Raw genomic sequence first — 56,866 nt, 5'->3', positions numbered from 1 at the left:
GGGGGAGGCCTACAAGGCGGAACTCATTGGTGCCATTCCCGCCGGGGAGGAGGTCAGCCTGTACCGCGAGGGCGGCTTCGAAGACCTCTGCCGGGGCCCACACGTGCCCAGCACGGGCAAGCTCAAGCACTTCAAGCTGATGAAGGTGGCGGGCGCCTACTGGCGCGGTGACCACCGCAACGAGATGCTGCAGCGCGTGTATGGCACGGCATGGAGCTCCAAGGATGATCTGCAAGCCTATCTGACGCGCCTGGAAGAAGCCGAGAAGCGCGACCACCGCCGCCTGGGCAAGGAGCTGGACCTGTTCCACCTGGACGAGCACAGCCCCGGCACGGTGTTCTGGCACCCCAAGGGCTGGACGCTGTGGCAAGAGGTGGAGCAGTACATGCGCCGCGTCTATCGCGACAACGGCTACCAAGAGGTCAAGGGCCCGCAAATCGTCGACCGCAGCCTGTGGGAGAAGACGGGGCACTGGGACAAGTACCGTGACAACATGTTCACGACGGAGTCCGAGAAGCGCGAGTACGCCTTGAAGCCCATGAACTGCCCGGGCCACATCCTGATCTTCAAGCAGGGCATCAAGAGCTACCGCGACTTGCCGCTGCGCTACGGCGAGTTCGGTCAGTGCCATCGCAACGAACCCACCGGCGGCTTGCACGGCATCATGCGCGTGCGCGCCTTCACGCAGGACGACGGCCACATCTTCTGCACCGAGGACATGATCCTGGACGAGTGCGTGGTCTATACGGAGCTCTTGCAAAAGGTTTACAAGGACTTCGGGTTCACCAACATCCTCTACAAGGTGGCCACGCGCCCGGCGGCCCGCATTGGTTCGGATGAAATTTGGGACAAAGCCGAGCACGCGCTGATGGAGTCCCTGCGCCGCTCGGGTGTGGAATTCATCATCGCACCGGGCGATGGTGCCTTCTACGGCCCCAAGATCGAGTACACGCTCAAAGACGCCCTGGGCCGCGAGTGGCAGTGCGGCACCATGCAGGTGGACTTCAGCATGGCCCAGCGCCTGGACGCTGAATACGTGGCTGAAGACAGCAGCCGCCGCCCGCCCGTGATGCTGCACCGCGCCATCGTGGGCAGCCTGGAGCGTTTCATCGGCATCCTGATTGAACAGCACGCGGGTGCCCTGCCGGTTTGGCTGGCCCCGACCCAGGTTGTCATCTGCTCGATCAGCGAAAACCAGGCCGACTACGCGCATGAAGTCGCGAAAACGTTGCAAAAACAAGGGTTTAGGGCCCATGTAGACGTGCGCGCCGACAAGATCACCTATAAAATCCGCGAGCATTCCCTGCAAAAGGTTCCCTTTATCCTGGTCGTGGGCGACAAGGAGAAGGCGAATTCGAGCGTTGCAGTGCGCGCCCGTGGCAACCAAGACTTGGGGGTGATGGGGCTGGACGACTTCCTTGTGAAGCTCGCCGCCGACGTCACCGCCAAGGTCTAAGGTCCGCCTTGGCGCGCACTTGCTTTTTTTGTAACGAACAAGGATTCCACCATCGCTACCTTCATGGACCGCCGCACGCCCAACGTGGAGCGTAAACATCGGCTGAACCGCGAAATCATGGCCCCCGAGGTCCGCCTCAATGGGGTGGAGAACGAGCCGCTGGGCATCGTGTCCATCATGGAAGCGCTGCGTCTGGCAGGCGAAGCCGATGTGGACTTGGTGGAAATTGCCGCCACCGCCAACCCGCCCGTGTGCCGGTTGATGGATTACGGCAAGTTCAAATACCAAGAACAGAAGAAGGCGGCGGAAGCCAAGGCCAAGCAAAAGGTCATCGACGTCAAGGAAGTGAAGTTCCGTCCGGGTACCGATGACGCCGACTACAACGTGAAGATGCGCAACCTGCGCCGCTTCATTGGGGAAGATGGCGACAAGGGCAAGGTGACGCTGCGGTTCCGAGGCCGCGAGATCACCCACCAGGAAATTGGTTTGCGCCTGCTGGAAAAGATCCGTGATGAGTTGGCCGACGTGGCCATGGTGGAGCACATGCCCAAACTCGAGGGCCGCCAGATGATCATGATTCTGGCGCCCAAGAAAAAGTAAGTTTTTTCGGGATTCGATCAGCAGACTTTGGTCAGTCTGCTGATCGACACAAGCCGAGCAGGCCATCAAGTGCTGGAGTCTCTCCAGCCGCCCAGCCCGGCAAATTTAAAAGGAGCAGAACATGCCCAAGATGAAGACCAAGAGCAGCGCGAAGAAGCGTTTTCGCGTGCGTCCGGGTGGCACCGTGAAGCGCGGTCAAGCCTTCAAGCGCCACATCCTGACCAAGAAGACCACGAAGAACAAGCGCCAGCTGCGCGGCGCTGCGAACGTGCATGAGACCAATATGGGCCACATCGCTGCGATGCTGCCCAGCGCTGGTCTGTAATTCCTAGAACTGAAGGAGAACATTCATGCCTCGCGTTAAACGTGGTGTAACCGCTCGTGCCCGTCACAAAAAGGTCCTGGCTCTGGCCAAGGGCTTCCGTGGTCGTCGTAAGAACGTCTTCCGTATCGCCAAACAGGCGGTGATGAAGGCGGGTCAGTACGCCTACCGCGACCGTCGTGCCAAGAAGCGCGTCTTCCGTCAGCTCTGGATTGCCCGTATCAATGCCGCTTCGCGTGGCCTCGGCCTGTCCTACAGCAAGTTCGTGGCCGGCCTGAAGAAGGCCCAGATCGACATCGACCGCAAGGTCCTGGCCGATCTGGCGGTGCACGACCCCGCTGGCTTTGCCGCCATCTTTAACAAGGTGAAGGCCGCGCTGGCGTAAATCGACCAGGGTGCCTGATGGGCACCGAACAGCCGGCCCGGGTTCCCTGGGCCAGCCCATTCCGAAGGCCGACACGCCCGTGCTCGGCCTTCCTTTTTTCTGCTGTCCCATGCTTGAACTGATCCATGAGGCGCAAGACGCCTTCGCCCACGCGAGCACGCCGGCCCAGTTGGAAGACGCCAAGGCGCGCTTTCTGGGCAAGAGCGGTCGTGTGACCGACTTGATGAAGGGCCTGGCCCAGCTCAGCGTCGAGGAGAAGAAGACGCGTGGGGCGGAAATCAACCGCATCAAGCAGGGCATCGAAGAGGCGCTGACTGCGCGCCGGGCCGCTCTGGCAGAGGCCGAATTGGCGGCCCAACTGAAGGCCGAAGCGCTGGATGTCACCCTGCCGGGTCGAGCCCGCGGCGTGGGCGGCTTGCACCCGGTGACCCGCACCCTGGAGCGCATCGAGGCGATCTTCGGCTCCATGGGGTTTGACGTCGCGGACGGCCCCGAAATTGAAACCGACTGGATGAATTTCACGGCGTTGAACAACCCCGCCAACCATCCAGCCCGTTCGATGCAGGACACGTTTTACGTGGACCTGAAGGATGCCGACGGCATGCCCTATTGCCTGCGCACGCACACCAGTCCTATGCAGGTGCGCTATGCGCGCGCCCATGCGGCGAAGTTCTCGGACCACGACGTGATGCCCGAGATTCGGGTGATTGCGCCTGGCCGCACCTACCGCGTGGACAGCGACGCCACCCACTCGCCCATGTTCCACCAGTGCGAAGGCCTGTGGATTGGCGAGAACGTCAGCTTCCGCGACCTCAAGGCGGTCTTTACTGAATTCTGCAAGCGCTTTTTCGAGACGGAGCAGTTGGAATTGCGCTTCCGCCCCAGCTATTTCCCGTTCACCGAGCCCTCAGCGGAAATTGACATCGCGTTTGGCGACGGCCCGCTCAAAGGGCGTTGGTTGGAAGTCGCGGGTTCTGGCCAAGTGCACCCCAATGTGGTGCGCAACTTCGGCCTCGACCCTGAGAAGTACATCGGCTTCGCCTTTGGTATGGGTCCCGATCGCCTGACCATGCTGCGCTATGGCGTCAACGACTTGCGCCAGTTCTTCGAGGGCGATCTGCGCTTCCTCGCCCAATTCAAATAAATCTCCCGCTGCGAATCTGTCATGCAATTCCCTGAGTCCTGGCTGCGGGCCTTCTGCAACCCGCCGCTGAACACCCAAGAGCTGGCCGATACCCTAACCCTCGCGGGTTTTGAGGTCGAAGAGATGCGCCCGGTGGCGCCCGCCTTCACGGGCATCGTGGTCGCCGAGATCGTGGAGGCTGTGCAGCATCCCGATGCCGACCGCCTGCGCGTGTGCAAGGTCAACGCTGGCGGCACCGAGTTGCTGCAAATTGTTTGCGGCGCGCCCAATGCTCGCGTGGGCATCAAAGTGCCGCTGGCCACCGTGGGCGCTGAGCTTCCGCCCGGTGAGGATGGCAAACCGTTCAAGATCAAGGTGGGCAAGCTGCGGGGTGTCGAAAGCTTCGGCATGCTGTGCTCGGCCCGCGAGCTGGGGTTGTCCACCGACCACGGCGGTTTGCTGGAATTGGCCGACGATGCCGCCATTGGCCGCGACATCCGCGCGCAGCTGAACCTGGACGATCAGCTGCTGACGCTCAAACTCACGCCCAACCTCGGCCATGCCCTCTCGGTGATGGGCGTGGCGCGCGAGCTCTCCGCCTTGACGGGGGCGACGCTGAACCTTCCTGCCATCACTCCGGTCGCCCCGCAGATCGATGACAAGCTGAAGGTTCACGTGCGGGCGACGGATCTGTGCGGCCGATTTGCGGGCCGCGTGGTGCGCGGCGTCAATGCCAAAGCCCAAACGCCGGCCTGGATGGTGGCGGCGCTGGAGCGCTGCGGCCAGCGCCCGGTGTCGGCCCTGGTGGACATTTCCAACTATGTGATGTTTGAGCTGGGCCGTCCCAGTCACATGTTCGACCTGGACAAAATTCAGGGTGACCTGGAAGTGCGCTGGGCGCGCACGGGTGAAACGCTCAAGCTGCTCAACGGCAACACCATCGAACTGGATGAAAAAGTTGGCGTGATTGCGGACGCGGTTCATGTCGAATCGCTCGCCGGCATCATGGGCGGCGACAGCACGGCGGTCAGCGACGACACGCAAAACCTCTACATCGAAGCCGCCTTCTGGTGGCCCGAGAGCATTCAAGGTCGCGCCCGCCGTTACAACTTCAGCACCGATGCGGCCCACCGCTTCGAGCGGGGGGTGGACGCGGCTTCAATTGCTGACCATATTGAGCGTCTCACGGCTTTGGTGCTTGAGATTTGCGGCGGCCACGCTGGCCCGCTGGACGATCAAGTGCTGAACGTGCCGGTGGCCAAGCCCGTGCGCTTGCGCGTGGCCCGCGCGGCCAAGGTGCTGGGTATCGATGTGACGCAGGCCGAATGCGTTCAAGTCATGCAGCGTCTGGGTTTCCCCTTTGTGCAGGAAGAAGGTGCGCTCACAGTCACGCCGCCCAGCTGGCGCCATGACATTCAGATCGAAGAGGACCTGATCGAAGAGGTCATCCGAGTGCTGGGCCTGCATCGCTTGAATGACGCGCCGCCGCTGGGGCCTGTGCGGCCCGTGGTGCGCCCCGAACGCATGCGGCCTTTGAGCCAACTGCGCCGCCAGCTCTGCGACCTGGGGTATCAGGAAACCATCAATTTCAGCTTTGTGGAAGAGCGCTGGGAGCGCGAACTCGCCGGCAACGCCGACCCGATCCGGGTGCTCAACCCCATCGCCGCGCCGCTGGCGGTTATGCGTTCGTCCTTGATGGGCAGCTTGATCGAAGCTCTCAAGCACAACCTGGCCCGTCGCCAGACGCGGGCCCGCCTCTTTGAAACCGGCCGCGTGTTTTTGCGTAACCCGGCTCAGGCCGATGCCGAATTGGAAGTCGCTGGGGTGCACCAGCCGCGTCGCGTGTCGGGTCTGCTTTACGGCGCGGCTGAGCGGCTGCAGTGGTCCAGCAAAGAGCGTGCGGTGGACTTCTTCGATGCCAAGGGTGACGTGGAAATGCTGTTAGCACCCAAGCAAGCTCAGTTTGTGGCCGCTGAGCATCCGGCGCTGCACCCGGGCCGCAGCGCGCGCATCGAGTGCGAGGGCAAGGTCTTGGGTTGGGTCGGCGAACTGCACCCGCGCTGGCGCCAGGCCTACGAGCTACCGCAGGCGCCCGTGCTGTTCGAGTTGGATCTGGCCGCCGTGCTTCACCAGCGTGTACCGCATGGGCTGCCGGTTCCACGACATCCGGCCAGTGTGCGAGATGTAGCCGTGATCGTCGGGGAAGGCGCCACGCACGATGCGTTGATGGCGGCCGTTAACGAATGCGGTGATGCCATCGTGCGCTCAGCGCAGTTGTTCGATGTGTTCAAACCCTCGCAGCCCACCGCCGACCTCAAGGCCGGGGAACGCAGCTTGGCGCTGCGGCTTGAGCTGCAGGATGAGGCAACGACCTTGACCGATGAGCGCATGGAAGCCGCGGTTCAGGCCGTGATCCGTGCGTTGCAGACCCAAGTCGGAGCGCGGTTGCGCGGCCAGTGAGAGGGTGGGATATGAATGATGCTTTGGACCCCACGCGATTCATGCTCGAAGCCTTGGAGACCCCGACGCTGACCAAGGCGGAGCTGTCTGATTTGTTGTTTGACAAGCTCGGACTGAACAAGCGCGAGTCGAAGGATTTGATCGAGGCTTTCTTTGAACTGTTGGGCGACCACCTGAAACAAGGGGATGAGGTCAAGCTCAGCGGGTTCGGGAACTTCGCGTTGAGGCTCAAAGCGGCTCGGCCCGGGCGCAACCCACGCACCGGCGAACTCATTCCTATCGAAGCAAGGCAGGTCGTGACATTTCACGCTAGCCAAAAGCTCAAGTCCTCGGTGCAAGGGGATGAAGACGGGCCAGGCGCTAGCTAAGACTTCCCCACGGAGGCGCTTCAACCATGGCTGCGTTGCCAGATATTCCTGCCAAGCGCTACTTCACAATCGGTGAAGTGAGTGAGTTGTGCGGCGTCAAGCCGTATGTGCTGCGCTACTGGGAGCAAGAATTCACGCAACTGCGCCCGCAAAAGCGCCGCGGCAATCGCCGCTATTACCAGCACCACGAGGTGCTGCTGATTCGTCGCATTCGCGACCTGCTTTACGACCAGGGGTTCACCATCAGCGGCGCCCGCAACCAACTCGGCGATTCAGGAGAAGGGCTAGCCCTGCGGTCCCCTGAGGCCGAAGGCCCCCTTGGCCTTGTGGAGCTGCGGATGGAATTGCTGCGATTGCGAGACGACCTTTCGGAGACCTGACCAGGGCCCGCCTTCGGTCTTGCGATGCAGCGAAAAAATTCGCTATACTGCGAGGCTTCGTCGGGGTGTAGCGCAGCCTGGTAGCGCACTTGCATGGGGTGCAAGGGGTCGCGAGTTCGAATCCCGCCACCCCGACCATAGAGAAAACGGCTTAGGCCCAGCATCGCAAGATGTTGGGCCTTTTGCTTTCTGGGGTCGCTGGTGACTACTCGGTGACTACAACTCCCGCGCTGGCGCGGTGGTGACAAGATTCGCTGCAATTTCACTTCATCCAGAAAAGCGAAACCCCATCCGGTTTATCTGGGGCCACTTCATCGGTCGTTTCCGGTGTGTTGGGCGATCCAGCCACGAATGGGGTCATGGATAGTGTACCGACTCCAGCCGAAGGCGACGTGCGGACAAGAAGGCGAAGCTCGATTCGCCCAAGTGGCAGGAGTACACCGCCAGGACGGGATTGACGCCACACCTACAGGGCGACGAGCGCATTGCTGTGGCCCATGCTGCGCAGCCGCTTCTGAACACCATCCAGAACCGTGAGGACGATGCAAGCTGCGAGGCAATGTTCAGCCTTTCCCGCTCTGGCTCTGGCCTCCCGATGCCCCAGGCTCGCATGGCGGTCAAAGCCATCGAGCAGGCTTTGCCCAACGGCCCAAAGATCAATCTGCTGGAGAGCATTGACGATGCTCCCGCTGGCTTGCGCTCCGAAATCATCGAGCGCGGCGCCCAGAACGATGTTGAGGCGGTGTACTGGGGTGGCGAGATTTACGCCTTCCCGAATCACTTCGCTGATGTCGAGCGGTTCAACTTCGTTGTTGGCCGGCATGAGGTTCGCCATGCGGGCTGGGACGCCATGCTTGGCGACAAGCGCAATGGCATCATGGAGGACATTGGCCGCACCAATCGCCGGGTTGCCCTGCGTGCGCGAGCCCTGATGGACTCCAAGAACGGCCCCAAAAACTTTGCAGAGGCGGTCGAGGAAGTACTGGCGGATCTACCGGTGTCCGAGGTTGCGGCTTTGTCTCGAATCCGAGTGCTGACGAATGCAGTGCGTCAGTGGCTCCGATCAGTCGCAGTCAAGCTGCGCAAGGCCGGGTTTGCGAAGCTGGCCGATTCCCTGGAGCCCCGGACCTGGACCGATAGCGAGGTGATTGCCTTCGTGAAGAAGGCCGAGGACATTAGCCGTGGGCCGGGTGGCCCTGGCGGGGCGAGGTTCAGTCGGGATTCCGGCGAAAGTGATGAGTTCAACCGGACGGCGATTGAAGCGGGTGGCGAATCTGCCTATGCTTTGGCGCACAAAGAAGGCCGAACGGAGCTGACCTATCGGCAGTGGGTGCAAGTCCGAACGCCGAGTTTCAAGAAATGGTGGGGTTATGACTGGGAAAAAACCGACGTACGAGGAACTGAGGGCCGAATTTCTGGCGCTACCGAACGCGGACAAGCGTTTGGAGTGGATGGAACAGCTTCCAGAGGATTCCCCTTTCTTCATGAGCGAACCAAGGAACCCCGAGTTTTCTTCCATGGAACGCGAGATGCGTTCACCGCGTTCGAGGTAGACCACCCGAACAAGAAGGATCACGGGTGGCTCGGTATTGGGCACTACGTCAGTAGCGACGAATGGATTGCTGACCGTTACTCCCGGGCAAAGCGTGGGGTTGGGAAGCCTCATGTAATGGCGCTGTTCGTTCGCCCGAACAACCCTGTTGAGCTGCTGCCTCGTCACAAGGAAATTCTGGCTCGCGCCCGCCCCGCTGATGTGGCCGTAATCACCGATGAGTGGCGTGAGGCTGGAAACGGCGGCTCAATGATGGTCTATGAGGATGGCTCCGTCGAGTTGGCCGTTTTCGAGGCTAACGGGCTCAAGTCAGCCACAGACAACACGGGCCAATTCAGCGAAAGCAGAGACATCCGTTTCTCACGCCGCCCCGCAACGCTGGAGACGGTGCGCGATGCCGTAATGGGCAAGGTCGAGGCGTTCAAGCAACTGGAATTGCTGGCCGGTCGAAAAGTGGGGGACTACCTGACGACCACGGGCACGCTCAGTTGGTGGGACGAGAGCGTGGGCACGCCGTTCAACCTAGCGCAGAAGCATCCCAAGACCTTTGGCCCGGTGTTCAACGGGGTGCAGAACTTCCTGCGGGATGTGAGCTTCTACGCCACCGAGGCGGCAAAGCTAGCGCCGACCTTGTTGCCGACGCTGGAGGAATTCAAGGATACCTTGAAGCAAGCCATCTCCCCAGAGGACAACAAGGCCATCAAGGCGCCAATCTTTGAGGGCACGCTCGTTTGGACGCGGGATGCTGATGGCAGGCCCGTTCGCATGGACACTACGCGTTGCAGTCGTCGCGCTTTACGCGGATCTCGATCAAATGAATTCCTGTGCTCGCGTCTTGGAAATGATGCGCGACCTCCAAGCCGAATTCAGTCATGAAGGGTCGAAATTTTCCGCCGCAAGTGCTCGCAACGTTGAAGTTTTTTACATTATCACGCTCGGCCTTGGTCATGGTCTTCCTGCCCGTATTGACAAAAAAATCCACGAAATAAAAGTACGCCAAAGTTGGCTTGCCCTCGTCATAGGTGACCATCCGCAGCGTTGTGACTTCGTCCACGCGAGTACCGGCCAACTTTTTGTTGGACACAGCCACCATGTTGTTCATTGCTCGGTGCATCGCCGAAATATCGATGGGACGGCTTTTACCCGAGCTACCTGAACTGGAACTGCTGGTCTGCCCCATTGAAGGCATCGGAAGCGCGGCCGCAAGGGCACACGCAAGAAGCCATCCACGCAACTTGCTCAATCTTTTCATCTTGTTCTCCTCCCTCACAGCTTTTAAATCACGCCCTTGTCGCGCTCGGTGCCAATCGTGCTGAGCACATCAACCATTCCTTGAGTACAGGGTATGGGCTTTGGGTTCATGCAGGACAAGCGGAGAGCCCAGCGGCATAAAGCCATCTCGGTCTATAGTCAAGAGGGGTCATGGCACTGAGCGCCAACTGGCAGTCGATAGCCTGAGCAGGGGGGCAACCGCCCGAATTTGACCTTACACAAACGCGTGCCCTGGCGCACACCTACCTCGGTAGGGGCTTTGGTTGCGCTTTCAAGGCAGGACTCATAACGCCACTTGTCGATTGGCCCTAACTCTTTTGGCGTCCATTGCGGCTCCTTCGCATTGGTAGCTTTGAATTTCGCGATCAGGGCGTCGGGATCAATGGTTGAAGCAGCAGGCGCCGGAACGCCAGCCCCGTCGTAGCGTGGGGCGGCGGCCCCAACAGTGTCTAGCGCGGGCTGATTTTTGGGCAACTTTGAACAGCGCCTTGCAGTGGCCTCTTTGTCAGTGATCTTGTTCGTTGTGACAAATTTTCCCGGCTCAGTAGATGGGCACTGGTATTCGGTCTGGGCACCACAACTGGCAAACGACAGAGCGGCAGCCACAAACACACTGACTTTTTTCATATTCGTCCTCCCTCATTTATTCAGGGCTCGCCTGCACTGCCGCGCTTAGCGGCGAGTCTTTGCTTTGTGCTGCTCAACGGTGAGCCACTGCATGTTGTCCGGTGAGTCAGGGCCGTTGCACTTCAGCGGGATGGTGTGGTCCACCTCCCATCCTGGGCATGGCCCCTTGATCTTCCCGTTGGCAGGGCAGGGGTTGGCCCGCACGAACTCGGCACGGGCGGCACTGGAACGAGGAGCAGCGCTTACATCGAATGTGGCCTGAGCAATAAACAGGACGACCGCAGCCCGATACAGGCTAATTGCTGCCAACTCTAGGTACACCGTACTCTCGTGCAACATGGTCTGCTTGCGAAACGATGTCCGCTGCGCAGCTTTGGATGACGTTCTGACCGCATCGCCCAACGAGCGTTGTAAGGTAAAGAGTTGCCGGTACGCCTTTTGCCCTTGCCGTGAACACAACCGAGTAGATCGTCATCGTTTGCTCGGGGTCTTTATTGGCTTCGAGCGTAACAAGTTGGATTCCAAGCCCTGGCTGGGTTGCTTCTTTTAGGACGCTGAATCCGCTGCTCTTACGAACTTGCTCTCGTATCTCATAGGCTAGACGGACTCCTATCCGATCATCCCCAGTTGAATTGACGTAAACGGGCAATATGCCCTCCGCCATTGCCGCCGTAGACAGGCACAAGGCAACTGTGAAGCAAGGAATCGCTCTAATCATCTCCCCCCCCCCCCCTTATCTGCTGAGTTGAGCCCAGCCCCCCGCTAGGGCGTCCAGCACGGCGACTGGCTCACACCCTGGCATCCCTCCGTGAAGCGTGACCAGGAACCCTCCTGGCGCCACGCCTTCCCACTTGTGCTCAAGGTGCTGCAAGAACACCCGCACATGCAAATCCCCGGCCTTGTCTCGGATCAGAACAGAATCCTCAGGCAGAGGTGGGCAAACCTCGAATTTGGCTTTAGTGCCCTTTGGGCGCGCAGTCCGGTAGTTCTGCCCTTTGAAACTGCCCAGTTTTTTTCCCAACTTGGCCAGTGCTCCAGGTAACGGGATCCACATTCATCGCCAATTGTGCAACCAAGCCAAGCTTGGGTCGATCTCGCCGATTGTTCCCTGCAGGCAGCCGAACCGTGCTGCCATATGGGAAACAGATTCCTTGGCATGGTCGTCGTGCTCACGCTGCAGCCGCTCGAACGTGCGCCAGTGCATGCCCATTGGCTTCAGCCCGCCCCCGTTCAAGATGCCGGGCTCCCAGTTCAGCCTCTTGCGGATGGCTTCTGCTCGCCGTGCGGCTCGGTCGTCGTCGGCTTCTCTCTGGCAGCGGTAGGCCAACCGGTTGCAGCTGCGGCAAGCAAAGATGCGGCCGCCGTACAAAACGGCGACACGCCGTCCGCAGCAAGTGCTCGGACATCGCCACCACACCCGGCGGCCGCCAAGGCCACAAGAGGTCCAGTCTAACCACACCCTGTAGGTCAGCGTTTCCCATTCGCCGCCGCAGTGCTGCCTGTCCCTACTCCGGTAGCTCAAGACCACTTCACCCATTTGGACATGCAGATCGATGCGCCCTGTCACCTCACCGTCGCACATCCACTGCCAGCCAAATTGGCTTCCTGGTGTCAACAACCCAGTGCGATGGATGCTGCGGACGTCCAGCGCCCGCATGTCATCGGTGCAGCGTTTTCCACTCTTCCGGCCACTGCCAATACCGCCCATGCCCGGCTCCTTTCAAAAGTTTTCCGAAATCAATTGGCAAGTTGGCATGCCACCGCCCACGTTGACGGTAGCAAGCTCGCGCTGCAAAGCCGCCGTCGGGGCCCAGTAGCCCCGTGAGCGCCTCACCAGTCCAGCGGTGTGCAGAACGTCCAGGTCAGCCAAAACCATGCTGATCGGGAGCCGCGCAGCTTCGGCCAGGGCTCTGGCGTACACGGCGCCTGCATCGGGATAGATCCACAGCAAGCAGTCCAATAACCGGCGGGCGTCCTCGGAAAGTTCGTGGGCGATGGCGCACAGCGGGCCCGACGCCGCGACAAGTTCGGGCCGCGAATTTGGCGGCACCCGCTCTGCAGCCACCGACAAAACCGACGAAACCGGGGTTGTGTCGGTTTTGTCGGTGGCTTGCTGGTGGGGTCCCGCTTCCAGCAGGGCTAGTCTCTGCGCCCATTTGCTCATGATGATGTGCCCCCTGCCAAGCTATAGACCACGGTCGGCCGGCCGCCGTGTGTCGTGGCTGGAACCTCGGTTTCCAGTAGCCAGCGGTGTGCCACCAGCAGCTCCAGCGCGCCCGCGATCACGGGCCGCTCAGTCAAGCTGCCCCAGTCTTTGCGCTGCACATCGCGCGCCGTGAACTCGCTGCCAAGCTGCCCCGCCTGTACCTTGGCCAGCAGCTTGCGTGCGGCTTGCACAGTGGCACGCCGGGCGCTGCTGTGTAGGCGGCGCGTGTGGCTTTCGAAGTAGCCCGCCAGGGTCAGCGCGCGCAAGGTGGCCTTGAGGCTTACAGGGCCGGTGTCGCCCTCGATGACATGCAGCGCCAGCGCTAGCGACGGGACATGGTGGCGGAACTTTGAAAGTGCAGCCTCTAGGCCCTCTCCCTCGGACTTGTGTAACTCGGCCTCGAACTCGCAGCGCCATTCGGTGAACGCCTCCAGCGCGGCGCCGTCGAAACGGAGGAAGGGGCGTCCATAGGGCTCGCCTTCCTTGGTCTTGTCTTGCTCAGCGGCAAGGCTTTCAGGGGTCAGTACGTCCAGCCGGTCAAAGGTGTCGAACACCAGCCGGCGCGCGCTCGAATCGGGCCAGCGATCCACGTTCTTCCACTCCCCTCGCGTGTCAGGCCATGAGATCAAGAAGCGCTCCAGCATTCCATCGTCGGCCTTGCCCATCCGCGCCAGTCGCATCAGTTCGGCCAGCGGGCCGGGCTGAATGCCCCCCACCATTGACAGCAGCGCGTCGGGAATGGTCAGCGTGCCTCGGCCGATGCGGTCAAAGGTGTAGCGGCCACCGCTCCAGGCCTGCAGGTAGAAGCCGCGCGCTGGCGCCGACTCTTCGCGCCCTAGGTCTTGCAGCAGGCCACGCACTTCATCGCGAACCGACAGCACGCCAGCAGGGTTCTCAAACAGGATGGCGCCAAGCTTTTCGTAAGTCGCATCACTTACCAGATAGCGCGGTCGTGGCGGGTCTTCGTACTCGTCGCCCTCCAGAAGCAGGGCGGCCACATCAGCAGCCGGGTCCTTCCTCAGCAGCTTGGTCGCCTCAGACTCCAGCGCTTTGCACCTGAGCTTGGCGGCCAGGGCTGCGGCGCGATGCGTTGCGGCTTGCTCTGCGTACTCATGGGAGGCACGGCTCTCCAACCGGTCAATCGGCGCCAGGGCCTCAGCCAGCGCAGGCGACTTCATCATTCCGGGTCGGCCCACGATTAGCGCCCACAGGTTGCCGCGCGCCGTCCAAGGCGTGCGCTGTTGCGGGCGCAGTCCAACATGACGGGCCACCAGGGAAGCCCCGGCCACCAGCATGGGTACCGCCACAAAGTCAGGCGGGCACTGCAGGCGCTCTGCAACATCCTCGATCCAGGGCCGCAGGGTGCAAGGTAGGGCCGCCGCCGGGAACGCTTCCACAGCGGGCAGCTCCGGGGGTAGCGGTTCGGGTGGCGAGACAGCTGCCGTCGATTTGGCCAACCCATTGATTCGTTCCAAGTCCAGCATGGCGCTCATGGCTGTACCTCCGCGCCGATCACCTGGGCTTGGCCAGAGAGCCACACGTCCGCCCAATCCATTCCGGGCTCGCTGGGCTGGTGAACCTCACAGCGCAAACCGGCTTTCAAGACCCGGGCTCGCAGGGCGGCAGAGGCATTCAGGCCGGCGCGGTCATGGTCGGCAAACACCACGATGCGACGGGCCTCAGCAGGCCATTGCCAGCCCGCCAGCGCGTTGGCGCAGTAGGCCGCCACGGTCGGAACACCAGACCCAGCCCAGGCCGCCAGCGCAGTTTCCATGCCCTCAGAGATGCCGATCAGTCCGCCCTGCGTTTTGCCCAACGGGATGCAGGCGCCAGCGAGTGGCCCAGCTGCGCCGGTCAGCTTCTTGACCGTGGGCACATCGGCCTTTCTGCCGTCCGCTGTCAGATAGGTGCGGTGCAGGGCTACGGTCTGCCCGTTCGGCGCCACGATTGGGGCCAGCAAGGCGGGGTATCGGCCCAGCTCGCGCCCCTCAATCCAGTAACTCAGGCCACGATGCAAGCGCAGACAATCAGCCAGCGGCCACGCCCCGCCCAGGCCGCGCTTCTTCAAGTACAGCGTCGCCGGGTCGCCCGCCTGTAGGGGCTGACTCTCGCCCCAGAGCTTGACTATGCGGTACCGGTTCTCTGCCCATTGCTGGCGCTGCTGGTGTTGACGCTCTGCTGTTGCTCGGGCGACTTGGCGGGCCAATTCTGCACGTTCGGCCAGGGTCAAGGTTTGGCGATCGCAGGCGGTCCAGGTTTCGGTGATGCCCTGTCGCCAGCATCCAAACACACCAGCTCGGCCGTCGGAGAAGAGCAGGCACCAGCACGCGCGCCCGGTTCCGAAACGGTGCAGCTTGCCGGGTTCGATGTGCGCGGGCGCATGGTCCAGGGCCGTCAGGATGGCGGTCTGGAAGGTGCGGATGGGGTTAGCCATGGAGCGCCCCCTGGGAAATAACGATTGCCCAAGAAAAGCAACGCCAGAACCGGGCCCATTGGTTTCGATGGGCAATGCACTGCCCTACGGCCACGCAGACCGTGGTCGTTTTTGGGAGGTGGGGCATGGATTACCCCTTGTTCGTATTGCTACTGGATGCCGGCGCGCTGCTGTCTACGGCCTGAGCGGCCCAGAAGTTGCGCACGTCCACCAAACGCCACCGCGTCATGCGCGGGCGTTGGATGGCAGGCTTTGGGGCTTCGCCGGCTGCCACGCGGGCCAGCCACCAGGAAACCCCCATGCCGCCGGTGGCGGCGCTGGTGCGGGCATCGATCAGCGTGACGTCGGCCAGGGCGGCCGGGAGAGATTGCGCAGTTTCGCGCGGCGAGCGGTCTTGAAGCTTCATAAATCCGTTGCGTAAAAGTGCTTTCACGCGTCGGGCCGCAACACCCTGCTATGGCTTGCTGCCAGTTGCATGGTGTAAGCTCACAAGCGTCTTCCCTTCAAAGTTGACACTTGCGCCCGGCGCACCGAGGGGCTACTGTTTGGCGACGGTGGCCCCTCACCCGTTTGGAGTCGTGTTTTGGGGCTTTGCGCCATATCCAACTAGATGAATCCAAGCGTGTGAAAAAAGTGTCCCCGCAAAAACCAGAAAGTCAACCTTTCGAATGACCAACTGAATTGGTTGGTTATTTCGGTCGAAATGTTCGATTCGGGAGATGGCCAGGGCGCGTCTTGGAATGCAGGGGCTTAGGTGCACGAACTCAGCGCGGGCTCGGCTGAATTGCGAGCTGGGCGACGACCTTATGCGGCCCGAATGGGCAAAACATTCGGGGCATGCGGCAGAGCGGTGTCTGCCAGTTTCAAGAGGATGGCCCCAAGGGCTTCAAATGCCCGCGCTTGATCCGCCTCCCTGCGGTCATGGATGTAGACCCGGGCCACCTTGCTCTGCAGCTTGTGGTTTAGGCACTCGTCGATCACGTCAGTTGAGATGCCCAGCCGGGCCATGGCCGTGGCAGCGCTGCGGCGGAGGTCGTGGGGTGTCCACTTGCCACCGGGCAGGCTTAATCCCTCGGTGTTCTTGGCGCGGCGGCTCAGGCGCTCGCCTTCTGGGCGCTGGCGGTCGGCAATCTGTTTGCTTAGGCTCTTGACGCAAACGGGCTGGAGCCGGTTGCGGTCTGGGAAAAGCCAGGGGCAAGGCGTGCCATCTGGGGTCAGCTCGCGCAGTTCAGCCAGGGCTTGCAGGTGCTGGCGCGCGTAGCTGCTCAGGTGAATGGTGTGGTCTCGCTGGTTCTTGGTGTCCGGCAGATACCAAGTGCCGGCGGCCAAGTCCACGATGCCGAATTTGGTTTCGGCGGCTTCAGCGGTGGCGCGAAGGGCCTTGGCGTCGCCTTTGCCTTTGCCGATGGCATCGGCCCAGACGGCGCCCATCATTTCGCCCACGCGGCAGCCGGTGGCCAGGATTAGGTGCAGGGCCAAGGCGGTGCGGGGGTGCAGGCGGGCATTGGGGATGGCTTGCAGCAGCAGGCGCAATTCGTCATCCTTCAGCACCCGCTCGCGCTCGGTGTCCTTGCCGCCGATCTTGGTGCGTTTCAGCCCTGCCAGGGGATCGGTTGCGATCAGATCCCGGTCCCGCGCGAAGGCCAGCATTTGCCGCAGATCGGTGAACAGCACATTGGCAGTGCGCAGCGTGCCGGCGGCTTTGCGGGCGTCCAGCACGGCCATGAGGTCGGCGCGGGTGAGTTCGGCCACGGGCAGGGCGCCAATGGTGGGGAAAACATGGCGCTCGAATTGGGCGGCCACATAGGCGCCGCCATCCTTGCGGCCCTGACGTTTTCCATCGGCGCCGGTGTGCGGCCTCAGTTCCGTGCTGCGCCAGCGTTCGAACAGTTGGCGCACGGTCAGGCGCCTTTCGCGCTCCCGGGCTTCCTGTTCGGCCGCTTCTTGCAGGCGCCGTGCCTCGGCTTCAGCCGCCAGCCGCTCGGCTTCTTGCGCTGCCTGCTGGGCGGCGGCCTGGGCTTCGAAGTGCGCCCGCAGGTCGCGTGTGCCCGATTGGTAGAGCGCGGACAGTTCCCGCGCCTTGACCCGAGCTTGCGCCACTGTCAGCCCACCCGGCCCGTAGGCGCCAATTAGAAGGCGATGCTGCCGCCGCTCTGCGTCTGTGTACCGAAAGTAGAAGCGCCGCTCTCCCGCCGGAGTGATTCGCCCCAGAAACGTCCCGAACCCACGGCCTAGGGACTCCGTGAACCATTGCTCCTTGGCTTGCGGCGTCGCTTCCATCTGCAGCGGGGTGATGGGCATAAAGGCTCCTGGTGACTACTCGGTGACTACAACTTGGCGGTTGCTAGTGTAGCCAAGTGGGTCCTTGTGGAGCCTCAGAATCAGCAAGTTATTGATTTATAACGATTTGAGCGGCGGTCTGGCGGCAGTTTGGGCGGATGAAAACGCATCCCGTATTGCATGGGGTGCAAGGGGTAGCGAGTTCGAATCCCGCCACCCCGACCATAGAGAAAACGGCTTAGGCCCAGCATCGCAAGATGTTGGGCCTTTTGCTTTTCTAGGTTGCTGGTCACCGTTTGGTCACCATTTGCGTTTTGCTTAGTCGCCAAGCTGGTGACAAGATTCGCTGCAGCTGCGATCCGCATCTGCTCCCGCAGGTTCCAATGCCCCATGTGCAATCGCTACGTCCCACCCCACGTTGCCGAAATTGAGCGCCTTTGGCACATCGGTCGACATAATCAGCCCAAATGGTGGCTCCCAGAGTTGTTCCCGCGAGGTCAGGGCCCCTTTATTCGCAGGGCCCGGGCTGAGACCGACTACAGCACGGAGCTGGTCGTGGGCCAGTGGGGGCTGATCCCATGGTTTGCCAAGACAGCCACCCTGCCTTACAGCACCAACAACGCGCGCAGCGAGGAGCTAGCCAACAAGGCCAGTTTCAAGGCGCCCTGGGCGCGCGGGCAGCGCTGCATCATCCCGGTCCAGGCTTTTTGGGAGCCCTGCTGGGAGACCGGCCGCAACGTGTGGTGGCGGTTCAAGCGGGCAGATGGTGATCCGTTTGGCCTCGCCGGCCTGTGGGCGACCTGGGTGGACAAGGCGACCGGCGAGGTTCACGAGAGCTACACCATGCTGACCATCAATGCCGATGGTCATTCGCTCATGGGGCGCATGCACAAACCCGACCCCAAGCTGCCACCGGACGCCCAAGACAAGCGCATGGTGTGTGTGTTGGAGCCTGCAGACTGGAACGCATGGCTTGCCGCCCCTGTGCAGGAGGCTGGCCAACTGCTGCGCTGTGCGCCGGCTGAGGTGTTTGACAGACCATAGAGAAAAACGCGAAAGCCTGGAGTCGAAAGATTCCGGGCTTTAGCTGTTCTGGGCTTCAGGACACCGTTGGAGCAACCAAGTCCGCCCACGCAGCCCGTCGACATTAGTCCATATCAGGCGCTTGTGCTCTGCTCCGCTTCTGGTGTGTGGCGTGGCTCCTGCCCCCATCGTCGTTGCCACTGTGCGATGAACTCAATCGCCAGCGTACTCCGTGCGGGAATGCGACGCGCAATGTACAGCTGCTGCGTCAACTCCTGGACTTGTAACCTCAGCACGGAATGCATCACCGCGAGGGCGTCTAGACCGCGCCCGCGCGCACGGTCAACGTGTTCGGCCAGGATGGTCACCGGGTGCTGCCGCAGCGCGACGAGGTGCGCCCGCAGGATGCGCATTCGCCCCTGTGCCAGATGCTCACAGCGCTCGAGCCATTGCCAGTGGGCACGGACATCGAACCCACCCAATCGCTGTGGTGACTCCCCCGAGGCGATGAGCAGCGCTTCGAGGGTGGCGCGGTCATGGTCAGCGTAGGCAAGATTGGCGTCGCGCATCAACGCCTCGCGCCGGATGCGGTCTTCAGGATCGGTGGCGCGATCGGGGTGCAACCGCATGGCGGCACGCCGGTGCAAATCTTTCAGTGAGGGCGCGATTAACTCGCTCTCGAAGGGGGGGGGCGTGGGCCAAGCGACGGCTGGGGGCAGCTGAGGCAGCGTTTGGTGCTTGCGCTGCGGAGGCACGGCCGGGGACTCCAGTCCTTGTGCGCGGGACAGCTCTTCCAAAATGTGGAGCAAATCCCCTTGTAGCTGCTCCACTTCTTTCCAGGCGGCTCCGAGCTGCTGACGGTAGGCAGCTTGAAAACTCAGGACCTGTCGCTCCAAGTCCTGAAATTCCGCTTCCATCCGCAGTAGGTAGGTCTGCAACTCCTCCAACTGACGACGACGTCGTGCAGCCTCCAGCCGCCAGAGCTGGGGGTTCATTACGGGTTTGGATGCAGCAGAAGCCATTGGCAAGATTGTGGCGGCGAGCGTCAAAAAAAATGCCCGCCGAAGCGGGCATTTGCCACGAGCAGAGGCCTTATTGCGAGGCCGCTTCGCTGGCTGCGGTCGCCGCCGGTGCAACAGGCAGCGCGGGCACGCTGGCTTGCTCCGAGGCTGCCGCAGCGGGCGCTGCTGCCGCATGCGGCTCGGCCACCACCGGCTTGCTGGCCGTCATGGGCAGCAAGGGCACGATGAGCAGGGCCACGATGTTGATGATCTTGATCAGCGGGTTCACGGCCGGGCCGGCGGTGTCTTTGTAGGGGTCACCCACCGTATCACCGGTCACTGCCGCCTTATGGGCTTCGCCACCTTTCTTGTGGATGACGCCCGCGTCATCCTTGAAGCCTTCTTCGATGAGTTTCTTGGCGTTGTCCCAGGCACCACCGCCGGTGCACATCGAGATACCCACGAACAAACCGGTGACGATGGTGCCCATCAACAAGCCACCCAAGGCGGCCGGGCCGAGCACCAAACCCACGATGATGGGGGCTGCCACCGGCAGGAGCGACGGGACAATCATTTCTTTGATCGCGGCGCTGGTCAGCATGTCGACGGCCGCGCTGTAGTCCGGTTTGCGCTTACCCGCCATGATCTGGCCATCGGCAAATTGCTTGCGCACCTCGACGACCACGGCACCGGCAGCGCGGCCGACCGCTTCCATGGCCATGGCGCCAAAGAGGTAGGGAATCAAGCCGCCAATGAACAGGCCGATGATGACTTTGTGGTCGGCTAGGTCAAACGCCAAGGCCATGCCACGCGCTTCCAGGGCATGTGTGTAGTCCGCGAACAGAACCAGAGCGGCCAGACCGGCAGAACCAATGGCATAGCCCTTGGTGACCGCCTTGGTGGTGTTGCCCACTGCATCCAGCGGGTCGGTCACATCCCGAACGCTGGCGGGCAATTCGCTCATCTCGGCAATGCCGCCGGCGTTGTCGGTGATGGGACCGTAGGCGTCCAGCGCGACGATGATGCCGGCCATGCTGAGCATGGAGGTGGCCGCCACCGCAATGCCATAAAGACCGGCCAGTTGGTAGGCCACCGCAATGGCTGCGCACACAAAGATCACAGGCCAAGCCGTGGACTTCATCGAGACACCGAGCCCGGCGATCACGTTGGTGCCGTGGCCGGTGGTCGAAGCCTGAGCCACATGCTGAACAGGGTGGTACTGGGTGCCGGTGTAGTACTCGGTGATCCACACCATGGCAGCCGTCAGCACCAGACCGACCAGGCAGGCACCGAACAGCGACATCGCGTTGGCCGTTTGCCCGCCCGCCAGCATGACGTCAGCCGGGAACATCGCTTTGGTGACCAAAAAGAAAGCGCCGGCGCTGAGTACGCCCGCGACGATCAAGCCTTTGTAGAGCGCCGGCATCACATTCTTCATGCCCGGGCTGGCCTTCACAAAGAAACAGCCAATGATCGATGCCAAGATCGACACGCCACCCAAGGCGAGCGGGTAGATCACGCCGGTCAGCGCTGCATCACCCTTGACCATCAGGGCCCCCAAGGCCATCGCGGCGATAAGGGTCACAGCATAGGTTTCAAACAGATCAGCGGCCATCCCCGCGCAATCGCCCACGTTGTCGCCCACGTTGTCGGCAATCACTGCCGGGTTGCGGGGGTCATCCTCGGGAATGCCGGCCTCAACCTTGCCCACCAAGTCGGCACCGACATCGGCGCCTTTGGTAAAGATGCCGCCACCCAGGCGCGCGAAGATCGAAATCAGTGAGGAGCCGAAGGCCAGACCCAGCATGGGCTTCAGCGCCTCACTGGTGGCGCCCGTGCCGCCAGTGATGGCGTAGAAGAAGCCCCCAACGCCCAAGAGCCCCAGGCCCACCACCAGCATGCCGGTGATCGCACCGCCCTTAAAGGCGACGTCCAGCGCGGCACCAATGCCTTGGGTCGCGGCCTGTGCCGTACGCACATTGGCGCGCACCGAAATGTTCATGCCGATGAAGCCGCAAACCCCCGAGAGCACGGCACCGACCACGAAGCCGATGGCCGTCTTGGTGCCCAAAAAAGCACCAATAGCGACGGCCAGCACCACACCCACGATTCCGATGGTGCGGTACTGACGTCCGAGATAGGCCGCGGCCCCTTGTTGAATGGCTGTCGCGATTTCTTGCATGCGGTCATTGCCCGCACTCTGCGACAGGATCCAGCTTCGCTGGATGAATCCATAAATGACTGCGGCGAGGCCGCAGGCCAGCGCACCCATGAGCGCCCAATCGTTTGTCATGCCAACCACTCCATCGATGTTCGAACACAAAACAAAAGCGCCATGCGGCGCCGCGCGGCGATCCTAGGGAAGGACACGGGCCGCACTCGTGAGTAGTTTCCAGCGGTCGCCGGGATAACCCGCATTGCCTGGATCAAGAACGCCAGACCCTAGAATCCGGGTTTTCCCTCGAGAGCGATTCATGAGCCTGCACAACGTGACCCCCGGCGCCCACGCGCCCGAGCAGTTCAATGTCATCATCGAAATTCCGATGAACGGTGACCCCATCAAGTACGAGGTCGATGAGGACACCGGGGCCTTGTTCGTGGATCGCTTCATGGGCACGGCGATGCACTACCCGTGCAACTACGGCTACATCCCGCAAACGCTCGCCGCAGACGGGGACCCGGTTGATGTGCTAGTGATCACACCCGTGCCGTTGATCCCCGGTGTGGTGGTGACCTGCCGTCCCATTGGCGTCCTCAAGATGGAAGACGAGGCCGGCGGCGATAGCAAGTTGCTCGCGGTGCCCATCGAAAAAGTGCTCCCGCTGTATCAAAACTGGCGCCGTCCCGAGGACCTGAATCCGACTCGCCTGCGGGCCATTCAGCATTTCTTTGAGCATTACAAAGACTTGGAAGCTGGCAAATGGGTCAAGGTACAGGGGTGGGAGGGGCCGGAGAGTGCCATGACAGAAGTGACCGATGGCATGGCCGCTTGGGTGGCGCGCAAGAAGGGCGTTTGAGTTAGACCTTGTTAACGTGCCTTGAATCCCGGGCATGATGAGAGGCGGCTTCGGCCGCCTTTGTTTTTGGAGAGCAAGACACCATGAGCCTTCGGATTGCGCTCGGGCAGGTAAACGTGACGGTGGGCGATTTGGCGGGCAATGCGGCCCGCATCTTGGCGCAAGCCCAAGACGCGCATGGGCGTGGGGCGCAGTTGCTCTTGACGCCCGAACTTGCACTGAGCGGATATCCCCCCGAAGACTTGTTGTTGCGCCCCGGGTTTCTTCAGGCGTGTGAACAGCAACTCGCTCAATTGGCGCAAGACCTGCGTGCACTCAAAGGCCTCACCGTTGTGGTGGGCTTACCCATGGCGGCAGGAACCTCAGTGAGGGGGCGCTCGCAGCAGCAAGCCCCGGCGCTGAACGCAGCCGCCGTACTTCAAGATGGGGTGGAAGTGGGCCGCTATGCGAAGCGGGAATTGCCCAACTACCAAGTTTTTGATGAGCGCCGCTATTTCGTGAGTGGCCGGGATGCGGGATGGGGTCCCCTGGTGTTTGAGGTGGCGGGCCGCAAGATAGGGCTGCTGATCTGTGAGGACGCGTGGTTGGACGAGCCCGTGGATGCCGCCTGCGCAGGGGGCGCCGACCTCCTGGCCGTGATCAATGCGTCGCCTTTTCACCAGGGCAAGGTGGGCGAGCGAGAGGCTCGAATGGTCGCCGTGGCCAAGCGCGTCGATCGTCCCTTGGTGTATGCCCACATGGTGGGCGGACAGGACGAAGTGGTGTTCGATGGGGCTTCGTTTGCGGTGGATGCCAGCGGGTCCCTGGTGGCCCGGGCGCCCATGGGCACAGAGGTCGTCTGGCTGGTCGACTTTGATCTGGTGCCACAGGGGCAGGTTACCCCCGTTCCAGAACCGCTGGAGCAAGTGTGGATGGCTCTGGTTCTGGGGGTGCGCGACTACATCGGAAAGAACGGATTCCCTGGGGCGGTGATTGGCTTGTCGGGCGGCATCGATTCGGCCTTGGTGTTGGCGATTGCTGTGGACGCGTTGGGGCCCGAGCGTGTACGAGCGGTCATGATGCCCTCACCCTACACCGCCGATATCTCTTGGATCGATGCCCGAGACATGGCGGAGCGTGTCGGTGTGCGCTATGACGAAATCTCCATTGCTCCCCTCTTCGAGGGCTTTAATACCGCGCTGGCACCGCAGTTTGAGGAGTGTCGACCGGACACCACGGAAGAAAACTTGCAGGCTCGGATTCGAGGCACGCTGCTGATGGCGCTCTCCAATAAGTTTGGGGCGTTGGTGCTGACCACCGGGAACAAGAGTGAAATGGCCACGGGTTACTGCACCCTCTATGGCGACATGGCGGGGGGCTTCGCGGTGATCAAGGATGTGGCCAAGACGCTGGTGTTTGAATTGGCGAGGTGGAGAAACCGGCAGCCCTCGCAGCGGGCGGATGGTACGGTGGGCCCTGTTATTCCCGAACGGATCATTGATCGACCACCATCGGCGGAGCTGCGTCCCGACCAAAAAGATGAGGACAGCTTGCCGCCCTACGCCTTGCTGGACGCCATCTTGGCCCGCTATATGGAAGAAGACGCCTCGATCCAAGACTTGCTGGACGAAGGATTCCCGCCGGCGGCGGTGGAGCGGGTTACACGGCTGATCCAACTGAACGAGTACAAACGGCGTCAAGCACCCATTGGGATTCGCATCACGCACCGGAGCTTTGGCCGAGATTGGCGCTATCCAATCACCAATCGCTTCCGTGCTTAAATTAAGCCATCCTCAGGAGGCCCACCATGAAGCAAATCACCGCCATCATCAAACCATTCAAGCTGGATGAGGTTCGCGAAGGTCTGGCGGAGTTGGGGGTGTCGGGTTTGACGGTCACCGAGGTCAAAGGCTTTGGTCGGCAGAAGGGGCATACCGAGCTGTACCGCGGTGCCGAGTACGTGGTGGACTTTTTGCCCAAAATCAAGGTCGAGGTGGTCGTCAAGGACGAAGACGTCGACGCTTGCATTGAGGCCATATTGCGAGCGGCAAAAACCGGCAAGATCGGCGACGGAAAGATCTTTGTCACGCCGGTGGAACAAGTGGTGCGAATTCGCACGGGCGAGACCGACGAAGCGGCGATCTAAGCCCTTTCACATGGGGGCTCTCCAGGGCCCTTGGTTAAAGAGGGGGGCGCCCGGGCTCGGGCGTTGTCAAGGGCTGGCGTCGGAGGTCGACTAAGGCTGTGCCCGCCAGCCAATCGTGCAGAAACTGACGCCCGGGTAGCCACACGCTCAACCCTGCGTACACCAGGACGTTGAGTGCAACCGCAGCATAGACCCCGCTGCGCGGACTGATCAGGCCCAGCAGGCTGACCAGCGCCAATGCCGGCAAGATCATGAGCCACGCCCCGGCGAAGCGTGCCAATGCTCGCAGCCAATGGGGCGGTTGCCCGGTGCGGACGTCTTGCACGGTGATGAACCAAGTCTTCATGGCCAAGGTTTGGCCGTGGTGCCAAAACCAGACGAAGTAGAGCGCCATCGCGGCCAACGCCACCCATCCGGCACCGTGGTTGTCACCAGGCACATAGGGCTGCTGGGTGACCAGGGCATGGAGGAAACCCGTGACCATCAAAAGGCCGAAAACCAACATCCCTTCGTACAGCAGGCAGGCCAAGCGGCGACGCAGTGGGGGCGTCGAAAATCCAGCCGCAGGGTTCATGGCTGACTGGCGGGCGCCGCCGGTGGCCGGGGCAACAGCGTTGTTGGGTCCACGCCGGCCAGGGTGAGGGGGCGGGGCGGAACAGTGGCGGGCGGCGCGCGTCGCGTGATGGGGACGGTCGTCGCTCCGGCGCGCGCGCGCACCATCAAAGAACTGGGGCTGGTGCCAGGATTGGGGAGGTTCGGCGCGGTAGCTTTCGACAGGCGTTGTGCGGCGCGCTCTTGCAGGGCTGCACGCTCGTCGGGCGGGAGGGCTTGGTAGCGCTCCCATTTGGACTGCCGCTGTTCCGGGGCGACACGCTGGGCTTCATGCCAGCCAATTCGGGCCTTCAAACGCTCCTGCGGGCTCATGTGCGCCCACTCCGCCATGCGGTGTCGAACCCGGCCCTGCTCGGCTGCGTCCAGTTCGTGGAATCGAGCCGCCACTTGCAACCACTTGTGCTGAGAGGCGGCCGGCAACTCCGCCCAGTCTTCAGACAGCGGAGCCAGCACAGCACGTTGTTGCGTTGAGAGTTGAGACCAGGCCTTGGTACTGGGTAGCACGGGAGTCGCGGCGGGCGCAGGAGATTGGCTCCAAACCGGCGGTGTCAGCCCAAGGATCATGACAAACACCAGGAGCCCGCGCCGACCGTTCATGCGCCTTCGTCCTTCTGCTCGGCCTCGGGATGGCTTTCCGACGAGCGCCCCTTGGGGTCTTCTTCATCCAGGTATTCGTTGAACCCCGGATCGCCATAAGCATTGGGCGGCAGGGCGTCTTTAAGCAACGCCGTGTCCACATCCCCCAATCCCAGCGCCTCTTGGACCCATTGAGCCTGCACCAGCGCCACCAAGCCCAGCGTCACGAGCAGGAAGGGCAGCAGTGCAACGCCCCAGCGCTTGCCGCGTCCAGCGGGGCCACCTGAAAGTGCTGCTTGCCCGCCGCCGATCGAGGCAATGGCCTCCTGTGTCTGACGCACTTCTTGGGCGCGCGCCACAGCACGCGCGCGAGCTGAACTCAAGCGCGCTTGGACTTCCGGGGCCACCTGCTCGCCCGACCGGGCCAACGGGTACGCCAACTGACGGCCCACGGCGTCAACCGTCGCTGGGCTGCGCTGGTTTGAAGGCAAGCTGCTCATCGTTGGATCCCCCGTGCGGTCAATGCTTTGGCCAGCGCATTCACTGCCCGGAAGCAGTGCGTTTTGATGCTGCCTTCCGAGCAGCCCATGATGCTAGCGGTTTCTGCCAAGTCAAATTCTTCCCAGTAACGCAGCATGAAGGCTTCGCGTTGACGCGCCGGGAGCTTTTGTACCTCTTCTTCGATGGCCGCCACGATTTGGGCTCGTTCAACCTCATCGGCGGCGCTCAGGGCCCCTAGAGCGCCGGAGCCCCCATCCAGGGCTTCCAGTAAGTCAAACCCATCATCGGGGTCATCGCCCTCGAAGTCCGACAAGTTGACGAGAACTGCATTTCGGACCTTTTGTCGCCGAAACCAGTCCATGGTGGCATTTGAGAGGATGCGCTGAAAGAGCAGCGGCAATTCCTCGGCGGGCCGGTGCGCGTAATGCTCGGCCAACCGAATCATGGCGTCCTGAACGATGTCCAGGGCCGCTTCGTCATCGCGGACCATGTAAGCGGTGCGCTTGAATGCCCTGCGCTCGACGGAGCGGAGGAAGGCATCCAGTTCGGTGTCGTTGGCCAAAACGGGACGAGGAAGAAAAAAGGTGGCGGATTATCGGACGACTACAGGCTTCGTTGCTGACGAAGAAACACTCGCTTGCCTTCTGAATTGACGAGGCCATAATCACCCAACTGCCCAGCCCTTGCGCTGAGTTGCCAAGCGAGCCCGAGCCCATCTCAAAAGGATTGGAGGAGGGGGGACCGATGCGTTTTCTTGCCGGAAAACCCAGGAGTTTGAAATGACGATGTCCGATATGGACCCCAAGTCGCGTCAGGGCGCGGCGGGCGCGAGCCCAATCCCCCAGCAGGAAGAGTTAATCGGCGCCGACATTTTGGTGCGCGCCTTGGAACTCGAAGGCGTCAAGTATTTGTGGGGCTATCCCGGCGGTGCCGTGCTCTACATCTACGACGCGCTCTACAAGCAGCAATCCATTCAGCATGTGCTGGTCCGGCACGAACAGGCGGCGATTCATGCCGCCGATGGCTATGCACGCGCCACGGGCGAGGTGGGCGTTGCCTTGGTGACCTCGGGCCCGGGGGTCACCAATGCCATTACCGGCATTGCGACGGCCTACATGGATTCCATCCCGATGGTCATTGTGACGGGGCAGGTCCCGACGTCGGCCATCGGTCAAGATGCCTTTCAAGAGTGCGACACGGTGGGCATCACCCGACCGGTGGTGAAACACAACTTCTTGGTCAAGGATGTCAAGGACTTGGCCTTGACGCTGAAGAAGGCGTTTCATGTCGCCCGCACGGGACGTCCCGGGCCGGTCGTGGTCGACATCCCTAAAGATGTTTCGATCGACAAGGCTGTTTTCGAGTATCCGGCGGAGTTGCACATGCGCAGCTATCAGCCGGTAAAGAAAGGGCACCCGGGGCAGATCCGTAAAGCGGTTCAACTCCTGCTGTCGGCGCAGCGCCCCTATATCTACACGGGGGGCGGCGTCATCCTGGGCGAGGCGACCGCCGAACTGCGCGAGTTGGTCGATTTGCTCGGGTTCCCGACGACCAACACCCTGATGGGTCTCGGGGCCATGCCTGGCACCGATCCGCGATTTCTGGGCATGCTCGGGATGCACGGGACCTTCGAGGCCAACATGACCATGCAGCACTGCGATGTGTTGCTGGCCGTCGGCGCGCGCTTTGACGACCGCGTGATCGGCAACCCCAAACACTTCGCCCAAGTCCAGCGCAAGATCATCCATGTGGACATCGACCCCTCGTCCATCTCGAAGCGAGTGAAGGTGGATATCCCCATCGTCGGGGATGTGAAAGAGGTGCTCCAGGAGTTGATCAGCCAGATCAGAGACGCGCGCGAACGACCTGATGCCGACCAGCTCAACGCCTGGTGGCGGCAAATCAAAGAGTGGCGGAGCAAAGACTGCCTCTCCTATAAGTCCAGCGACAGCCTGATCAAGCCGCAAGCGGTCGTTGAAAAGCTGTGGGAACTCACCCAAGGACGCGATACCTACATTACCTCGGACGTGGGGCAGCACCAAATGTGGGCGGCCCAGTTCTACAAATTTGACGAACCTCGGCGCTGGATCAACAGCGGAGGTCTGGGCACCATGGGTGTTGGATTGCCTTACGCCATGGGCATCAAGCTGGCCAAGCCCGACTCCGACGTGTTCTGCATCACGGGAGAGGGCTCGATCCAAATGTGCATTCAGGAGCTTTCGACCTGCCAGCAGTACAACACGCCGGTCAAGATCGTAGCCCTGAACAACCGTTACCTGGGCATGGTGCGCCAGTGGCAGCAACTGAGCTATGGCGGGCGCTACAGCCACAGCTACATGGATGCCCTACCGGACTTCGTCAAGCTGGCGGAAGCCTATGGACACGTGGGCATTCGGGTGGATCACCCCAGCGAGGTGGAAGCCGCACTCAAGGAAGCGATTCGATTGAAGGATCGCACGGTGTTCTTGGACATCCGAACCGACCCCGGCGAAAACGTTTGGCCCATGGTGCAGGCTGGCAAGGGCATTACTGAAATGCTCTTGGGCTCGGAAGAACTGTAAGGAGGACGCCATGCGACACATCATTGCAGTTCTCCTCGAAAACGAGCCGGGTGCGCTTTCGCGCGTGGTCGCGTTGTTTTCAGCGCGGGGCTACAACATCGAATCCCTCTCGGTGGCGCCCACCGAAGACCCGTCCCTGTCACGGATGACGATTACCACCACCGGCTCGGACGACGTACTCGAGCAGATCACCAAGCACTTGAACCGACTGATCGAGGTGGTGAAAGTGGTGGATTTGACCGAGGCCCAGTTCATTGAGCGGGAGCTGATGTTGGTCAAGCTCCGTGCCGTGGGAAAAGAGCGTGAAGAGCTCAAACGCACCACGGACATCTTCCGCGGCCGGATCGTGGACGTGACCGAGAAGACCTACACCATTGAGCTCACCGGGGATGCCCCCAAGCTCGACGCCTTTTTGGAGGCGGTGGACCGCACCGCCATTCTGGAAACCGTGCGCACGGGCGCTAGCGGCATCGGCCGCGGTGACCGCGTGCTGCGCGTGTAATCAATTTGCCCTTTCGTTTGGAGACCTGACATGAATGTGTATTACGACAAAGACGCCGACCTCTCCCTCATCAAGGGCAAGCAAGTGGCCATCATTGGCTACGGCTCGCAGGGCCATGCCCATGCGCTGAACCTGCACGAGAGCGGTGTGAATGTCACCGTGGGCGTTCGCCGTGGCGGCCCGAGTTGGGGTAAGGCCGAAGGCGCCGGCCTCAAAGTCGCTGAAGTGGCCGAGGCCGTGAAGGCGGCCGATGTGGTCATGATCCTGCTGCCGGACGAGCAGATCGCCGCCGTTTACCGCAAGGACATCGAACCGAACATCAAGCAAGGCGCGTCGCTGGCCTTTGCCCACGGCTTCAACGTGCACTACGGCCAGGTGCAGCCGCGCGCCGATCTGGACGTGTGGATGGTGGCACCCAAGGCGCCGGGCCACACGGTGCGCAACACCTACAAGCAAGGCGGCGGCGTGCCGCACCTGATCGCCGTGCATGCCGACGCCACCGGCCGTGCACGCGACCTTGCGCTGAGCTACGCCGCGGCCAACGGCGGCGGCAAGGCCGGCATCATCGAAACCAGCTTCCGTGAAGAGACCGAGACCGATCTGTTCGGCGAGCAGGCCGTGCTGTGCGGGGGCGCCGTGGAGCTGATCAAGGCGGGTTTCGAGACGTTGACCGAGGCCGGCTACGCCCCCGAGATGGCCTACTTCGAGTGCTTGCACGAACTCAAGCTGATCGTGGACCTGATTTATGAGGGCGGCATCGCCAACATGAACTACTCGATCTCGAACAACGCCGAATACGGCGAGTACGTGACGGGGCCGGAAGTGATCACCGCCCAGAGCAAGGCGGCAATGAAAGAAGCGCTGCGCCGCATTCAGACGGGTGAGTACGCCAAGAGTTTCATCCTCGAGAACCAAGCCGGCGCCCCGACGCTGATCAGCCGTCGCCGCCTGATGGCCGAGCACCCGATCGAGGTCGTGGGCGAGAAGCTGCGCGACATGATGCCGTGGATCAAGGCCAACAAGATGGTCGACAAGTCCAAGAACTGAGTTCCCTCAGGCAACTGCCAGTACCAGCTCGGGTGGTTGCCTCAGATAATGCTCGAATGAACGAAGCCCCTTCTGACTTCCAAGATTCCGAGCCTGAACTCCCTGAAGCCCCTGTGCGCAAGCCGCGCAAGGGGCTTTATGTTTTGCCCAACCTCTTCACTCTGGCGGCGCTCTTTGGGGGCTTTTACGCCATCGTGATGGCCATGAATGGCCGTTTCGAGAACGCCGCCATCGGTATTTTTTGCGCCATGGTCCTGGACAGCCTGGATGGGCGCGTAGCTCGGATGACGGGGACGCAGTCTGCGTTTGGCGAGCAGATGGACAGTCTGTCCGATATGGTCAGCTTCGGTGCGGCACCGGCTTTGGTGGCCTACGAATGGGCCCTCAAAGACCTGGGCAAAATCGGCTGGATCGCCGCCTTCGTTTATTGCGCCTGTGCCGCGCTGCGCTTGGCGCGCTTTAACGTCAACACCGGGGTGATCGACAAGCGCTGGTTTCAGGGGCTGCCCAGCCCCGCCGCAGCCGCCCTGGTGGCGGGGTCGCTGTGGTTGGCCGTGGATGCCGGATGGTCCACGCAGAGTCATCCTTGGCTGAGTTGGGTGATGGTGGTCATCACCCTGTATGCCGGCCTCACCATGGTGACCAACGCGCCGTTTTTCAGTTTCAAGGACTTCAGTCTGAAGCGCTCCGTGCCGTTTGCACTCTTGGTGGCGCTGGTGTTGCTGATTGCCCTGGTGTCCAGTCATCCGCCGATCGCGCTCTTCGCGCTGTTCTGCTGTTACAGCGTGTCGGGGTACGGGGAATACGCACGCCGCAAGTGGAAGGGCCGGCACGCCAGCCTGATTGCGACGTCGACCGACGAGCCCGACGAAGCCGGGCTGCACGGTTGACGAAACATGGCGCCCGCCACGCTGCTACATTCAGTTCATGTTGTCAATTCGCCCGCTCGCCCTACTACCGGAGGTTCACCGGGTGCGTTGACGCGTCCAGCCTTGTGCTGACCCCTTCCGACGGCCCGCCCAGTTTGAACTGCGCGGGCCGTTTTGTTTTTCGACTCAGGAGCCCCTCATGGCCGACCGTCTGATCATCTTTGATACCACTTTGCGCGATGGCGAGCAGTCCCCCGGCGCGTCGATGACCAAGGACGAAAAGCTGCGCATTGCGCGGCAATTGGAGAGGCTTCGGGTGGACGTGATTGAGGCTGGATTCGCCGCCGCCAGCCCGGGTGACTTCGAAGCCGTAAAGGCGATTGCGGATGCCATCAAAGACAGCCGCATTTGCTCTTTGGCGCGGGCCAACGATCGGGACTTGAGTCGCGCGGCCGAAGCCTTGCGCGGGGCGAATGCGGGCCGCATCCATACCTTCATCGCCACCAGCGAGTTGCACATGGAGAAAAAGTTGCGCATGACGCGCGAACAGGTTCTCGAGCAGGCACGGCTGGCGGTTCGCTTTGCCCGCAACCACTGCGACGACGTTGAGTTTTCGCCCGAAGACGGCTACCGCAGCGATCCGGACTTTTTGTGCCAGGTGGTGGAGGCGGTCATTGCAGAAGGGGCTGGCACCATCAATATTCCGGACACGGTGGGCTATGCGATTCCGGAGCTGTACGGGGAGTTCATCGCCAATCTGCGCCGCCGTGTCCCCAACAGTGACAAGGCCATTTGGAGTGTGCACTGCCACAACGACCTGGGCATGGCGGTTGCCAATTCCTTGGCTGGCGTCAAGATTGGGGGCGCGCGACAAATTGAGTGCACGATCAACGGCTTGGGCGAGCGCGCTGGAAATTGCTCCCTGGAAGAGGTGGTCATGGCCATCAAGACCCGCCGGGATTACTTCGGCCTGGACTTGGGCATCGATGCCAGTCAAATTGTGGGCGCCTCCCGCTTGGTGTCACAGACCACGGGCTTCGTGGTTCAGCCCAACAAGGCCGTAGTGGGTGCCAATGCCTTCGCCCATGCCTCGGGCATCCACCAGGATGGCGTGCTGAAGGCCCGCGACACCTACGAGATCATGCGTGCTGAAGATGTTGGCTGGACCGCCAATCGCATCGTGCTGGGCAAATTGAGTGGGCGGAATGCGTTCAAGCAGCGCCTGACCGATTTGGGCATCGAGCTGGAGAGCGAGGCCGAAATCAACGAGGCCTTTCAACGGTTCAAAGCACTCGCGGACCGCAAGGCCGAGGTGTTTGACGAAGACATTTTGGCCTTGGTGATGGAGGAGCAGGCGGATCACCAACCGGATCACTACAAGTTGTTGGCCTTGAAGCAGACCTCTGAGATGGGGGAACAGCCCTCAGCCGAGGTCGTGTTTGAAGCGGGTGGCAGTGAGTACCACGCCAGCAGCACGGGCAACGGACCGGTGGATGCCTGTGTGCGTGCCATCGAATCGCAACTGCAAAGCGGCGCGGAGTTGCTTCTATTCAGTGTCAACGCCATCAGCGTTGGCAGTTCCGAGTCCCAAGGTGAAGTGACCATGCGTTTGCAATTGGGGGGGCGGGTGGTCAACGCTGTGGGGGCGGACCCTGACATCATCGTGGCTTCTGCCAAGGCCTATCTGAACGCGCTGAACAAACTCAGGACCAAGGCGGATCGGGTCACGGCCCAGGGCTGAGCGGCTCAGCCAAGCTCTCAAGAGATTCCCTTAAGTGATTGATCTTGAACGCTTGGTTGCGTCGGCCTACACTCGGCGTTCTTCTGAGGAGTGGCGGATGCGTTGGTTGGCTGGCTTGACTGTGGGGATGGCGCTGGTGGTGGGGGATGTGGGCTCTGGCTTGCACCTGGCCCAGGCTGCGCAAAAAGACAAGCCCGCTGACCGTGTCCAGGTGCGGAAAACCAAGGCGCCGGCACCCCTTCGAAAGGCCGTGGTCAAGAAGAAAGCCCCAGCCGCCAAGAGTGGCGCGGCTCCCAGGGCCTCCTTGGGCACTCAGCAAGGTCTTCATCGGGTGGATGGGCCCCTGAGTTTGAAATCGAATGTGGCCCTGGTTGTGGATCAGGAAACGCAGGAAGTCCTGCTGGCCAAGAATGATCGCGCGGTCTTGCCCATCGCCTCGATCACCAAGCTCATGACCGCGCTGGTGGTCACCGAGGCCAAGCAGGACCTCGATGAGGTGCTGACCATCTCTTCCGATGACATTGACACGGAAAAGCACACGGGCTCCCGACTGGCCATTGGCACCCAGCTCACGCGAGGTGAGTTGATGCATTTGGCGTTGATGTCCAGTGAAAACCGGGCGGCCAACGCGCTGGGCCGCCACTACCCGGGCGGACTGACGGCGGCGGTTGCTGCAATGAATGCCAAAGCCGCACTGCTGGGCATGGCGGACACGCGCTATGTGGAGCCGACTGGGTTGTCGAGTTCCAATCAAAGCAGCGCCCGCGACTTGGCGCGTTTGGTGGAGGTTGCATCGGAAGTGCCGCTGCTGCGCGAGCTTTCGACTTCACCTGAGCACAAAGTGCGGGTGGGCCGTCGCGACATGGCGTTTCGTACCACCAATGGTTTGGTTCGGAGCCCCGCCTGGGACATCGGCCTGCAGAAGACCGGCTACATCGCGGAAGCCGGCCGCTGTTTGGTGATGCAAGCGGAGATGGCGGGCCGCAAACTCATCATGGTTTTCTTGGATTCGGCGGGTAAATACAGCCGAATCGGCGATGCCGAACGGGTGCGGCGCTGGGTGACCACCCAGCAGCCGGGTTGACCGCGAAGAGCGGCTTAGCGTAAGGACGGGCGGTAGCCCAACGCGGTGGAGATCTGTGCGGCCGTGTCGCGCAGTCGACTCTCCCAGCTTTCTTCCAGGCGGTCGGACGGCGCCGATATCGACAGACCGGCAACCAGCTTGCCCTGGTCGTCATAAATGCCGGCAGCCATGCAGCGAACCCCCAACTCGAGCTCCTCCTCGTCGCGCGACACGCCCCGAGCACGGATTTGGGCGAGTTCGCGTTCCAAACGAGCCAAGTCGGTGATGCTGTTGCGGGTGTGACCCGCCAGTCCGGTTCGCGTGGCATAAGCCCGCACGCGGGGGGATTCGTCGTAGGCCAAAAAGAGTTTGCCGACGGATGTCAAGTGAAGGGGTGCCCGGCCCCCGACGGCTCGCACCACTTGCATGCCACTTCGCTCACTGTAGGTGCGCTCGATGTAAACGATCTCATCGCCCTGGCGCACAGAGAGATTGACGGGCTGATGGGTCAACTTGTGCAATTCGCGCATGGCGTCCAATGCGGCGTCGCGCACGTCGAGGCGAGCCTTGACCAGATTGCCGAGTTCAAGCAGTCGCATGCCGAGCCGGTAGCTTCCCGCTTCGGGACGATCGACAAACCGGCCCAGGGTCAAATCGTTCAAGATTCGATGGGCTGTAGAGGCATGCAAGCCCGTGGCTTCACTCAGGGCTTTGAGCGAAATCGGATCGGGATGGCGAGCCAGCACATCGAGCAACGCGAACGCGCGCTCCAAAACTTGAATTGCGGGGCTGGGGGTGTCACTCATTCCCGCATTGTGCAATCGCGGCCTGCACGGCGGCTTCGCCACTGCGGATGGCGCCCTCCAATGTGGCGGGATAGGGGCCTTGGACATAGTCACCCGCGGCCCACAGTCCGGGGGCAATGAAGCTGGGTGGACGCTGAAGTCCCACGGTGCAAGCGAAAGTGGCCCGCCGGTCCGCATGCACTTGTTGAAGGGTGGCGTGCCCCAGAGCCGGAACTTGCGTGTGTAACTGGGTCAGTGCGGCTTGCGCCAGGGCCTCGCGCCCCATTTGCAAGTCTTGGGCCACGGCGCTGCAAACCAACACCCAACGTCCGGTCGGGCCGCCAATGGCTTCGACATCGAAAAGAAACTGCGCCGGACCTCCGGTCAGTGCCACCATGGGGAAGGGGAGTCGGACGCCGGACGCCTGAAGGTAGACCGTTGCAATGGCTTCGAAGGGCAGTGCCTGGGCAGTTTCGGACCACGCCGGTGCGATGTCCTGGGTCAGTCGCGCCGCTTCCGTGGCACTGGCGGCCAATACGAGCGCGTCGTACGACTCGCCCTGGATCCGCCACTGTGAGCGGTGCGGTGCGATCTCGTGGATGCGTTCCCCGCGAAGAATTTTGACGCCCTGAGTTTGGAGCCACTTTTCGGTGGGCGTCGCCAGCAGTTCGGACAGCGGGCGTCTGGGTAGCAACAAGTCGGCCGCACCCGAACCGCCCAGCAGTGCGTCGCGGAGCACCTGCAAAAAAACGACCCCACTGGCCGTTTGAATGGGGGTGTTCAAAGCGGCGATGCACAGCGGTTCGGCCCAATCACGCCGCACCGCTGCGGGCAAGTCGGCGCAAAGCTGTTCAACACTGACCTGCGGCGAGCAGCGCAGGCCATGCACAGCGCGAACCAGCCCCCACCGCAGGAACCCCCAGCGGTCATGGGGTGTCCACAGAGGGTTGTTCAAAATGGCTTGAAGCAATGCTTTGGGCGCCCAGCCGTGGTCTGGCCAGCGCAGGCCTTGGCCCGCCGCATTGACCAGGGAGAGCGGGGCGCGCCACATCACCTGATCCAAGTCCACACCCACCGTTTTCATCAGAGCCAGCGTGGCGCGATAGGCGCCAATCAAGATGTGGTGCCCGCTGTCGAGCGCATCGGGTTCTGGACCCAGGCTGCGAGCGCGCCCCCCCAATTGCGGCGCCATTTCAAAAAGTGTGACCGTGGCTCCCGCTTGGCGGGCCCGCACGGCCGCTGCCAGTCCCGCCCAGCCGCCGCCAATGATGCCCAGCCGCATCACCGGCCGCGCCAATTGGTTTTCATGGCGATCCAGAGCTTACGAATGGGCGTCAGCGCGATCCGCTGGTGCAGCACCTGGAACTGCTCGGCCTCCAGCTCACGCAGCAGCGCGCGGTAGATGTTGGCCATCATCAGGCCGGGTTTCTGTGCGCGGCGGTCCACCTCCGGCAACAGGGCCAGCGCTTCGTCATAACAGCGATGGGCGCGTTCAGCCTGGAACTGCATCAGGGCGGAAAAACGGTCGCTGTATCCCCAGGGGGCCTCGCGCTTCAGGATTTCATGGGCCTTGACGTCGAACTGCTGCAGCTCGCTGATGGGCAAATAGATCCGACCGCGGCGCGCGTCGTCGCCGACGTCCCGCAAGATGTTGGTCAGTTGCAGGGCCAAGCCAAGCTTGTGGGCATAGGCCACCGTGCGCTCGTCCGTGCGACCGAAAATACTGCTGGCCACTTCACCGACCACGCCCGCCACGAGGTGGCAGTAGCGGGCCAGGCTTGGGAAGTCCAAATAGCGCGACTGCTGCAAGTCCATTTCGCAACCTTCGATCACAGCCAACAAGTGGTCGGCGCGAATGTCATATGGCGCGAGGTGTGGTGCCAAGGCGAGCAGGGCCGGGTGGGTGGGCGTTCCTGCAAACAGGCGGTGGACCTCTTGTCGCCACCAGGCTAGTTTGGTGGCACCCAAACTGGCATCCGTGACTTCGTCGACCACGTCATCGACCTCACGACAGAATGCGTAGAACGCCGTGATGGCGGCCTGCCGATCCGGGGGCAGAAACTTGAAGGCGTAATAGAAACTGGAACCGCTCGCGGCGGCCTTTTCTTGCACGTACTGTTCGGGTGTCATGGATGGCGAAGGCGGTTTCGCAGGGCGCGAGCCAGCAGCAAGGGAGCATCTCCGGCGGACAGCCGGGGACGGTGGGTCAAGGTGTCGTGCTCAAGGTGGCGGATTTTCTCCGCGATACGCAGACCCCCTTCGATGACCCAGCGGAGTTCCCATCCGAGCCGCCCCGGTACCTGCCGGGGCAAGCTGCGGCCACTTTCAAGCAACTCGACGGCCCAAGCCGTGAGGTCTGCGATGCAGGCCCTGAGCGCGGGGGAGGGTGAACCCAGCAGAACGGACTCGACCGTCAGACCATGGTGCGCCAAATCGGTCTCGGGCAGGTACACCCGGCCCTTGAGTCGATCAATGCGAATATCTTGCCAAAAGTTCACCAGTTGTAGCCCTGTGCAAATGGCGTCAGACGCTCGAAGCGCCTCTGGTGAATGGACGTTCACCAAATGCAGTAGCAATCGGCCAACAGGGTTGGCGCTTCGCTGGCAGTAGTGAAGCAGTTGATCGCGATCCGCGTATCGGTGGATCCGTGTGTCCTGCTCGAAGGCGTCGAGCAGGGCGTCCAACAGGCTTGTGGGGAGATTGAACTCACGAATGGCCACGCCCAGGGGCTCAAAAAGTGGCTGTTCATCGGGGCTGAGCGGGGCCCCTACCGCACAGCGACGCAGGCTGCTTCGCAGTTGGGCCAATTGCCATTGACGTGCCGCTGTCGGTGCGTCCCCTTCGTCGGCGACGTCATCCGCTGCCCGGGCAAAGCGGTAGATCGCCAGGATGGGTGGGCGCAGACGCGCGGGGCACAGCCAGGAGGCGACGGGGAAGTTTTCGGCATGGTGCCGATGGTCTGAGGGGGATTGCACGGGCAGATTGTGGCGGGCGCGATGCAGCGGATCGGGAATTCGGGGTGGTCTCCCGTACATTGCTCGTTTCCTTCAGCTTGCGGCCCCCGCCGCGAATGGAAGCTGCTCATGAACTTCCGATTCCCAGCCAGTCACTTGGTGCGTTCCGTTCGTTTGGCCGGCGCGGCACTGCTGATGTTGGCGGCCTGTAAGGGGCCGGCGCCGGAGGCCGCGCCTGAGCGGGCGGTTCGCACCTTGGTGGTGCAGGCCACTGAAGCGGGCCGCGCCTTGGAGTTTGCGGCGGAGGTCCGGGCGCGCACTGAATCTCGCCTGGCTTTTCGGGTTCCGGGCAAGGTGGCCGAACGCACCGTTTCACTGGGCGATCGGGTGAAAGCCGGTCAAGTGCTGGCGCGCCTAGACCCTCAGGACTTGGCCTTGGCTGCTGAAGCCGCGCAAGCCGGCTGGCGAGCGGCGCAGGCCCAGCGGGAGCAATCCGCCGCCGATCTGAAACGGTATCGATCGCTCAAAGAGCAGGGTTTCATCAGCGGGGCGGAACTGGAGCGCCGTGAAGTGGCGTTCCAGGCGGCACAAAGTCAGTTCGATCAGGCCGTCGCGCAGACCACGGCCCAACGAAACCAGGCGGACTACGCGGCGTTAAAGGCCGACGCGCCGGGCGTGATCACCAGTGTGGATGTTGAGCCGGGGATGGTGGTCAGCGCGGGGCTGCCGGTGCTGCGGCTGGCGCATCTGGGCCCTCGCGACGCCGTGTTTTCCATTCCTGAGCACCAGGTTGGGGCGTTTCGAGAGTGGGCGGCCGCGCCTGGGGCCCTGTCGGTGCGACTCTGGGGCCAACCTGAACCGCTGAAAGCACGCTTGCGCGAACTGGCGGAGTCGGCGGATCCTGTCACGCGCACCTTCGTGGCCAAAGTGGACTTGGGTGACGACGCCAGCTTGAAACTCGGTCAGACGGCGACGGTCACGCTGCAGTTGCCCAAGCGGTCGGGGGTCATGCTGGTGCCGATGACCGCGGTTCTGGAGGTCCAGGGGAAACCCCAGGTGTGGGTCTTGGATCCGACCAGTCTGAAGGTGCAATTGCAGCCGGTGGTGGTCGGTGACGCAGCGGGCAATGAATTGGTCATCACCGCTGGACTCAAGTCTGGCCAGGAAGTCGTGACCGCAGGCGTGCATGCCCTGACCCCTGGGCAGAAGGTGCGCCGCTACGCAGCGAGCGGCGCCGCGTCCGCCGCCCAATAAGTCTCGGATCGAAGGAATCGACATGGATGCATCCGAGGGCGGCAGCGGCAGCCGGTTCAATATTTCCCGCTGGGCACTGGAACATCCAGCCCTGACGCGCTACCTGATGGTGGTGCTGTTGCTTGTCGGGGTGGTGGCGTATTTCCAATTGGGGCAGGACGAAGACCCGCCGTTTACGTTCAGGGCCATGGTGGTCCAGACCTTTTGGCCGGGAGCGACGGCCCAGCAGGTCGCCGAGCAGGTGACCGACAAGATTGAACGGACCTTGCAAGAGGTGGCCGAGGCCGACAAGATCCGCTCGTTCGCCAAGCCGGGTGAGTCCCTCACGATCTTTCAGCTCAAGGACAGCGTCCAGGCCAAGGATGTGGCCGGAACCTGGTATCAAGTCCGAAAGAAGATTGGTGACATGCGCCACCAATTGCCGCAGGGGGTGGTCGGTCCTGTTTTTAACGATGAGTTTGGCGACGTGTACGGCACGCTGTACGCGCTCTCGGGCGATGGCTTCGGCCCGGAAGAGCTGCGTCGCCATGCCGAGCGCTTGCGCAGTCAACTCCTTCGGGTGCCGGATGTGGCCAAGGTCACGCTCTTTGGGGTGCAGCCCGAGCGCATCGTTGTTGAAATTTCGCAGAAGGCGCTCGCGCAGCGGGGGGTGGATTTCAACGCCGTTTTGGGGCAACTGAATGCGCAAAACGCCGTCGAAGGCGCGGGCGTGTTGGACACCGGCGTGGACACGGTGGGGATTCGTATTCAGGGCCAAATCACGGACTTGGACCAGTTGCGCGCCCTCCCCATACGGGCGGTGAACCCTCAGACCGGGGTGGCCAGCCAGTTGCGGCTTGGAGACCTGGCCACCATCCAACGGACCTATGCGGAGCCGCGGGCCGTCAGCGTTCGCCACCAAGGCCGGGAAGTGCTGGCTCTGGGCGTGTCGATGATGAAGGGCGGAGACATCGTCCGCTTGGGTAAAGCGCTGAAATTGGCAGTGAAGGGGATTCGGTCGGAGTTGCCGGTCGGCATCGAACTGCACCAGATTCAAGATCAGCCCCAGGCCGTGACACGCTCCGTGGGAGAGTTCATTCAGGTGTTGGTGGAGGCGGTGGTGGTGGTGCTGGCGGTCAGCTTCGTGGCGCTGGGCCTGCACACCCGACCCTTGCGTATCGACATTTGGCCGGGGTTGGTGGTGGCCATCACCATCCCGCTGGTGCTGGCCATTACGTTCGTGACGCTGTTTTATTGGGGCGTGGGACTCCACAAAATTTCACTGGGCGCGCTGATCATTGCGCTGGGCCTGCTGGTGGATGACGCCATCATTGCCGTTGAAATGATGGTTCGCAAATTGGAGGAGGGCTACGACAAGCTGTACGCCGCCACCTATGCGTATGACGCCACATCCATGCCCATGCTGACGGGAACACTCATCACGGCCGTGGGTTTCTTGCCGATTGCCTTGGCGCGCTCGGCCGTGGGGGAGTACACATTCGCCATCTTTGCCGTCACGGCGGCCGCCTTGGTGATCTCTTGGTGGGTGTCGGTGTACTTCGTGCCTTACTTGGGGGCATGGCTGCTTCACAACCGGGCTCTGCACGGCGGGGAAGCGCACGAGCTTTTTGATACGCCGTTTTATGTGCGCTTTCGTGCCTTGGTAAACGGTTGCGTTAAGCACCGTTGGCTCACCTTGGCCTTGACGTTGGCCCTGTTTGGATTGGGCGTGCTGGGCATGTCCCGCGTGCAACAGCAGTTCTTTCCCGACTCCAACCGTCCGGAGATCTTGGTAGACCTGTGGCTGCCGGAGGGGTCCCCGATTCAAGCGTCGGAGGCCCTGGCCAAGCGGTTCGAGGAGCGCTTGCTCAAAGAGCCCGAATTGGAGTCAGTCTCTCTGTGGGTGGGTAGCGGTGTGCCTCGTTTCTATTTGCCGCTGGATCTGATCTTTCCCCAAGCCAACGTGTCGCAAGCGATTCTGCTGCCGCACAACTTGGCGGAACGCGAGGCCTTGCGCAAGCGGCTGCCGACCATCTTGGCGCACGAGTTCCCCGAGGCGCGGGCGCGTGTCAAACTCCTGCCCAACGGGCCACCAGTTCCCTATCCGGTGCAGTTCCGGGTCGTTGGACCCGATCCTGCAATATTGCGGCACTGGGCTGATCAAGCCAAGGCGGTGATGCGGGATCACGCCGCCATGCGCGGGGTCAACGACAACTGGAATGAGTCGGTCAAGGTCCTGCGCCTTCAAATTGACCAAGACAAAGCCCGGGCGCTTGGGGTCAGTAGCCAAAGCATTGCCCAGGCCTCTCGCACCCTGTTGTCTGGCATGACGGTTGGTCAGTTCCGAGAAGGCGATCGGCTGATCGACATCGTGCTGCGCCAGCCCTTGGCGGAAAGGGATGCAGTTTCAGACCTGGCCAACGCCTATGTGCCCACGAGCAGCGGACGTTCAATCCCCCTGACACAAATTGCTCAGCATCAGTTCGTGTTTGAGCCGGGGGTGATGTGGCGCGAGGGGCGGCAGTTTGCGATCACAGTCCAAGGCGATGTCATTGATGGCATCCAAGGTGCGACGGTGACGGGCCAACTGTTGCCGGACCTGCGGGCACTCGAAACCAAAATGCCCCCGGGGTATGCGATCCAAGTGGCCGGTGCCGTGGAAGAAAGCAGCAAGGGCCAAGGCTCCATCATGGCGGGGGTGCCGCTCATGCTATTTATCACTTTCACCTTGCTGATGATTCAGTTGCAGAGCTTTTCGCGCTCCCTGCTGGTTTTTCTGACCGGCCCGCTGGGGCTGGCCGGGGTGGCGGGCGCGTTGCTTCTCTTGGGGCGCCCCTTCGGCTTCGTGGCCATGCTGGGTGTCATCGCATTGATGGGCATGATCGTTCGCAACTCCGTCATCCTGATCGACCAGATCGAGCAAGACCGGGCCCGGGGCGTCCCGGATTGGACGGCGATAGTCGAAGCGGCGGTCCGACGGTTCCGGCCCATTGTGCTGACGGCGGCGGCGGCCGTGTTGGCCATGATCCCGCTTTCTCGCTCGGTGTTTTGGGGCCCCATGGCGGTGGCCATCATGGGGGGCTTGATGGTTGCCACGGTGTTGACACTGCTGTCCTTGCCGGCCATGTATGCGGCCTGGTTTCGGGTCAAGCCGCCTGAAACAAACACCTAAAGAGCGCCGAGAATGGGCTTTGACAGGCGATAGAATCGCCGGTTCGCCGAATTCCGACTGGACGGCACGCCTTCGTGTGGCGTCCGGTTGTTTCCTTGCGCGGGTGGCGAAATTGGTAGACGCACCAGGTTTAGGTCCTGACGCCTTCACGGGCGTGCCGGTTCGAGTCCGGCCCCGCGCACCACAACTGAACTAGAGATTTGGGCCATGGCCGTCACTGTTGAAACTCTCGAGAAGCTCGAACGCCGCATCACCTTGACGCTGCCTGCTGCAGCGGTGAATACCGAGGTGGAGAAGCGCCTGAAGAAGCTGTCGCGTACCGTGAAGGCCGACGGCTTCCGTCCCGGCAAGGTGCCCTTTAGCTACGTGGCCCAGCGCTACGGCGCGTCAGTTCACTACGAGGTCGTGAGCGACCAGTTGGGTGAAGCCTTTGCCAAAGCGGCGAGCGAAGCCCAGTTGAAGGTCGCTGGCTTGCCCAAGTTGTCGCAAAAAGATGGCGGCGCCGAGGCGGAGTTGGCCTTCGACGCCACGTTTGAGGTCTATCCCGAAATCAAGTTGGGTGACCTCAGCGCGGTGGAAGTCGAGCGTGTGTCCAGTGAAGTGACCGAACAGGCCATCGACAAGACGGTCGACATCCTGCGCAAACAGCGCCGGACGTTCGCTCAGCGCGGAGCAGAGGCTGCGGCGGCGGACGACGATCGCGTCACCATTGACTTCGAAGGCAAGATTGATGGAGAGCCTTTTGCCGGCGGTAAGGCTGAAGGGTTCCAGTTCATTCTGGGCGAAGGTCAAATGCTTGAGGCCTTTGAAAAGGCGGTTCGGGGCATGAAGACGGGCGAGAGCAAGACGTTCCCCCTGGCCTTCCCGGAGGACTACCACGGCAAAGACGTGGCGGGCAAAGAGGCCGACTTCCTGGTGACCGTCAAGAAGATCGAAGCCCAAAACCTGCCGGAAGTGAACGAAGCCTTTGCCAAGTCGCTGGGCATTGCCGATGCGACCGTGGAAGGCCTGCGTGCTGACGTGCGCAAGAACCTGGAGCGCGAAGTCAAGTTCCGGGTGCTCGCACAGAACAAGGCGGCCGCCATGGATGCCTTGGTCAAGGTTGCCGAGCTCGACCTGCCCAAAGCCCTGGTGGATGAGGAATGTGAGCGCTTGGCTCAACAGTTCCGTGAGCGCCTGAAGTCGCAGGGTCTGAAGGACGCAGACAAGATGCCGCTACAGAACGAAATGTTCACCCCCCAAGCTGAGCGTCGCGTGCGCCTGGGCTTGGTGGTCGGCGACTTGGTGCGCACTGAGCAGCTGCAGGCCAAGCCCGAGCAGCTGCAAAAGCACATCGAAGAGCTGAGCCAGAGCTACGAGAAGCCGGCCGACGTGATGCGCTGGTACCTGGGCGACCGCAATCGCATGGCCGAAGTCGAGGCCATCGTGATCGAAAACAATGTCACGGACTTCGTCTTGGCCAAGGTCAAGGTGAGCGACAAGGCGTTGCCCTTTGATGAGCTGATGGCGCAAGCCCAGGGCTGATCAAGCTGTTCGCTTTTCCAGGGCGCCGCGCCTATCCAGGGGCGGCGCCCTGGTCTATTTTGAACCCTCATAATCGGCCGCTTGGTAGCGAGGAATCTGAGTCATGAGCGCGTTGGATACGAATAACCTGGGCATGGTGCCCATCGTCATCGAGCAGTCGGGCCGCGGCGAGCGGGCCTACGACATTTACAGCCGACTGCTGCGCGAGCGCATCGTGTTCTTGGTCGGCCCCGTCAATGACGCCACGGCCAACCTGGTGGTGGCCCAACTGCTGTTCCTGGAAAGCGAAAACCCGGACAAGGACATTTCGCTCTACATCAACTCACCGGGTGGGTCGGTCAGTGCGGGTTTGTCGATTTTTGACACCATGCAGTTCATCAAGCCGCAGGTCAGCACCTTGTGTCTGGGGATGGCGGCCAGCATGGGGGCGTTCCTGCTGGCGGCTGGCGAAAAGGGCAAGCGTTTTGCCCTGCCGAACTCCAAGATCATGATTCACCAGCCGCTGGGCGGTGCCCATGGCCAAGCCACGGACATCGAAATCCACGCCCGGGAAATCCTCAAAACCCGCGAGCAATTGAACCGCATCTTGGCCGAACGCAGTGGCCAGGCCTTGGACAAGATTCAAAACGATACCGAACGCGATTACTTCATGTCCGCCAACGAGGCCATGGAGTATGGGCTGATCGACCAAGTGGTCGAGCGCCGAACCTGAAGAACCCCTGATCGCGGCGATGGGGTGCCTGGTCTATCATGGGCCGCTCCAAAGCCGCCGAGAGACGACCCATGCCTGATAAGAAAGGCGGCTCCAGCGAGAAGGTGCTCTATTGCTCCTTCTGCGGCAAGAGCCAACACGAAGTCAAGAAACTCATTGCCGGCCCGTCGGTCTTCATCTGTGATGAATGCATCGAACTGTGCAATGACATTATTCGGGACGAAGTCGCCGCCCCGGCGCCTGCCTTGCGCAGCGCCAAATCGGATTTGCCGACCCCCGCTGAGATCAAGTCCACGCTGGATCAGTATGTGATTGACCAGGACGCCGCCAAGCGCACGCTGGCGGTGGCGGTTTACAACCACTACAAACGGCTGCGCCACTTGGGGGAGTCGGGCAACGAGGTGGAGCTCAGCAAGAGCAACATCCTGCTAATCGGCCCCACGGGATCGGGCAAAACGCTGCTGGCGCAGACGCTGGCGCGCCTGCTGAACGTGCCGTTTGTGATTGCGGACGCGACCACGCTGACCGAAGCCGGCTACGTGGGGGAGGATGTCGAAAACATCATCCAAAAATTGCTCCAGAACTGCAATTACGACGTCGAGAAAGCCCAGCGGGGCATTGTTTACATCGACGAAATCGACAAGATCAGTCGCAAGGCGGACAACCCGTCGATCACCCGCGACGTGTCCGGTGAGGGGGTTCAGCAGGCCTTGCTGAAGCTCATCGAAGGCACGATGGCCTCGGTGCCGCCCCAAGGTGGCCGCAAGCATCCCAATCAAGATTTCTTGCAAATCGACACCACCAACATCCTATTCATTTGCGGTGGGGCGTTTGACGGGCTGGAAAAGGTCATCCAGAACCGTTCGGAGAAATCCGGAATCGGGTTTGGCGCCACGGTCACCAGCAAGAGCGAGAAGCGGGTTGGCGAGCTCTTCAAAGAGATCGAGCCTGAAGATTTGATGAAGTTCGGGATCATTCCCGAACTGGTGGGCCGCTTGCCCGTGATCGCCACGCTGGCCGAGTTGACGGAAGATGCCCTGATCAAGATTCTGGTGGAGCCCAAGAACGCGCTGATCAAACAGTACCAGCAGCTCTTGGCCATGGAAGGGGTGGATCTGGAGGTTCGCCCCAGTGCCCTGCACGCCATTGCGGCGAAGGCCCTGCAGCGCAAAACGGGCGCGCGAGGCCTGCGGTCCATCCTGGAGCATGCGCTGATCGACACCATGTTTGATTTGCCCAGTCTGGAAGGGGTGGCCCAAGTGGTGGTGGACGAAGGCACCATCACGGATGGCAGCAAACCCTTGCTGGTTTACCGCGAGGCCAAGGCCAGCGCGTAAGGCGTTCTGCCTTTTGCCGCTTCAGGCCTTGCAGAGGGGCATTCACGCCCCATATGGAATGGAACGAGGCCCGGCCTGTGCCGGGCTTCTTGCCCTCAAAGGAAGTCCCAATGTCAGGTCAAACCCCTCTGCCTGCCGAAGCGATGACGTTGCCGCTGCTGCCGCTGCGCGACGTGGTCGTGTTCCCGCACATGGTGATCCCGCTGTTCGTCGGTCGTCCGAAGTCCATCAAGGCCTTGGAGGCTGCCATGGACTCGGGGCGGCAGATCATGCTGGTGGCACAAAAGGCTGCTGCCAAGGACGAGCCCAAAGCGGAAGACCTTTTCGACATCGGTTGCGTGTCCAGCATCCTGCAGATGCTGAAACTCCCCGATGGCACGGTCAAGGTTCTGGTCGAAGGCTTGCAGCGTGCGCGCACGGTCTCGGTGACCGAGCAGCCTGAGCACTTTGTTGCCGAGGTGATGCCGATTCCCCCGGAGGCGGTTCAGGCCCCGGAAGTGGAAGCGCTGCGTCGTGCGGTGGTTCAGCACTTTGACCAATACGTCAAGCTCAACCGCAAGATCCCGCCCGAAATCCTGACTTCGATTGCGGGCATCGACGACCCAGGGCGTTTGGCCGACACCATGGCCGCGCACCTGCAGCTTAAGCTGGAAGCCAAGCAAGCTGTGCTGGATCTCTCCGATGTGGCGAAGCGGCTGGAGAAGCTGCTCGAGCTGCTGGAGCACGAGGTCGACATCCTGCAGGTGGAAAAGCGCATCCGTGGCCGCGTCAAGCGCCAGATGGAGAAGAGCCAGCGCGAGTACTACCTGAACGAACAGGTCAAAGCCATCCAGAAGGAACTGGGCGACGGCGAAGAAGGCGCTGACCTGGAAGAGCTGGAAAAGCGCATCAAAGCGGCGCGCATGCCCAAGGAGGCCCGTCAGAAGGCCGAGGGCGAGCTGAAGAAGCTCAAGCTGATGTCGCCCATGAGCGCCGAGGCCACGGTGGTTCGCAACTACCTGGACGCGCTGATCAATTTGCCCTGGTCTAAGAAAACCAAGATCAAGCACGACCTGCCGTTGGCGGAAGACGTCCTGAACGAGGACCACTTTGGTCTGGACAAGGTCAAGGAACGCATCCTCGAGTACCTCGCGGTGCAACAGCGGGTGGACAAGGTCAAGGCTCCCATCCTGTGCTTGGTGGGCCCCCCGGGTGTGGGCAAGACCTCGCTGGGGCAGAGCATTGCCCGCGCCACGGGTCGCAAGTTCGTGCGCATGGCCCTGGGTGGCGTGCGGGACGAGGCCGAAATTCGTGGCCACCGCCGCACCTACATCGGCGCCATGCCCGGCAAGGTGCTGCAGTCGCTGACCAAGGTGGGCGTGCGCAACCCCTTGTTCCTGCTCGACGAGATCGACAAGCTGGGTCAAGACTTCCGCGGCGACCCCAGCAGCGCGCTGCTCGAGGTGCTCGACCCCGAGCAGAACCACACGTTCAGCGACCACTACGTCGAGGTCGACTACGACCTGTCTGATGTGATGTTCGTGGCGACGGCCAACTCGCTGAACATCCCGCCCGCCTTGCTGGATCGCTTGGAGGTGATTCGGCTCTCGGGTTACACGGAGGACGAGAAGGTTCACATCGCCCAGAACTACTTGTCGCCAAAGCAGAAGAAAGCTAACGGCCTCAAAGACGAGGAGTTGGTGATCGAAGAGTCCGCCATCCGCGGCGTTATTCGCTACTACACCCGCGAAGCGGGCGTGCGCTCGCTGGAGCGCGAGATCGGCAAGATCGGTCGCAAGGTTGTCAAGGGCCTGCAGTTAAAAAAAATGACGGCGCCCGTCATCGTGACCGAGGAGAACCTCAACGATTTCTTGGGTGTGCGCAAGTTTGACTTCGGTCGGGCGGAGAAGAAAAACCAGGTGGGTCAGGTCGTGGGTTTGGCGTGGACTGAGGTGGGCGGCGATTTGCTGACCATCGAGGCGGCGGTGATGCCCGGCAAGGGCGCCACCACCCGCACCGGTTCTCTGGGTGACGTGATGAAGGAATCCGTTGAAGCCGCGCGCACCGTGGTGCGCTCGCGCTCGGCCCAGTTGGGCATCAAGGACGAGATGTTCGACAAGCGCGACATCCACATCCACGTGCCCGATGGTGCGACGCCCAAGGATGGCCCCAGCGCTGGCGCGGCCATGACCACGGCCATCGTGTCGGCACTGACGGGGATCCCCGTGCGCGCGGACGTGGCCATGACGGGGGAGATTACGCTGCGCGGCGAAGTCACGGCCATTGGGGGCCTGAAGGAAAAGCTGTTGGCGGCCCACCGGGGGGGCATCAAGACGGTGCTGATTCCCGAAGAGAACGTCAAGGACTTGCAGGACATTCCGGACAACGTCAAGGAACAGCTCGACATTCAGCCCGTGCGCTGGGTCGAAAAGGTGCTGGAACTGGCTCTGGAGCGTCAACCGGTCCCGCTGACCGAAGAGGAAATGGCCGCCAAGCCGGCCGAGGCGCCTGCGGCGAAGGGTGAGGCCGTTAAACACTGAGTGAAAACTTCGGTGGGTCTTGCGTTCGCCGAGAAAAATCGCATAGAATGTGCGACTTCGCTGATCACTGAAAAGTGGCTGGCGAATGCGCGGGAATAGCTCAGTTGGTAGAGCGCAACCTTGCCAAGGTTGAGGTCGCGAGTTCGAGCCTCGTTTCCCGCTCCAGATACCCAAAAGGGAGCCTTTGGTTCCCTTTTTTATCCCGGCACCAACCGGGAGCTGATCACGGCGGCGCGATAGCAAAGCGGTTATGCAGCGGATTGCAAATCCGCCCAGGGCGGTTCGACTCCGCCTCGCGCCTCCAGAAGTCAGTGACAGTTTTGCGGGAATAGCTCAGTTGGTAGAGCGCAACCTTGCCAAGGTTGAGGTCGCGAGTTCGAGCCTCGTTTCCCGCTCCAAACGCTGTGGCGTCACCTTGGGTGGCGTCTAGGCGGGAATAGCTCAGTTGGTAGAGCGCAACCTTGCCAAGGTTGAGGTCGCGAGTTCGAGCCTCGTTTCCCGCTCCAGCAGTTTCGTCCCGACCACCGGCCTGGGTGGCGAAATCGGTAGACGCAGCGGACTTAAACTCCGCTACTGGCAGACTTGCTCAGATTTTGCTGCTTTGGCAGATTCTGCTATTGTGGACACATCATCACTGATGTGCCCGCTGCCGGCGTGGCGAAATCGGTATACGCAAGGGACTTAAAATCCCTCCTCCTAACGGAGATGCGGGTTCAAGTCCCGCCGCCGGCACCACGGACACCGCCCGTGCATGTCCGTTGCTAAGCCTGCTGTTCACACGCTCCCAATCCTCCGACGCAGCAAAGTCAGTGCCACGCCTGGCACTGGTTTCATCCCTGTTGACCACCAAGTCAGGGGGCAGCATGTCAAGTATTGGCGTGAAGTGGCGCCCGACAAAGAGAGCAAGTGGTCCACCTTTCCCCAGTTCCCGCTTGTCCTAAACGGAGACGGCTCCCCCTGGGCGCCAGCCTGCCTCTGGCTGCTTGACCGAGCACGCGCTCGTCCGCTGCATCTCTCTTCCTTGTCCTCTGTGGCTCAGGGGCTTCGCGATTACTTAGGCTTCCTCGAAGACATGGGGCTTGAGTGGGATGACTTCTCCTCCGTCGACAAGTACCTCCGGCCCACCTACCTTTACAAGACGCGCCTTCAGGACTTGATCAATAGAGGCGAGGCGAAAGCATCCACTGCAAGCCGAAAGATGAGCGCCGTCATCGGCATGTATCGCTTCCTGATTCACGACATGAAGATGGGGTTCGTTCCGAAGAACCCACCGTGGGTCGACAAGGAGATCGGTCTTCGCTACCGCGACGACAAGGGCTTCAGCCAGGTCCACATCGTCGCCTCCACCGACATCGCCATTCATGTCCCCAAGCGTGATGACCCGTGGGACGCGACCATTGACGATGGCGGAAAACTCCGTCCTTTGCTCTCTGAAGAACAGCGTGCCTTGGTCGCTGCACTCAAGAAGTTGGGCAATCGGGACCATGAATTGATGCACTACCTGGCGCTGTTCACCGGCGCTCGTGAGCAGACGGTATTGACCCTGCGGTGGGGCCACTTCCAAACCCCGCCGTCCAGCATCACACAGTGGCCCTTAAAGCTTCTGTGTGGACCAGGGACGGGCATCGACACCAAGAACGACGTGCCCAACGTCTATCTGGTAATTCCTGAGTTTCTCTACGAGTGGCTTCATCAATATGCCTGCTCAGAACGTCTTCGTTCACGTCGAGACAAGTCCAAGTTGGGTCAACACCCGATGAACTACCTGTTCTTGAGCAACCAAGGCGGACCGTACTACGAGTCCAAGGACGATCGGAACGCCATGCGGGGCGCAGATGAGGTCCTGCGCCGTTCTTCGCCCACGGGACAGAACCTTCGCTCGTTCATCAAAGACCGAGTCATCCCCGAGGTTCGCAAGACCATCCCTGGCTTCAAGTACCGGTTCCATGACCTCCGCGCCACGTTCGGTGTGAACTGGGTTGTTCACTCCGTCGGCAAAGAAGGCGCCAAGCAAAAGTACATGTGGGCCCGCGAGCAGTTGAGAAGACTCATGTGGCACAAACATCCGACCACCACGGACCGCTACCTGGAGTACCACGAGCACATGCACCAGCTGGAGAAGGCCAAAGCCGATTGGGACCGTGTGTTGCAGGCCTTGGTCCAGTCGGCGACTTAGGTTCAGACCTCGATTTGCCAGGTTCTCAGAGTCGATCACAAACCTTCCCAGTGCATGAAAGCTTCTGACCCGTTTATGGAACTTGAGGGATCCAGCTTGGCGGCAAAACTCGTCCGCTTCGACCCTGTGCGCCATGGTGGAGAGGTCATGAAAGACAGGCCGGTAGGCAAGGAGTTCCCGCAGGGGGTGCCTGCGAGTTCATGGATCTCTGCGACCCCCAGCTACACCACGCGCTTGCCAGAACTGGCCTACCCCTTCGAGCGCCTGCCTGATGTCTATGTGTCTGAGTCCACGATTCTCAAGATCGGAGCTGACAGGCGGTGCCTCGCCTTCCTGTGGTGTTACTTGGACAGAAGGTTCATCAACCCCCACACCAGATTCAACCCCGCCTCGCTCTCACCCGCCCGCGTCGATGCATTGCCCCAAGTCATTGGCCGCCTCGCCAAACACTTTCGTTTCAAAAACGCACGAGCTGCAACGATCTACCAGTCCCTCACGTGCCTTGCGGCCCTTCTGACCTGGGCCGATCAGGCCGAGCATCAGGGTCGGTATGAGGCGGTTCTAAGCAATGACAAGCTCGCCCTCGAAGCACTCAAGGGCTACCACCGTCACCTCAGGCAACGCCTGCAAACCCACCAAATTTCTTATCGCACAGCCGCGTATGCCGACCAGGAGGCCATCGCCCTGATGTCGGAGATCCACGATCGCGTTTACTTGGATGACATTGAGCCCCTGCCAGACCTCAGTGGCGGCGGCACAAAACCGCCCCCTGATGCCCTCGTCGGCACTTTCATGTCGACCCTTCAGGCGGCGTTCGACTCAGTGGTGGCCATGGACTTGGGGGCTGAGCCTCGGGAGGCGACAACGCCAACCGAGGGTTCGAGGTTCTTGCGTACATCCTCCACCGATGACAGCTGCCAGGTTGCCGTCCCGCTTGCCTATGGTGCGACCCACCTCATGGAGCTGGCTTGTATGGCGTTTGCCGGGCTGTGCATTGGCGACTCTGGTGCGAACTTGGCACAGATTCAAGCGTTTGAGGAGCCCGAGGGCATTGACGCCCAGCTCGATGATCCTGACCGGGTTAGCTTGACGCACCGTGTGATCAAGTTCCGCGCAGGCGGCAAGCCTGTGCCCGTTCAACTGAGCAGCACAACCTTCACTCGCCTGCGCAACTACCTGTGTCTGCGTCAGGCCCTGCTGGCACGCTTGGACTGTCCTGATCGCGCGAACCTGTTCGTTCAAGGGCAGTTCGAGTACGCCCCAGGCCGTCGAGGAAAAACCCACCTCGTCGGCCTGCGCGCCTTGCATCACGACTTCCTTGATGACCTGAGAAAGCGCTTCTCCGCCTTCCGCATCGACCTCCCAAAGGCCACCCTGCGTCAACTGCGAGCCTTTAAACAGCAGCATTTGGTCCGAAAGTACAGCGTTAAGGTGGCCGCCGACCTCATGGGCCACTCGATCCAGACCGCAATCCGAGCCTATTCGAATGCTCAGGAGGATGTTCGACGCTCTGACTTGGGAGGCTTCTTGTCCTCCCTGACCGACCGGGTGTGCTCCACCGCCACCCCCCGTTCAGACCTGCAAATCGTTCAGATCCCGGCCGGCGAATGCCGTGGGCACCTCAAACCCGAACCCATGCAAGCCAACCCCGTCGTGGCGCCTGACTGCAAGAAGACCGAGGGTTGCTTCTTCTGCAACAAGTACCTCGTCCACGCACATGAAGCCGACGCCCTCAAGCTGATGTCGTGCCGGCATGTCCTCTCCAGATTGGTCCATCTGCAAGGCGACTCCCTCGCCGCAGACCGTGTTTACGGCGCGGTGACCGACCGCATCGATGCCTTGCTGGCCGAGATCCAGCGCATGGCTCCGCAGGCGCATGCCGCTGCGCTGGCGCAAGTGCAGCGTGGCGAACTGTCCAGGTACTGGGCCACAAAGCTCCAGCAACTCCATCTCTTGGGTGTTCTGGGTCCCAACCCCTCGCCCCAGAACCCCTCCTGAAAGCTCCTCGTGGAACTCCCAGTAAATCGGTCTGACAACCTGGTCTTGGGGCCCGGCCTGGCGGGAACCAAGCCTGGGCCCCATGTGTTCTTCCCTGCGGATCTGGTCGTCACGCGCGACGCCGACGGAACCCCTTGCTCTCGATACGGCGATCCTCGTTGGGACCTCAGTGCTCAGAGCCCCGACGGCGTGTCGGGCGCCTCACTCGGCTTCTTCGAGCTCGATCCGACACTGTCGGTGTCTGAAGCATCCCGAGGCCTTGGCCTAGTGATCCGGGAGCAGCACAAAGCCCTGACCTGGCTGCACATGGACGCAGGACGTATCCGAGCCTTAGCAACCGTCCGAACGAGCAACCGCGCCTTGGGGCACTGGAGCACCAAAGCCCATGCGCTTGGCCTCTCGCTCTTCGATTTGCTGACAGATCCTCGCTTGGTGGCCGAGCATCTGGGGGATTTGAACCAAGTCTATGCCCGGACAACCAGTCCACTGATCCAAACCCTTTGGCGCAACAAGGCAGTCCTAGGGATTGAGGCGCACCTTCGGTTGGCTGAACTCAAGGCCACGATTGCTCGAGATCGGGTGGGCCGAGGCGGCAATGAGCTGCAAACGCCGGTCATCCCCAGCCGTATCTACTGCGCCATGCTTGGTAAGTGGATTGCCGGCCTCGACATCATTGAAGCCGAGTTGGGCATCTTGCTTGATGCTTACCGACAAAGCATGACGGCGTCCCGCGATGCGCCTGCGGACGGGAGCCGCGGGCAAAGATCGTTCTACCGCGCCAAAGCCCTGGAAGTTTTCGTAGAACGCATGAAAGACCTCGGCCACGAACTGGCCCCTCATGTCTCCTTTGACCGTTTCATCGCCGGACGACTCAACGCCCACCAGTCTCAACTTATGCACGTGGTCATGGCCTTTACTGGGATGCGGATGGGCGAGGCCAAGATCTTGCCCTTGCGCAATGCAGTCGATTTCATCAACGACGGAGGCCGACAGGTCCATTTGGTGAACGGCTACACCCATAAGTTGAACAAAGGGGTTAAGAAGCCCACCTCATGGGTCACAAGCCCCGAAGGGGCTCGGGCCATCCGCCTGGCCCAACAGATTGCCGGGTCCATCCTGCAGGAGGTGAGCGGAGGTGATCCCGCCACCGACACAAAGGCACTCCTGTTCCCTTCTACCAAAAACCCGTACAAGGCTAAAAGCCCCCGAACGCTCTATAACCACCAGTTCCGCCTAGTCGAGCGCGACCAGATCTTGGTCACTCAAGAAGACATTGACGAGTTGGATCGCTTGGAACTTGAGCGCGCGTGGGATCGAGCCGGCATCGTCGTGGGCAAACCTTGGCCGCTCGCCTTCCATCAACTGCGTCGCAGCCTGTCTGTCTATGCCCACCGCAGTGGCATGGTCAGTCTGCCGGCCCTCAAAGCCCAGCTGCAGCACATCACCGATGAGATGCGCCGTTACTACTCTGACGGCTACTCAAAGGCTGTAAACCTGGTGTTCGATCCCGAGCACTTCAGCCACGAGTGGAATGCCGCCAAAGCGGAAAGCAGCTACTTCGGCTATGTCATGGGCATGCTGTTCTCCGACGAGTCCTTGCTGGGCCGAGGCGCGGAGCTCATGGGCCAGACCGTGACCAGCCGCACCCCGCAGGAGACGCTCAAACTCTTCAGCGATGGCAAGTTGGCCTACAAAGAAACTGTGCTGGGAGGTTGTGTCGCCACTGGGGAGTGCAAGACAGCGCCGCTCGAACCCATTCCATTCGACTGCCTTGAAAGCAACTGCATCAACATCGTTGTCCATGCCAAGCGGTTGGAGCGAATCATTGGCTCTCAAGAATCGGTGGTCGCCAGTCTGCAGTCGACGGAAGAGGGCAGTGCTGAACACCGACTGGAAGTCAACCACCTCAAAGTCTTGCTTCGAGCACGCCAGAAACTGAAGGAGAAAACAGCATGAGCGCCAAGCTTCAGACGGACAAGTACTACGCCGCCCTTGAGCGCTTGGTGGCTCGCGGTGACCCTATCAACAACGACACCGTTGCCATTGAGGCAGGAAGTGGGCGTGGCAGCATCAAGAAATCACGCCCTGCTTACGCAGAGTTGATTGCTGCCATCGATGCCGCTGCGAAGGTCCAATCAGAGGCCAAGCTTGCCGCTGACCCGCTGCCTGGGCTACGGCAGGAGCGGGACTCCCTGACCCGGCGGCTCGACCAAGCCCTCGAGCGAGAGTTGTGCCTACTTGAGGAGGTGTATGACCTGCGCGAGAGGAATCGCCAACTCGAGGAAGACAACCGACAGTTAAAGATGGGTAGGTTGGTGGAAGTCCGCTGACCCTTCAAGGCAGACCAGCCTCAGCAGTCTTCGGTGGGCACCGACGAAGGCAGCCCCTCGCCCCGCTGTGCGGGGGTCGCGCAGCCAGCCCGCGCGGGGGTTCTGAGGCGCCTCACTTGCTCTGTCAATCGTATTCGGCCTGTCGTTGCTAATGATTCCAACGTCGTTTGCAGCTGCGGAGTAGCAGTGGAAGCTGTCAGCTAGTTGCGTGGTCTTGGGAGACTGCACCCGGCCACAAGCATTCGTTCGGGCTGGCCGCACGAGCTCCCGGTCATGGCTGATCGCAGCCGCGCGCCTTAGGCCCGGCAACCGACAGCAACCCACCCTCAAGAAGACCACAACCCTGTTCGCATCGCCGTTTGCTTGCGCGGTGCCAAGGCGATAGCGCGTTAGCGCTGGGCAAACAGCATTTCCATCAAGGCCTCGGCCTTTCAAAAGCCGTCTTCAGTCAACACCACCGACTTGGCCTTGCTCATAGGGTCAGAAATCATCCCCTTCGCGTGAAGCCGGTTCAGGGCCTCCCAATCGAAGGACTTCCAGACCCGGTTCTGCTCTTGCAGCCCCAGCAACAGCAAGGCCAGCACGGCGTCGTCGATGCGGTCGGTGTTCAGATTCATGCGGGCCTCCGTTCAAGCCAACCCCAAGCCATCCAGTGGCGAGCGCACCGCGCCGCCGCCCAGTTTCAGCACATGGGTGTAAATCATCGTGGTGGCCACATCGGCATGGCCCAGCAAGTCTTGGACGGTGCGAATGTCGTAGCCCGACTGCAGCAAATGGGTTGCGAAGCAATGGCGCAAAGTGTGCGGCGTTACCAGCTTGGTGATTCGCGCCGCCTGCACCGCCCGCTTGAAGGCCCGCTGAAAGGTCTGGTCGTACAGGTGGTGGCGACGCACCACCCCGCTGCGCGGGTCGGTCGAATGATGGTCCCGCGGAAACACCCAAAACCAAGCCCAGCTATGGCCAGCCCGCGGGTACTTGCGCTCCAACGCATCCGATAACTCGACGCCGCTGCGATCCCCTGCAACATCCTCCTCCCAAAGCGCATGCGCAGCCAGCAGCTGATCCTTCAGCGAAGCTTGAAGGCTGCTGGGCAGCATCACGATCCTGTCCTTCTTGCCCTTGCCCTGGCGCACCACCAAGGCCTGATGGCCGAAATCCACATCCTTGACGCGCAGTTGCAGCGCCTCCGAGATGCGCAGCCCGGTTCCGTAAAGCAGCCGGCCCAGCAAGCGGTGCTCTCCCTGTAGCCCGTCCAGCACCGCCGTGACTTCACTGGGCGTCAGCACCACGGGCACATGCCGTGAAGCCCTGGGGCGGCCAATCTCCTGCATCCACGGCAAGGCCAAGCCAAGCACCTTGGCGTAAAGAAAGATCAGCGCGGCCAGCGCCTGGTTGTGGGTGGACGGTGCAACCCTGCGTTCCGAGGCCAAAAAGCGAAGGAACGCTTCGACTTCGGGCGCACCCAGCTCTGTGGGGTGACGCAAGCCATGGAACCGAACAAAGGCGCGAATCCAATGCAGGTAAGCGTCCTCCGTGCGTTGGCTGTAGTGCAGGTAGCGGATGCGCTCACGCACCTGATCCAACAGCTTGGGGGCCTTGAGTGGTGGCATCGGTGCCACCAGCCTGAGGGGCCTGGCCTGGCCTCGAAGTGGGGCAAACTCGGTCTCGTGGCCGTGAGGGGCTTGCTGCATGATCGCCTCCTGGCGTCGGCGCATGGCCTGCAGAGCGCCTGCGGGACCGGCCGACTTAGGGCGCAGTTTGCTACTGGATAAAACAACAGTCAATAAGGTGAAAATGCATGACGGATCAAGCGCTTGCGCTGGTGCGAGCCAGCCTTTTTATGCAGCAGCGTCCGGTTTTATGCAGTCTCCCTAAAACACGTTGAACTAAACCGCTGACGCGGTGGCTGCCTCAGAGGGGCGGTCACCGCGTTTGGCTTTGGGGTTTTGGCTTGTGCGGGGCCCGCAGAGTGGCCAGTCTTGGGGCTGGGGAATGTTCCTCAGCACACCAGGAGTGGGTCATG

Annotated in this window: 50 protein-coding genes and 7 tRNA genes (1 of these 57 cut by a window edge); 36 read left to right on the top strand and 21 right to left on the bottom strand. The window is 61.6% G+C overall.

The annotated features are described in order from the left end of the window. The 10 genes from thrS to I7X43_RS09830 form a co-directional block, all read left to right on the top strand. A protein-coding gene (gene thrS / locus I7X43_RS09875; protein WP_198100774.1) for a threonine--tRNA ligase crosses the window boundary here: on the top strand, window positions 1–1,456 show its 3' portion. Its footprint begins 452 nt before the window's first position; only the last 1,456 of its 1,908 coding nucleotides appear in the window; the start codon falls outside the window, past its left edge; its stop codon occupies window positions 1,454–1,456. Window positions 1,457–1,519: 63 nt separating this feature from the next. Next, window positions 1,520–2,056: a translation initiation factor IF-3 gene (gene infC / locus I7X43_RS09870; protein ID WP_198100773.1), complete on the top strand. Its 537-nt coding sequence runs from the start codon at window positions 1,520–1,522 to the stop codon at window positions 2,054–2,056. A gap of 121 nt (window positions 2,057–2,177) precedes the next feature. After that, entirely contained in the window at window positions 2,178–2,381 is a 204-nt protein-coding gene (rpmI, locus tag I7X43_RS09865) for a 50S ribosomal protein L35 (RefSeq protein WP_138857261.1), read from the top strand. A 25-nt stretch (window positions 2,382–2,406) separates the two neighbouring features. Continuing rightward, a complete protein-coding gene (gene rplT / locus I7X43_RS09860; RefSeq protein ID WP_138857260.1) occupies window positions 2,407–2,763 on the top strand; it encodes a 50S ribosomal protein L20 in 357 nt (118 codons plus the stop codon). Window positions 2,764–2,872: 109 nt separating this feature from the next. Beyond that, the gene (pheS, locus tag I7X43_RS09855; protein ID WP_198100772.1) at window positions 2,873–3,907 is read left to right on the top strand and encodes a phenylalanine--tRNA ligase subunit alpha; all 1,035 of its coding nucleotides are present in this window, start codon (window positions 2,873–2,875) and stop codon (window positions 3,905–3,907) included. A 21-nt stretch (window positions 3,908–3,928) separates the two neighbouring features. Further along, entirely contained in the window at window positions 3,929–6,346 is a 2,418-nt protein-coding gene (gene pheT, locus I7X43_RS09850) for a phenylalanine--tRNA ligase subunit beta (protein WP_198100771.1), read from the top strand. An 11-nt stretch (window positions 6,347–6,357) separates the two neighbouring features. After that, entirely contained in the window at window positions 6,358–6,714 is a 357-nt protein-coding gene (locus I7X43_RS09845; protein WP_198100770.1) for an integration host factor subunit alpha, read from the top strand. Between the two features lie 26 nt (window positions 6,715–6,740). Beyond that, complete coding sequence (locus I7X43_RS09840; protein ID WP_198100769.1) at window positions 6,741–7,094, top strand: MerR family transcriptional regulator; 354 nt, start codon at window positions 6,741–6,743, stop codon at window positions 7,092–7,094. 61 nt (window positions 7,095–7,155) lie between these two features. Beyond that, window positions 7,156–7,232 (top strand) — tRNA-Pro (locus I7X43_RS09835). Between the two features lie 472 nt (window positions 7,233–7,704). Beyond that, complete coding sequence (locus I7X43_RS09830; RefSeq protein ID WP_198100768.1) at window positions 7,705–9,522, top strand: ADP-ribosyltransferase-containing protein; 1,818 nt, start codon at window positions 7,705–7,707, stop codon at window positions 9,520–9,522. Here I7X43_RS09830 and I7X43_RS09825 read toward each other — a convergent pair. The 9 genes from I7X43_RS09825 to I7X43_RS09785 form a co-directional block, all read right to left on the bottom strand. Next, on the bottom strand, window positions 9,419–9,898 hold the full coding sequence (locus I7X43_RS09825; RefSeq protein WP_198100767.1) for a hypothetical protein: 480 nt from the start codon (window positions 9,896–9,898) through the stop codon (window positions 9,419–9,421). The genes I7X43_RS09830 and I7X43_RS09825 overlap by 104 nt on opposite strands. Before the next feature lie 158 nt (window positions 9,899–10,056). Then, window positions 10,057–10,545, bottom strand: coding sequence for a hypothetical protein (locus tag I7X43_RS09820; protein ID WP_198100766.1), 489 nt, complete (start codon window positions 10,543–10,545; stop codon window positions 10,057–10,059). Between the two features lie 45 nt (window positions 10,546–10,590). Beyond that, entirely contained in the window at window positions 10,591–10,884 is a 294-nt protein-coding gene (locus I7X43_RS09815; protein WP_198100765.1) for an HNH endonuclease signature motif containing protein, read from the bottom strand. A 715-nt stretch (window positions 10,885–11,599) separates the two neighbouring features. Then, window positions 11,600–12,253 (bottom strand): hypothetical protein, encoded by a 654-nt coding sequence (locus I7X43_RS09810; protein WP_198100764.1) that lies wholly within the window; start codon window positions 12,251–12,253, stop codon window positions 11,600–11,602. A gap of 12 nt (window positions 12,254–12,265) precedes the next feature. Continuing rightward, entirely contained in the window at window positions 12,266–12,709 is a 444-nt protein-coding gene (locus tag I7X43_RS09805) for a hypothetical protein (RefSeq protein WP_198100763.1), read from the bottom strand. Then, a complete protein-coding gene (locus I7X43_RS09800; RefSeq protein WP_198100762.1) occupies window positions 12,706–14,244 on the bottom strand; it encodes a YfjI family protein in 1,539 nt (512 codons plus the stop codon). The genes I7X43_RS09805 and I7X43_RS09800 overlap by 4 nt, the downstream gene beginning before the upstream one ends. After that, the gene (locus I7X43_RS09795; RefSeq protein WP_198100761.1) at window positions 14,241–15,185 is read right to left on the bottom strand and encodes a DUF7146 domain-containing protein; all 945 of its coding nucleotides are present in this window, start codon (window positions 15,183–15,185) and stop codon (window positions 14,241–14,243) included. The genes I7X43_RS09800 and I7X43_RS09795 overlap by 4 nt, the downstream gene beginning before the upstream one ends. Window positions 15,186–15,315: 130 nt before the next feature. Beyond that, the gene (locus I7X43_RS09790) at window positions 15,316–15,591 is read right to left on the bottom strand and encodes a hypothetical protein (protein WP_198100760.1); all 276 of its coding nucleotides are present in this window, start codon (window positions 15,589–15,591) and stop codon (window positions 15,316–15,318) included. A gap of 398 nt (window positions 15,592–15,989) precedes the next feature. Next, window positions 15,990–17,486, bottom strand: coding sequence for a tyrosine-type recombinase/integrase (locus I7X43_RS09785; RefSeq protein WP_198100759.1), 1,497 nt, complete (start codon window positions 17,484–17,486; stop codon window positions 15,990–15,992). Between the two features lie 369 nt (window positions 17,487–17,855). On the opposite strand from I7X43_RS09785, the gene I7X43_RS09780 reads away from it, so the two are divergent. After that, complete coding sequence (locus tag I7X43_RS09780) at window positions 17,856–18,509, top strand: SOS response-associated peptidase (protein WP_198100758.1); 654 nt, start codon at window positions 17,856–17,858, stop codon at window positions 18,507–18,509. 113 nt (window positions 18,510–18,622) lie between these two features. On the opposite strand, the gene I7X43_RS09775 is transcribed toward I7X43_RS09780, so the two are convergent. Then, window positions 18,623–19,510 (bottom strand): hypothetical protein, encoded by an 888-nt coding sequence (locus I7X43_RS09775; RefSeq protein WP_216860120.1) that lies wholly within the window; start codon window positions 19,508–19,510, stop codon window positions 18,623–18,625. 70 nt (window positions 19,511–19,580) lie between these two features. Beyond that, window positions 19,581–21,782, bottom strand: coding sequence for a sodium-translocating pyrophosphatase (locus tag I7X43_RS09770; protein ID WP_198100756.1), 2,202 nt, complete (start codon window positions 21,780–21,782; stop codon window positions 19,581–19,583). Between the two features lie 181 nt (window positions 21,783–21,963). Between I7X43_RS09770 and ppa the strand changes: the two genes are divergently transcribed. The 3 genes from ppa to I7X43_RS09755 all read left to right on the top strand — a co-directional run bounded on the left by ppa (window position 21,964) and on the right by I7X43_RS09755 (window position 24,631). Next, the gene (gene ppa / locus I7X43_RS09765) at window positions 21,964–22,506 is read left to right on the top strand and encodes an inorganic diphosphatase (RefSeq protein WP_198100755.1); all 543 of its coding nucleotides are present in this window, start codon (window positions 21,964–21,966) and stop codon (window positions 22,504–22,506) included. A gap of 83 nt (window positions 22,507–22,589) precedes the next feature. Continuing rightward, window positions 22,590–24,266: an NAD+ synthase gene (locus I7X43_RS09760; protein WP_198100754.1), complete on the top strand. Its 1,677-nt coding sequence runs from the start codon at window positions 22,590–22,592 to the stop codon at window positions 24,264–24,266. Between the two features lie 26 nt (window positions 24,267–24,292). Then, window positions 24,293–24,631, top strand: coding sequence for a P-II family nitrogen regulator (locus I7X43_RS09755; RefSeq protein ID WP_198100753.1), 339 nt, complete (start codon window positions 24,293–24,295; stop codon window positions 24,629–24,631). A 34-nt stretch (window positions 24,632–24,665) separates the two neighbouring features. Here the strand turns inward: I7X43_RS09755 and I7X43_RS09750 are convergent, their stop codons facing one another. From I7X43_RS09750 to I7X43_RS09735, 4 genes are read right to left on the bottom strand one after another with little or no spacing between them, the layout of a single operon-like run. After that, the gene (locus I7X43_RS09750; RefSeq protein WP_198100752.1) at window positions 24,666–25,205 is read right to left on the bottom strand and encodes an RDD family protein; all 540 of its coding nucleotides are present in this window, start codon (window positions 25,203–25,205) and stop codon (window positions 24,666–24,668) included. After that, complete coding sequence (locus tag I7X43_RS09745) at window positions 25,202–25,840, bottom strand: DUF3106 domain-containing protein (protein ID WP_198100751.1); 639 nt, start codon at window positions 25,838–25,840, stop codon at window positions 25,202–25,204. The genes I7X43_RS09750 and I7X43_RS09745 overlap by 4 nt, the downstream gene beginning before the upstream one ends. Further along, window positions 25,837–26,319, bottom strand: coding sequence for a DUF3619 family protein (locus tag I7X43_RS09740; protein WP_198100750.1), 483 nt, complete (start codon window positions 26,317–26,319; stop codon window positions 25,837–25,839). Before I7X43_RS09740 ends, I7X43_RS09745 begins: the two co-directional genes overlap by 4 nt. After that, on the bottom strand, window positions 26,316–26,882 hold the full coding sequence (locus tag I7X43_RS09735) for an RNA polymerase sigma factor (RefSeq protein ID WP_198100749.1): 567 nt from the start codon (window positions 26,880–26,882) through the stop codon (window positions 26,316–26,318). The genes I7X43_RS09740 and I7X43_RS09735 overlap by 4 nt, the downstream gene beginning before the upstream one ends. 232 nt (window positions 26,883–27,114) lie before the next feature. Between I7X43_RS09735 and I7X43_RS09730 the strand changes: the two genes are divergently transcribed. The 6 genes from I7X43_RS09730 to I7X43_RS09705 all read left to right on the top strand — a co-directional run bounded on the left by I7X43_RS09730 (window position 27,115) and on the right by I7X43_RS09705 (window position 34,124). Continuing rightward, entirely contained in the window at window positions 27,115–28,881 is a 1,767-nt protein-coding gene (locus I7X43_RS09730) for an acetolactate synthase 3 catalytic subunit (protein WP_246480345.1), read from the top strand. Between the two features lie 10 nt (window positions 28,882–28,891). Continuing rightward, a complete protein-coding gene (gene ilvN, locus I7X43_RS09725) occupies window positions 28,892–29,383 on the top strand; it encodes an acetolactate synthase small subunit (RefSeq protein WP_198100747.1) in 492 nt (163 codons plus the stop codon). A 30-nt stretch (window positions 29,384–29,413) separates the two neighbouring features. Next, window positions 29,414–30,430 (top strand): ketol-acid reductoisomerase, encoded by a 1,017-nt coding sequence (gene ilvC / locus I7X43_RS09720; RefSeq protein ID WP_198100746.1) that lies wholly within the window; start codon window positions 29,414–29,416, stop codon window positions 30,428–30,430. Between the two features lie 56 nt (window positions 30,431–30,486). After that, the gene (gene pssA / locus I7X43_RS09715; RefSeq protein ID WP_198100745.1) at window positions 30,487–31,320 is read left to right on the top strand and encodes a CDP-diacylglycerol--serine O-phosphatidyltransferase; all 834 of its coding nucleotides are present in this window, start codon (window positions 30,487–30,489) and stop codon (window positions 31,318–31,320) included. 178 nt (window positions 31,321–31,498) lie between these two features. After that, window positions 31,499–33,040, top strand: a complete 1,542-nt coding sequence (locus I7X43_RS09710; RefSeq protein ID WP_198100744.1) for a 2-isopropylmalate synthase — start codon at window positions 31,499–31,501, stop codon at window positions 33,038–33,040. A 97-nt stretch (window positions 33,041–33,137) separates the two neighbouring features. Further along, complete coding sequence (locus tag I7X43_RS09705) at window positions 33,138–34,124, top strand: serine hydrolase (protein ID WP_198100743.1); 987 nt, start codon at window positions 33,138–33,140, stop codon at window positions 34,122–34,124. Between the two features lie 14 nt (window positions 34,125–34,138). On the opposite strand, the gene I7X43_RS09700 is transcribed toward I7X43_RS09705, so the two are convergent. From I7X43_RS09700 to hpnC, 4 genes are read right to left on the bottom strand one after another with little or no spacing between them, the layout of a single operon-like run. Further along, a complete protein-coding gene (locus I7X43_RS09700; RefSeq protein ID WP_198100742.1) occupies window positions 34,139–34,909 on the bottom strand; it encodes an IclR family transcriptional regulator in 771 nt (256 codons plus the stop codon). Next, on the bottom strand, window positions 34,902–36,170 hold the full coding sequence (gene hpnE, locus I7X43_RS09695; RefSeq protein WP_198100741.1) for a hydroxysqualene dehydroxylase HpnE: 1,269 nt from the start codon (window positions 36,168–36,170) through the stop codon (window positions 34,902–34,904). Before hpnE ends, I7X43_RS09700 begins: the two co-directional genes overlap by 8 nt. Then, on the bottom strand, window positions 36,170–37,018 hold the full coding sequence (hpnD, locus tag I7X43_RS09690) for a presqualene diphosphate synthase HpnD (protein ID WP_198100740.1): 849 nt from the start codon (window positions 37,016–37,018) through the stop codon (window positions 36,170–36,172). Before hpnD ends, hpnE begins: the two co-directional genes overlap by 1 nt. Then, window positions 37,015–37,863: a squalene synthase HpnC gene (gene hpnC, locus I7X43_RS09685; RefSeq protein WP_310737552.1), complete on the bottom strand. Its 849-nt coding sequence runs from the start codon at window positions 37,861–37,863 to the stop codon at window positions 37,015–37,017. The genes hpnD and hpnC overlap by 4 nt, the downstream gene beginning before the upstream one ends. Window positions 37,864–37,971: 108 nt before the next feature. On the opposite strand from hpnC, the gene I7X43_RS09680 reads away from it, so the two are divergent. The 16 genes from I7X43_RS09680 (at window position 37,972) to I7X43_RS09605 (ending at window position 54,843) form a co-directional block, all read left to right on the top strand. Next, window positions 37,972–39,096, top strand: coding sequence for an efflux RND transporter periplasmic adaptor subunit (locus tag I7X43_RS09680; RefSeq protein ID WP_198100738.1), 1,125 nt, complete (start codon window positions 37,972–37,974; stop codon window positions 39,094–39,096). A gap of 22 nt (window positions 39,097–39,118) precedes the next feature. Continuing rightward, the gene (locus I7X43_RS09675) at window positions 39,119–42,247 is read left to right on the top strand and encodes an efflux RND transporter permease subunit (protein WP_198100737.1); all 3,129 of its coding nucleotides are present in this window, start codon (window positions 39,119–39,121) and stop codon (window positions 42,245–42,247) included. A 97-nt stretch (window positions 42,248–42,344) separates the two neighbouring features. Further along, window positions 42,345–42,431, top strand: a tRNA-Leu gene (locus I7X43_RS09670). Window positions 42,432–42,454: 23 nt separating this feature from the next. After that, a complete protein-coding gene (gene tig, locus I7X43_RS09665; RefSeq protein WP_198100736.1) occupies window positions 42,455–43,771 on the top strand; it encodes a trigger factor in 1,317 nt (438 codons plus the stop codon). A gap of 103 nt (window positions 43,772–43,874) precedes the next feature. Beyond that, window positions 43,875–44,483 carry an ATP-dependent Clp endopeptidase proteolytic subunit ClpP gene (gene clpP, locus I7X43_RS09660; protein ID WP_310737551.1) on the top strand — a complete coding sequence of 203 codons (609 nt, stop codon included), beginning with the start codon at window positions 43,875–43,877 and terminating at the stop codon, window positions 44,481–44,483. 71 nt (window positions 44,484–44,554) lie between these two features. After that, entirely contained in the window at window positions 44,555–45,820 is a 1,266-nt protein-coding gene (gene clpX / locus I7X43_RS09655) for an ATP-dependent Clp protease ATP-binding subunit ClpX (protein ID WP_198100735.1), read from the top strand. Between the two features lie 110 nt (window positions 45,821–45,930). Then, window positions 45,931–48,339, top strand: a complete 2,409-nt coding sequence (gene lon, locus I7X43_RS09650; RefSeq protein WP_198100734.1) for an endopeptidase La — start codon at window positions 45,931–45,933, stop codon at window positions 48,337–48,339. An 89-nt stretch (window positions 48,340–48,428) separates the two neighbouring features. Next, window positions 48,429–48,504: transfer RNA gene (locus I7X43_RS09645), tRNA-Gly, on the top strand. A gap of 65 nt (window positions 48,505–48,569) precedes the next feature. Further along, window positions 48,570–48,643: transfer RNA gene (locus I7X43_RS09640), tRNA-Cys, on the top strand. Window positions 48,644–48,661: 18 nt separating this feature from the next. Further along, window positions 48,662–48,737, top strand: a tRNA-Gly gene (locus tag I7X43_RS09635). Between the two features lie 32 nt (window positions 48,738–48,769). After that, window positions 48,770–48,845 (top strand) — tRNA-Gly (locus I7X43_RS09630). Between the two features lie 142 nt (window positions 48,846–48,987). Then, window positions 48,988–49,074: transfer RNA gene (locus tag I7X43_RS09625), tRNA-Leu, on the top strand. 463 nt (window positions 49,075–49,537) lie between these two features. Further along, on the top strand, window positions 49,538–50,515 hold the full coding sequence (locus I7X43_RS09620) for a site-specific integrase (protein ID WP_246480322.1): 978 nt from the start codon (window positions 49,538–49,540) through the stop codon (window positions 50,513–50,515). 147 nt (window positions 50,516–50,662) lie between these two features. Next, window positions 50,663–52,513 (top strand): hypothetical protein, encoded by a 1,851-nt coding sequence (locus tag I7X43_RS09615; protein WP_198100732.1) that lies wholly within the window; start codon window positions 50,663–50,665, stop codon window positions 52,511–52,513. Between the two features lie 237 nt (window positions 52,514–52,750). Next, complete coding sequence (locus I7X43_RS09610; RefSeq protein ID WP_310737550.1) at window positions 52,751–54,469, top strand: hypothetical protein; 1,719 nt, start codon at window positions 52,751–52,753, stop codon at window positions 54,467–54,469. Continuing rightward, the gene (locus I7X43_RS09605; RefSeq protein WP_198100731.1) at window positions 54,466–54,843 is read left to right on the top strand and encodes a hypothetical protein; all 378 of its coding nucleotides are present in this window, start codon (window positions 54,466–54,468) and stop codon (window positions 54,841–54,843) included. The genes I7X43_RS09610 and I7X43_RS09605 overlap by 4 nt, the downstream gene beginning before the upstream one ends. 431 nt (window positions 54,844–55,274) lie before the next feature. Here the strand turns inward: I7X43_RS09605 and I7X43_RS09600 are convergent, their stop codons facing one another. Together I7X43_RS09600 and I7X43_RS09595 are read right to left on the bottom strand one after the other, a co-directional pair. Next, entirely contained in the window at window positions 55,275–55,460 is a 186-nt protein-coding gene (locus I7X43_RS09600) for a DUF6429 family protein (RefSeq protein ID WP_198100730.1), read from the bottom strand. Window positions 55,461–55,472: 12 nt separating this feature from the next. Further along, window positions 55,473–56,453 (bottom strand): integron integrase, encoded by a 981-nt coding sequence (locus I7X43_RS09595; protein WP_246480340.1) that lies wholly within the window; start codon window positions 56,451–56,453, stop codon window positions 55,473–55,475. Window positions 56,454–56,866: the final 413 nt, after the last annotated feature.

The organism is Inhella gelatinilytica (assembly GCF_016093295.1).
Taxonomy (GTDB): Bacteria; Pseudomonadota; Gammaproteobacteria; order Burkholderiales; family Burkholderiaceae_C; genus Inhella; species Inhella gelatinilytica.
The sequence above is the reverse complement of the archived record's forward strand: the minus strand, read 5'-3'. Positions and strand labels throughout refer to the sequence as shown.

Bases quoted from the DNA above. Each gene is read 5' to 3' on its own strand.
- infC (WP_198100773.1), top strand. From the start codon at position 1,520: ATGGACCGCCGCACGCCCAACGTGGAGCGTAAACATCGGCTGAACCGC.
- rpmI (WP_138857261.1), top strand. From the start codon at position 2,178: ATGCCCAAGATGAAGACCAAGAGCAGCGCGAAGAAGCGTTTTCGCGTG.
- rplT (WP_138857260.1), top strand. From the start codon at position 2,407: ATGCCTCGCGTTAAACGTGGTGTAACCGCTCGTGCCCGTCACAAAAAG.
- pheS (WP_198100772.1), top strand. From the start codon at position 2,873: ATGCTTGAACTGATCCATGAGGCGCAAGACGCCTTCGCCCACGCGAGC.
- pheT (WP_198100771.1), top strand. From the start codon at position 3,929: ATGCAATTCCCTGAGTCCTGGCTGCGGGCCTTCTGCAACCCGCCGCTG.
- I7X43_RS09845 (WP_198100770.1), top strand. From the start codon at position 6,358: ATGAATGATGCTTTGGACCCCACGCGATTCATGCTCGAAGCCTTGGAG.
- I7X43_RS09840 (WP_198100769.1), top strand. From the start codon at position 6,741: ATGGCTGCGTTGCCAGATATTCCTGCCAAGCGCTACTTCACAATCGGT.
- I7X43_RS09830 (WP_198100768.1), top strand. From the start codon at position 7,705: ATGGCGGTCAAAGCCATCGAGCAGGCTTTGCCCAACGGCCCAAAGATC.
- I7X43_RS09825 (WP_198100767.1), bottom strand. From the start codon at position 9,898: ATGAAAAGATTGAGCAAGTTGCGTGGATGGCTTCTTGCGTGTGCCCTT.
- I7X43_RS09820 (WP_198100766.1), bottom strand. From the start codon at position 10,545: ATGAAAAAAGTCAGTGTGTTTGTGGCTGCCGCTCTGTCGTTTGCCAGT.
- I7X43_RS09815 (WP_198100765.1), bottom strand. From the start codon at position 10,884: ATGTTGCACGAGAGTACGGTGTACCTAGAGTTGGCAGCAATTAGCCTG.
- I7X43_RS09810 (WP_198100764.1), bottom strand. From the start codon at position 12,253: ATGGGCGGTATTGGCAGTGGCCGGAAGAGTGGAAAACGCTGCACCGAT.
- I7X43_RS09805 (WP_198100763.1), bottom strand. From the start codon at position 12,709: ATGAGCAAATGGGCGCAGAGACTAGCCCTGCTGGAAGCGGGACCCCAC.
- I7X43_RS09800 (WP_198100762.1), bottom strand. From the start codon at position 14,244: ATGAGCGCCATGCTGGACTTGGAACGAATCAATGGGTTGGCCAAATCG.
- I7X43_RS09795 (WP_198100761.1), bottom strand. From the start codon at position 15,185: ATGGCTAACCCCATCCGCACCTTCCAGACCGCCATCCTGACGGCCCTG.
- I7X43_RS09790 (WP_198100760.1), bottom strand. From the start codon at position 15,591: ATGAAGCTTCAAGACCGCTCGCCGCGCGAAACTGCGCAATCTCTCCCG.
- I7X43_RS09785 (WP_198100759.1), bottom strand. From the start codon at position 17,486: ATGCCCATCACCCCGCTGCAGATGGAAGCGACGCCGCAAGCCAAGGAG.
- I7X43_RS09780 (WP_198100758.1), top strand. From the start codon at position 17,856: ATGTGCAATCGCTACGTCCCACCCCACGTTGCCGAAATTGAGCGCCTT.
- I7X43_RS09775 (WP_216860120.1), bottom strand. From the start codon at position 19,510: ATGGCTTCTGCTGCATCCAAACCCGTAATGAACCCCCAGCTCTGGCGG.
- I7X43_RS09770 (WP_198100756.1), bottom strand. From the start codon at position 21,782: ATGACAAACGATTGGGCGCTCATGGGTGCGCTGGCCTGCGGCCTCGCC.
- ppa (WP_198100755.1), top strand. From the start codon at position 21,964: ATGAGCCTGCACAACGTGACCCCCGGCGCCCACGCGCCCGAGCAGTTC.
- I7X43_RS09760 (WP_198100754.1), top strand. From the start codon at position 22,590: ATGAGCCTTCGGATTGCGCTCGGGCAGGTAAACGTGACGGTGGGCGAT.
- I7X43_RS09755 (WP_198100753.1), top strand. From the start codon at position 24,293: ATGAAGCAAATCACCGCCATCATCAAACCATTCAAGCTGGATGAGGTT.
- I7X43_RS09750 (WP_198100752.1), bottom strand. From the start codon at position 25,205: ATGAACCCTGCGGCTGGATTTTCGACGCCCCCACTGCGTCGCCGCTTG.
- I7X43_RS09745 (WP_198100751.1), bottom strand. From the start codon at position 25,840: ATGAACGGTCGGCGCGGGCTCCTGGTGTTTGTCATGATCCTTGGGCTG.
- I7X43_RS09740 (WP_198100750.1), bottom strand. From the start codon at position 26,319: ATGAGCAGCTTGCCTTCAAACCAGCGCAGCCCAGCGACGGTTGACGCC.
- I7X43_RS09730 (WP_246480345.1), top strand. From the start codon at position 27,115: ATGGACCCCAAGTCGCGTCAGGGCGCGGCGGGCGCGAGCCCAATCCCC.
- ilvN (WP_198100747.1), top strand. From the start codon at position 28,892: ATGCGACACATCATTGCAGTTCTCCTCGAAAACGAGCCGGGTGCGCTT.
- ilvC (WP_198100746.1), top strand. From the start codon at position 29,414: ATGAATGTGTATTACGACAAAGACGCCGACCTCTCCCTCATCAAGGGC.
- pssA (WP_198100745.1), top strand. From the start codon at position 30,487: ATGAACGAAGCCCCTTCTGACTTCCAAGATTCCGAGCCTGAACTCCCT.
- I7X43_RS09710 (WP_198100744.1), top strand. From the start codon at position 31,499: ATGGCCGACCGTCTGATCATCTTTGATACCACTTTGCGCGATGGCGAG.
- I7X43_RS09705 (WP_198100743.1), top strand. From the start codon at position 33,138: ATGCGTTGGTTGGCTGGCTTGACTGTGGGGATGGCGCTGGTGGTGGGG.
- I7X43_RS09700 (WP_198100742.1), bottom strand. From the start codon at position 34,909: ATGAGTGACACCCCCAGCCCCGCAATTCAAGTTTTGGAGCGCGCGTTC.
- hpnE (WP_198100741.1), bottom strand. From the start codon at position 36,170: ATGCGGCTGGGCATCATTGGCGGCGGCTGGGCGGGACTGGCAGCGGCC.
- hpnD (WP_198100740.1), bottom strand. From the start codon at position 37,018: ATGACACCCGAACAGTACGTGCAAGAAAAGGCCGCCGCGAGCGGTTCC.
- I7X43_RS09680 (WP_198100738.1), top strand. From the start codon at position 37,972: ATGAACTTCCGATTCCCAGCCAGTCACTTGGTGCGTTCCGTTCGTTTG.
- I7X43_RS09675 (WP_198100737.1), top strand. From the start codon at position 39,119: ATGGATGCATCCGAGGGCGGCAGCGGCAGCCGGTTCAATATTTCCCGC.
- tig (WP_198100736.1), top strand. From the start codon at position 42,455: ATGGCCGTCACTGTTGAAACTCTCGAGAAGCTCGAACGCCGCATCACC.
- clpP (WP_310737551.1), top strand. From the start codon at position 43,875: ATGAGCGCGTTGGATACGAATAACCTGGGCATGGTGCCCATCGTCATC.
- clpX (WP_198100735.1), top strand. From the start codon at position 44,555: ATGCCTGATAAGAAAGGCGGCTCCAGCGAGAAGGTGCTCTATTGCTCC.
- lon (WP_198100734.1), top strand. From the start codon at position 45,931: ATGTCAGGTCAAACCCCTCTGCCTGCCGAAGCGATGACGTTGCCGCTG.
- I7X43_RS09620 (WP_246480322.1), top strand. From the start codon at position 49,538: ATGAGCGCCGTCATCGGCATGTATCGCTTCCTGATTCACGACATGAAG.
- I7X43_RS09615 (WP_198100732.1), top strand. From the start codon at position 50,663: ATGAAAGACAGGCCGGTAGGCAAGGAGTTCCCGCAGGGGGTGCCTGCG.
- I7X43_RS09605 (WP_198100731.1), top strand. From the start codon at position 54,466: ATGAGCGCCAAGCTTCAGACGGACAAGTACTACGCCGCCCTTGAGCGC.
- I7X43_RS09600 (WP_198100730.1), bottom strand. From the start codon at position 55,460: ATGAATCTGAACACCGACCGCATCGACGACGCCGTGCTGGCCTTGCTG.
- I7X43_RS09595 (WP_246480340.1), bottom strand. From the start codon at position 56,453: ATGCCACCACTCAAGGCCCCCAAGCTGTTGGATCAGGTGCGTGAGCGC.